The following is a 55,476-nucleotide window of genomic DNA, read 5'->3' as shown; positions in this document are numbered from 1 at the left end:
CGTCAGCGTGTCGTAGGCGTAGCAGGGCACGCCGAGCCGGATCTTGATCGACCGGATCAGCGCCTGCGGCCCCGCCCACTCCGAGACGAACCGCTGGACCAGGCCGGTGTCGGTGAGGATGTTGAGGAAGATGTCCTTCGAGCCGCGGGCCACGGCGGCGTCGCGGTCGTGGTGGACGTCCTGGAAGTCACGGGTGGCCAGGGCCGTGCTGACGACGAACGTCGGTGTCGCCTCGATCGTCAGCGGCGGCAGTTCGGTCCCTTCGGCGACGTTCACCGGGCCACCTTCCACGCGGGCAGGGTCAGGTCGTCGTCGACCCGGACGAACGCCGCGACCACCGGAAGTCCGATGTGGACCTCGTCCGGCGCCGCGTCCAGCAGCTCGGCCATCAAGCGGACCCCCTCTTCGAGTTCCACCAGTGCCACCACGAACGGCAGTTCCTTGCCCGGCACCGGCGGGTGGTGGTGCACGACGTAGGAATACACGGTTCCCCGGCCACTGGCGACGACGTAGTCGGGCTTGGTGTCCAGCGAGCCGTCGGGCGGCATCGGCCCGGGCGGGTGCCGCAGCGTCTCACCCCAGCGCTGGATCCGCAGCTCGCCCTCGCGCAGGCCCGCCCAGAAGAACTCGGTGTCCCGGCTGATCACCGGCCGGAGCACCGGTGACGTCGGCGGCTTCGGAGTGGGCGGGCGGAACTTGAGCACCCGGAACATCATCTCCGCCACCGCCTCGGAGCCGACGTACCAGGTCATCCGCGTGGTGACGAACCACCCTTCGCCCAGTGCGGTCTTCTTCGGGCCGACGACGTCCTCCAGCCGCGTGCGCGCCTCGACCTGCTCCCCCGGCCGCAGGTAGCGGTGGTAGGCCTGCTCGGAGTTCGTCGCCACGACCGAGGTGAACCCGGCCTCGTCCAGCAGCTCCATCATCAGGCCGAGCGGGTCGTCGGCCCCCCGCGGGACGTTCAGGCCGCCCATCGTCCACACCTGCGCCATCGCGGGTGGCGCGACCAGTCCCTTGTGGACGCTCGTGGCGGCGAACTCCGGGTCGGTGTAAACGGGGTTGCGGTCCCCGATCGCTTCGACCCAGTTGTTGACCATCGCCTGGTTGACCGGGTCGCGCGCCGGGCGCGGCGCGCATTCCCCGCGCGCGGCGATCCGCGCGGCGGCCTCTTCGATGTTCATCGTGGCACCCTCGGCAGGCCCAGGCCGATCGAGGCGATCAGCTCCCGTTGGATTTCGCTGACGCCGCCGCCGAACGTCAGCACGATGTTGCGTTTCGCGGTCAGGTCCAGCCAGTCCGCCAGCTCGGCGGTGTCCGGGTCGGCCAGGTCGCCGTGGCGCGCGACGACTTCCTCGAGGTTCCGGCCGATCCGCTGGATGGCCTCGGAGCTGAACACCTTGGTCGCCGACGCGTCGGCCACGCCCACCGGCGCGCTCGCCGAGGACACCGCGACCTGCCAGTTGAGCAGTTCGTTCACCCGGGTCACGGCCAGCGCCTCGGCGAGCACGGCCCGCACGTCGGCGAGGTCGAGCAGGCCGTGCGCGCTCGCCCACGCGCGCACGCGGTCGTACAGGCCGCCGATCCGCCCGGACGGCCCGAGCATGACGCGCTCGTGGTTGAGCTGCGTCGTGATCAGCCGCCAGCCCGCGTTTTCCGCACCCACCAAGCGGTTCGCCGGCACGCGGACGTCCGAGTAGTACGTCGCGTTGACGTGGTGGGCACCGTCGCAGGTGATGATCGGCGTCCACGAGTAGCCGGGGTCGCTCGTGTCGACGACGAGGATCGAGATGCCCTTGTGCTTCGGCGCGTCCGGCGCGGTCCGGACGGCGAGCCAGATGTAGTCGGCGTCGTGCCCGCCGGTGGTGAAGATCTTCTGGCCGTTGACGACGTATTCGTCGCCGTCGCGCACCGCCGTGGTCCGCAGGGCCGCGAGGTCGGTGCCCGCTTCCGGTTCGCTGTACCCGATGGCGAAGTGGATCTCCCCGGCGAGGATCTTGGGCAGGAAGAAGGACTTCTGTTCCTCGGTGCCGAACTCCTGCAGCGTCGGCCCGACCGTCTGGAGCGTGACCGACGGCAGCTGGACGTCGGCGCGCGCGGCCTCGTCGACGAACAGGTGCTGTTCGATCCCGCCGAAGCCCTGGCCGCCGTACTCGGCCGGCCAGCCGACGCCGAGCCTGCCGTCGCGGCCCATCCGGCGGACGATCTCGCGGAACACCGGCCCGTGCCGCTCGCGCCGCATCGCCCGGCGTTCCTCGGGGCTGATCAGCCCGGCGAAGTATGCGCGCAGTTCGGCGCGCAGCTGCCGTTGCGCGGTGGTCAGTTCGACGTGCATCCGCTCACCCCGCCACTCGTTCGCCGAGCCGGCCGAGCCGGTGCGCGGCCCCGCCGAGCGTCCGGCCGAGGTCCTTGACCGCCGACGAATACCGGTGCAGCGGGTAGGTTTCGTCGACGCCGATCCCGCCGTGCAGGTGGTGGCAGGTCGCCAGCGCTTCCGGTGCCCGGGAGGCGAACCAGTAGGCGGCGATGTCGAGTTCGGCGTCCGCGTCGAGTCCCGACGCCAGCCGCCACACCGCGGACGTCACGGCCAGGTGCACGGTCCGCGCGGCCACGTAGACGTCGGCGATCTGGCCCGCCACGGCCTGGAAGGCCGCCAGGGGCCGGCCGAACTGGGTCCGCTCGCCGACGTGCTTGACGGTGAGCGCCAGCGCTCCGGCCAGGAGGCCGTCGCCGAGGGCGAGGGCGCCGGCCAGTGCGAACCGGTGCAGGGCCGCGACCGCGCCGCGGTCGAACAGGAGGTCCGCTTCCCCGACGGCGACTTCGTCGAGCCGGACGGTGTACTCGGGCGTCCCGGCGGAGGTGGGTGTCGCGATGAGCGTGACGCCCTCGGCGTGCGGGTCGACGAGGTAGACCGCGCTGCCGTGCGCGGTGGTCACCGGGGTGAGGATCCGGGTGGCTTCGGCGGCGTACGGCACCGCCGTCTTCACGCCGGTGACCAGCCACTTCCCGTCCGCGGCCCGGGTGGTCGCGGCGGGCTCGGCGGCCAGCGGCGCCGAGGGCTCGTGCAGGGCCGCGGTCAGCAGGCCTTCCCCGGCGGCGACCGGCGGCAGGAACTGCGCGCGCTGGGCGGGGGTGCCGAGCGATTCGATCGGCAGGACGCCGAGCGCGAGCGCGGCGTACGCGGGCACCGGCGCGGCGGCCCGGCCGACCTCGGTCAGGACCTGGGCGACCTCGGCGACGCCCAGGCCGTCGCCGTCCAGCTCCGGGGGCAGCGCCAAGGCCAGCAGGCCCGCCGAGGCGAGCGCACGCCACGAGCCGTCCTCCACCGCGCGCTTCGGGGGATCCCCGGGGCCTCCCCCGGCGTGCGGGCCCCCGAAATCGCTGAGCACTTTCGCGGCGAGGGCGGCGATCTCGATCTGCGTATCGTCTGGAGCGAAGTCCACGCCTGTCCTCCGGATCGGGCGCAATATTGGAACCTGTTCTAGTCTTAACCGGAAAGGGCGGGCACGGCAACCCCCGGGGGTGGCGGAATGGCGGGGACGCGGCGGCTGATCACCGTGCCGCCGACCGCGGGCGTGCCCGAGCCGGTCCCGGTGGAGCTGCCCGGGCGGGGCCGCACCGTGGTCGCCGACGTCGGCCCGCGGGACGCGCCCGCCATCGTCCTGCTGCACTCGGTGGCCTGCACCGGGCTGCTGACCTGGTATCCGGCGCTCACGCGGCTGGCGCGGCACCACCGCGTCGTCGTGTTCGACCAGCGGTGGCACGGCCGGGGCATCCGCTCGCCGGAGTTCCGGCTCGCCGACTGCGCGGACGACGTCACCGCCGTCGCGGACGCCCTCGGCATCGAACGGTTCGCCCTCGCGGGGTATTCGATGGGCGGGTTGGTGGCGCAGCTCGTGGCCCGCGCCGAACCAGAACGTGTTACCGGACTGGTGCTGTGCTCGACCGCCGGCCACTTCGGCCGCGGGCTGCGGCAGCGCGCCGCCCTCGCGGTCTTCGGCCGGACGCTGCGGCGGCTGCGCGAGCACGTGCGGCCGCCGTCCGTGCCCGCCGTGCTCCCCCGCGAACGCCTCACCGACCACCGGTGGGGGCTGCGGGAGTTCCGGTCGACCACGCCGTGGGCCATCGCGGTCGCCGTCGACGAGATCGGCCGGTTCGACTCGACGCCGTGGCTGCCCACGCTGCGGCTGCCGGCCGCGGTCGTGGTGACCACCCGGGACCGGTTCATCGCCCCCGCCCACCAGCGAGCACTGGCCCGCCGGATCCCCGGCGCGGCCACCTACGAGGTCGCGGCCGGGCACGCCGCGTGCGTCCTCGCCGCCGACCGCTGGGTGCCCGCCCTGCTCGCCGCGGTCAGCTCCCTCCGAGGAAGGAACCCATGATGGGACGGTTCAGCCTGCCCGACCAGAAGCCCGACGGCCTGGACTCGCCCGTGACGGCGAAGGCCATGAAGTACCTGGCGAAGGCGCAGGTGGCCGTGTTCCGGCTGACCGGCGGCCGCGTCGGCGGCACGTGGCGGATCGGGGCCGGGTTCCGCAAGCCGGTGCCGACGCTGCTGCTGGAACACCGCGGCCGCAAGTCCGGGCGGCTGTTCACCACCCCGCTGCTGTACCTGCGCTCCGGCGCCGACGTCGTCGTCGTCGGCTCCCAGGGCGGCCTGCCCCGGCACCCGCAGTGGTACTTCAACCTGCTCGCGCACCCCGAAACCCGCGTGCACCTCAAGGGCCGTCGCGGCGTGCCCGTCCGGGCGCGGGTCGCGGGGCCGGAGGAACGCGCCGAGCTGTGGCCGCGGCTGGTCGAGCTGTACGCGGACTTCGCGAAGTACCAGGCCTGGACCGAGCGGGAGATCCCGGTGGTGGTGCTCAGCCCCCGGTAGGACTGGCCTTCAGCAGCTCGGCCAACGCGTCCGGGAGCGCGTCGGCGAGCGGCCACAAGTCCTTGACCAGCTCCCGCGCGCCGAGCAGGCCGACGTGCACCTGGCCGGCGTTCGACAGGACCGTGACGTTCAGCCCGGCACCGTGGAAGACCGGGCCGAGCGGGTAGAAACCGGTGATCCGCGCGCCCAGGAAGTACAGCGGCATCGGCGGGCCGGGCACGTTCGAGACGACCAGGTTGTGCACCACCGGGTGCTTCTCGGCCAGGCGCAGCGCGGAGTACGCGCGCACGGCGAGCCCGAACGCCGTCGCGACCGAGAACTGGGCCCAGTCCTGCAGCATGTCGGCGTCGATGTCGTGGTGGTGGTCCTTCGAGCGCCGGTTGGCCTCGGCGAGGAAGAACACCCGCGCGGCGGGGTCGGGCAGGTGCGTGGGCAGGGAGGCGAAGAACGCCGAAACCTTGTTGCTGCCGTGCTCGCGCTCGCTCCGGTCGTGCACCGAAACCGGGACGGTCGCCACCAGCGGGTCCTCCGGCAGCTCGCCGCGCGCGGCGAGGAACTCCCGCAGCGCACCGGCGACGAGCGCGAGCACGACGTCGTTCACCGTGACGCCGAACGCGTTCTTGACGTCCTTGACGTCGTCGAGCTCGAGCTGGGCGAAGGCGACGCTGCGGTGCCCGGTGATCGTGCCGTTCAACGACGTCCTCGGCGCGGTGAACGGGACCGGCATCCCCTTGCCGCGCAACGCCCGGCCGACCCACCGCGGCATCAGCCCCAGGAGATCGGGCAGCAGCCGGGCGACCTCGGCGGGCCGCCGCACGACGCTTTCGACCCCGGAGCGCAGCAGGTCCAGCGGCGACGGCAGCCCGGCGTTCCGGTGCTCCTCGATGGCCGGCATCGGCCCGTCCGGCTCGAGCCCGGCCAGGTACGTGATGAGGCTCGCGCCGCTCACGCCGTCGACGCTCGCGTGGTGCATCTTGAGCAGCACGGCGAGCCCGCCGCCGGCCAGGCCTTCGATGACGTACAGCTGCCACAGCGGGTGCGCGCGGTCGAGCTGCTGCCCGGCGATGTGGGCGCACAGCCCGGCCAGCTCGGCGCGATCGCCGGGGGCGGGCACGCCGATGCGGTGCACGTGGTGGTCGAGGTCGAAGTCCTCGTCTTCGACCCAGACGGGATGGCTGAGGTTCCAGAGCGGGTTGTGCAGCTTGCGGCGGAACGCCGGGATCATCCGGACGCGCTCGTCGAGCCTTTCCTGCAGCTTCGCGAAGGTGTAGCCGCCGGGGACGGTCGAGCCGTCGAGGATGAGCAGCCCGCAGACGTGCAGGACCTGCGACGACGTCTCGAGGTAGAGGAAGCTCGCGTCGAGCCCGCTCAATCGCTGCATGGTGTCAGGGTAGGCCACTTCCGGTGAGCGGCACGTCACTGATCCGACCAAAAGCAGGCCGGCCCTCGAGCGACAAGCAACCGTTGCCACGAAAGCCATCCGGCCGTGACTGTGGTCGGGTCAGTGGCTAACGACACAGTACCCTACTCGCCGGTACTATCGTGGTGGTGCAGCCGAACTTCCTGATCCGTCGCGCGGTCCAGCTCGGTCTCACCGCCAACGCGCTCCGCCCGCTGCGGGCCCGGTCCACGACGATCCCGGTGTTCTTCGCCGGGTGGCTGACCGGCGAGCTGGCACCGCAGTTCCTCGCACTGACGGCGGCCGACGCACTGGTCCACACGGCCCGCCACGGCGTGCACGACCGGTCGACGAAGGCGGGCCTGGTCATGGCGGCGGCGTCCGCCGCGGGGCTGGCCACGCTGGTCCGCACCGGCCACGGGGCCCGCGAGGAGATCGAGAAGGCGCTGACGTCGGCGCTGGGCGAGGACTACGCGGCGGAGCTGGGCCGGTCCGACCTGGGCCTGCCGTGGGGCGAGCTGGCGCTGCCGTTCCGGATGGGCGCACCGGACGTGCGGGTCGACCGCAACATCGCGTACGCCCCGGGCGGCAAGCGGTTCCTCCTGGACGTGTACCGCCCTTCTTCGCCGGTCTCCGGTGCCCCAGTGCTGCTGCAGGTCCACGGCGGCGCGTGGGTGATCGGCAACAAGGAGGAGCAGGGCCGGCCGCTGATGCGCTACCTGGCCCGCCGGGGTTGGGTGTGCGTCGCGATCAACTACCCGCTGTCGCCGGCGCACCGCTGGCCGGCGCACATCGTCGCGGCCAAGCAGGCACTGGCGTGGATCCGTTCTTCGATTGCCTCGTACGGCGGCGACCCTCGGTTCGTGGCGGTGACGGGCGGATCGGCGGGCGGGCACCTGTCGGCACTGCTGGCGTTGTCCCAGAACGATCCGGCGTTGCAGCCGTCGTTCGAGGACGCGGACACGAGCGTCCAGGCGTGCGTCCCGCACTACGGGGTGTACGACTTCGCGGCGACGTCCGGGGCACCGGCGAGCAAGTACCGGCTGGAAAGCCTGATCGCCCGCCGGGTGTTCGCCCCCGACCGGGACCCGGTGGCGCACTTGGACGACTACGTCGCGGCGTCCCCGTGGGACCGGATCAGCTCGGACGCACCGCCGTTCTTCGTGATCCACGGCCGGGACGACTCACTGGTCCCGGTCCGCGAGGCACGCGAGTTCGTCACGCGGCTGCGGGAGAAGTCGCGGCAGCCGGTGGCGTACGCGGAGCTGGCCGGGGCGCAGCACGCGTTCGACGTGTTCACGTCGGTGCGAAGTGCGCACGTGGTCCGCGGGGTGGCGCGGTTCCTGGATCACACGTACCACGCCTGGAAGGCCGAGCAGCAGTAGCGCCTTGGCTCCACGGCGGAAGCTGACCGCGAAGGCTTCACCCCTTCGACGACATATGTCATAATTGACTTATGCGCGTCACGCACGCCCTGGTTCAGCTGGCCGCCGCCCTGATGGCCGCGCCCGGCGATCGGCACTGGGGCTACGAACTTTCGAAGCAGTCCGGTGTCCGATCCGGCGCGATGTACCCCCGCCTCACCCAGATGCTCGAGGCGGGCTGGCTGACAGACGGCTGGGAACACAAAGAAGAGGCCGGCAGCAGACCGCCTCGGCGGTACTACACCCTGACAACGAAGGGCAAAGTCGAACTCGGCGCCGTGCTGGCGGCAGCCAAGCAGGATCAGCGGTTCCGCGGCATCAATTTGGGGTACGCGTGACAACAGAACTGCTGAGCCGGGTGGCCGACTGGAGCCTCGTTACGTTGTTGATGACAGCAGTCGTCTTCGGTTTCTTACCCAAGCTCGCCATGCACATCCTCACCCTGATCTACCCGAAGAATCATGCTCGCCGCGCCGAACTGCGCGCCGAACTCGAGGTCGTTCCCCACCGGAAGCGGCTTCTGTGGGTCGCCGAGCAGGTGGCGACGGTCCTGTTCGACGGAGTTCCGGCTCGCGTCAGAGATCTGCAGATGCGGCGACAAGGCAGGAAGATCGACAGAAGGAGGACCGACGCCGCGCAGAATGCTTTGTTTGCTCCGTCGATCGCGGAAACCAGGCGCACACTCGAGGCCATCAGCGCCGAATATCGGTCCCTGAACAAGGAGTTCTTTCCCACTGACGTGTTCGAGGCGACCGCTGCCCCGGATCCCGTTTTCACCCGGATACTGATGGCCGACTTCAACGCAACCGGGCAGTACTTCTTCCGCGGCTTCTCCGGACGACACGCGGCCGCCCGATTGTTTTCCGACCGCACGGATCGGAAGATTCGCGTGGTCATCGCCGACCCCAGGCGACCGAACTCGGTCAGCGGGCGCGTTCGACGCCTGTCGCACCATCGGATGAACGAGCAATACGATCAGATTCAGAAAACGCTCGTGGAAGAAATCCACGTCGGCCTGGTCGGATTGTTTCTCGCCCGCAGCCGTTGCACACGAGTCGAAATCACCGCTACTGCAGACCCGCCATTGGATCGACTGGAAATGTTCGACAACAGCGTCTGGCTCGGCCTCTACAGCGAACCCGGTGACGCGACCGAATTGTATCCGCGCACACTTCGGTTCGGCCGAGATTCCTACCTTTACAAGCTCGAACGCACCGAGTTCTCTCGCCTCTGGACGTCACGCCAAGGTCGCCACTTCTCCATGGGATCAACCACCACCTACAAGGATTTCATCGCGCTGTTCGAGGTCATCACCGGCTCTCCGTTGTCCGAGAACCGGTTTCGCGAACTGAAGTCTAAGTTCGATGCCTTCCGTGAGGAGTCCAGCGCACATTGACCACCGCCCTGGATCGGACTTCTGCCGGTCAGTAGGCGAGGTCCACGGGACTGGCCGAAGGCGGGCCGTCGAGGCGCCACTCGGTTCCTTCGCGGACGAAGCGGTACCAGCGCGCGTCACGGCCGTAGCGCAGTTGCAGGTCTCCGTGGGTCAAACGGTTGCGCCAGGTCTTCGGCTTGCCCGGCAGGCCCGCGTCCGCCAGGACCGACTCGGCCTCCGCCAGCGGGCCCGGGCCGGGTTGCCAGGTCTCCCGCAGGGCCGCCACGCCGCCGCGGCCTGCTTCGCGCCAGGCCTCGGCCCAGTGGGTCAGGTCTCTTGCGGCCACCCCCGCCGCCGCGGCCAGTGCGGTGATCTCCGCGCCCGTGCGGCCTGCCGCTCGGCGGGCGAGGTCTTCCTCGAACGTCAGCTCCGCCGCCGTCGGTCCGCCGGCCAGGAGGTCGCGGGCGAGGGAGGCGGCGTCCGCGGCCAGTGCGGACAGGGCGGCCGCCGTCCAGCCGGTGCCCGGGGGCGGGTCGAGGTCCAGGACCGCCGGCGGGCCGGGGACCCGCGGTGGCGGCGGCAGGGCGGGGATCGCACCCGGCCGTCGTGCGTAGGCCGCGCGAGGGGTCAGGCCCTCGTCCGCGGGCTTCGGGAGCTTCGGTTTCTCGCCGCGCGCCGGCGACCGGCGGGCGCGGAGCTCGGCCAGCACGTCCGCCCGCGGGCGTCCGCGCAGCAGGAAGAGCGTGAACGGGTCGCGGTCCACCTCGTCGGCGACCAGGTAGTAGACCGCGGCGACGTGCTTGCACGGGTTGGCCGAGTCCGGGCACGAGCACCGCGGCCGCAGGTCGCCCGGGCCCGGCAGCAGGTCGACGCCCGCCTCGCGCGCCTGCTCGGTGAGCGCGCCCGGCAGCTCGCCGTCGAGCAGCGCCGCCGCGTGGCCGAGCTGGGTGCCGGCCACGCCGAGCAGGGTGTCCCACTCTCCGTCGGTGAAGGTGCGCATCGTGATCGTCACCTTGTACGGCTGCGGACGGCTGCCGCGCACCCGGGCGCTGACGGCGCCGGCCCGGACGTGCAGCTCGTCGACCGTGCCTTTCCGCGCGTACGTCCGCCCGCGGGGCAGGCGGTTGGGGTCGAGCTTCGCGCGCTGCTCCAGCGCGTCGACCCACGCCCGGCCCCACCACGTCGTGCCGAAGTTCCGCCTCGGTGGCATCACCCGCCCCCGAGCCGGACCAGGTCGGCGAGTTCGTCGTCGGACAGTGCGGTGATCCAGTCCTCCCCGGCGCCGACGATCGACTCGGCGAGCCCCCGTTTCTTTTCCAGCACCTGCGCGATGCGCTCCTCGAGGGTGCCCTCGGCGATCAGCCGGTGCACCTGGACCGGCCTGTCCTGCCCGATCCGGTACGCGCGGTCGGTGGCCTGGTCCTCGACCGCCGGGTTCCACCAGCGGTCGTAGTGGATCACGTGGGTGGCCCGGGTCAGGTTGAGCCCGACGCCGCCCGCCTTGAGCGAGAGCAGGAACACCGGGATTTCGCCGGCCTGGAACCGGTCGACCATGTCCTGCCGCTTCGCCGGGGAGCTTTCGCCGGAGAGCAGTTCGGTGGGCAGGCCGCGGTCCTTGAGGCGCCGCTCGAGCAGGCGGCACAGCTGGACGTACTGGCTGAACACCAGGACGCTTTCGCCCTCGTCGAGGATGACGTCGAGGAGTTCCTCGAACGCCGCGAGCTTGCCGGACCGGCCGGTGAGCGCGCCGTGCGGTTCCTTGAGGAACTGCGCGGGGTGGTTGCAGATCTGTTTGAGTTCGGTGAGCAGCTGCAGCACCTGCCCGCGCCGCTTGATGCCCTGGGTTTCCCGGATTTCGGCGAGGTTTTCCCGCACGACGGCTTCGTAGAGCGTGGTCTGCTCGGCGGTGAGCGGGACGAACCGGTCGGTCTCGGTCTTGGGCGGCAGTTCCGGGGCGATGTCCGGGTCGCTCTTGCGCCGCCGCAGCAGGAACGGCCGGACGGTGGCGGCCAGCCGCTCGGTGACCGCCCGGTCGCGGTCGCGTTCGATCGGGCGCGCCACGGTGCGCCGGAAGCGGTCGAGCGGGCCGAGCAGGCCGGGAGTCGTCCAGTCCACAATGGACCACAGTTCGGTGAGCCGGTTCTCGACGGGCGTGCCGGTGAGGGCGACCTTGGCTTGGGCGGGGATCTTGCGCAGTTCCTTGGCGGTCGCGGAGAGCGGGTTCTTGACGTGCTGCGCCTCATCGGCGGCGACGAGACCCCAGTCCACTTCGGACAGCGTCTCGCGGTCGTGGCGGAGGACGCCGTAGGTGGCGAGGACGACCTCGTCGGGGGCGAGGTCGTCGAGGTGCCGGGTGCCGCCGTGGAACCGCCGGACGGGGATGCCGGGGGCGAAGCGGGCGAACTCGCGCTCCCAGTTGCCGAGCAGGGAGGTGGGGCAGAGGACCAGGGTGGGGCCACCACCGGTCCGCTCCCGCTCGGGAGGCGAGGGCTCGGCACGCGGCGGCTCGGCACCGTCCGAAAGGGACTCGCCGCCGGCCGCCGGCCGCGCACCGATCGGCGGCGGCTCGGACTCGGATCCAGTGACTTTGCCAGGCTGCCCGCCGGGTTGCGGCTCGCGGGGGTGCGGCTCGGCCGCCGATCGGGTGGGCTCGCCGGGTTGCGGTGGCGGCTCGGCTGCCGACGGCATGGGCAGGTCAGCCTGCGCCGGACCGGGCTGCGCCGGACCAGACTCCGCCGGACCAGCCTGCGCCGGCCCAGACTCCGCCGAACCAGCCTGCGCCGGACCGGGCTGCGCCGGACCAGCCTGCGCCGGCCCAGACTCCGCCGAACCGGGCTGCACTGGGCCGGGCGGCAGCTGACCAGACCTTGCCAGCTCGCGCCGGTGGAGGTGGAGGGCGATCAGCTGGATCGTCTTGCCCAAGCCCATGTCGTCGGCCAGGCAGGCGCCCAATCCCAGCCCCGTCATCGTGGCCAGCCACGAGAGCCCGGCCTGCTGGTAGGGTCGCAAGGTCGCCTGCAGTCCCGGTGGGGGCGCCACCGTGGCCTCCGCCCGGTCGCGGATGCGCGAAACCAGCCCGCCCAGTGCCGGCGGGGGCGCGAACTCCACCCGCTCGCCGTCCAGTTCGAGCTCGCCCGTCAACGCTGCCGCCAGTGCCTCGCCCGCGTCCAGCTTGCGGGTCCGGCCACGCACCCTGGCCAGCAGCTGCGGGTCCACGCGCACCCACTGGCCGCGCAGCCGGACCAGGGGCCGCTTGGCTTCGGCCAGTGCCGCGACCTCGGCTTCGGTCAGCTGCTCCCCGCCCAGGCTCAGCTGCCAGCGGAACTCCAGCAGCGAACGCAGGGCGAACTCCGCCTCCGTGACGCTCGCCGGCGCCTGGGTGGCGCTCGCCTTCGCCTTCACCTCGCCCGCGAACAGGCCCTTCGACCAGAGCACCTCGATGCCGGCGCCGCCCAGGTCGCGGGCGCCGTCGGTGAGCAGGTCGACGACCTCTTCGTCGGACAACGCCAGCGAAGCGGGCGTCGCCTGGGTCAGCACCCGGCCCAGCGGCGGCCAGGCCCGCGCACCCCGGCGCAGGCCGAGCAGCAGCTGCGTCTCGACCTGCTCGCCGAGGCGGTTCAGCACCGCGTCCGGGGCGTCCCACAGCGTGGCCGCCTCCACCACCAGGCTCGGCTCCGCCATGCTGCGCACCGCCAGCACCCCGGCGAACGAGTCGTCGTCCAGCCCCTCGACCCGCAGGAGCACCTGGACCCCGCGGGGCTCGCGGGCCTCCAGCTCGGCGAGCCACGCCGCACCGTCCGGGCCGAGCAGGGCCGGTTCCCGGGCCGCGAACGCCGGATCACCCGCGCCGACCGGTGCTGCCGGGCTGCGCACCAGGAGGTCGGCCGTCGCGTCCCAAAGCGCCCGGACCAGGGAGTCCGGCGAGTGCAGGCGGATCCGTTTCAGGCCGGTCAACGGCAGCGCGTACGCCTCCGGCGGCAGGGCGCCGGCCAGCCCCCGCAGCAGTTCCTCGTCCGCGGCGTCCAGCGGGCCGATCCGCCAGGCCGCCGCCCCGCCCGGGGAGGCGGCCGGGCGCAGCCGGCCCCGTGCGACGAGGTTCACCGCGGCGTTGACGGCCGCCGACCACGCCGCGACCGCCGGGCTGGCCCCCTCCCCCACCGACAGCAGCCGGGGCAGCGCCCGCTCCAGGGGGACGAGCTCGGCGTCGACCTTCGTCCGCGCGAACTTGGCTCCCCGTGGCAGCACGAGCTCGATCGTGGTCCCGCCGGCCACGTCCTCGCCCCACAGGGCCAGCACCCCGTCCCGCGGGGGATCCGCGGGGAGGTAGGTGGCCTGGGTGTCTGCGCTGAACTCCACGACCGCAACGCTAGAACACGACCCCGACAGTTTTGCCCCCGGCGGCGCGAACGGTCCGTTCGCACCGTTGCCCAACGCAACCCGCTCGGGCGTGGAAGGGCAGCTCGCGTGCCGGGCGGGGCATCAGCCGCGGGGCAGGCCCAGCAGGCGTTCGGCGGTGAGGGAACGCAGGACCTGCGTGGTGCCGCCCGCGATGGAAAGGCAGCGGGTCACCAGGAATTCGTGCTGGGGCGCGCCGTCGGCGAGCAGTGCGCCCGAGCCGGCCAGCGCCAGCGCGAACTCCGCCGCGTCCTGCCGGTGCTGCACGCCGAGCAGCTTCCGGACGCTCGACTCCGCGCCCGGGTCCTGCCCTTCCAGCCGGCGAAGGGCCGCCCGCAGGTCCAGCACCGAGCCCGCGACCCCGTCCGCCACCAGCACGCCGAGCCGGTCCAGCGCGACGTCGTCCAGCGCCGCGGCGTCCACTGTGGACACCAACGTCTGCACGCTCTCGCCGACCGCCGAACCGCTGCCGATGGCCACCCGCTCGTTGGCCAGTGTCGTGCGCGCCAGCCGCCAGCCACCACCCGGCGGGCCGACGACGTCGGCGTCCGGTACGAACACGTCGTCGAGGAACACCTCGTTGAACACCGCCTCGCCGGTGATCTCACGCAGTGGCCGCGTCGTGATGCCGTCGGCGCGCATGTCGACCAGGAAGTACGTGATGCCCTTGTGCTTGGGCACGGCCGGGTCGGTGCGGGCCAGGCAGATGCCCCAGTCGGCTTCGCGGGCCAGCGACGTCCACACCTTCTGCCCGGACAGCCGCCAGCCGCCGTCGACGCGCCGGGCCACCGTCCGCAGCGCCGCCAGGTCCGACCCGGCGCCCGGCTCGCTGAACAGCTGGCACCAGGTGATCTCGCCACGCAGGGTGGGCCGGGCGAACCGGGCGCACTGCTCGTCGCTGCCGTGCTCGAGGATCGTCGGCACCGCCCACGCGCCGATCACCAGGTCCGGACGGCGGACCCCGGCGGCGCTCAAGGCGGCGTCGATCCGCAGCTGCTCCGCGGCACCCGCACCCCGGCCGTACGGCGCCGGCCAGTGCGGTGCCAGCAGACCCGCGTCGGCCAAGGCGACCCGCTGATCACCGGGCGGCAGCGCGGCGATCCGCGCGGCCTCGTCCCGCAGCGCGGGATCGGCACCGACGTCGACGCCCAGCGTGCGCTCGGTCCCGGAGAGCGCCAGCGCCGCCGCCCGCCGCCGCCACGACCCGCCGAGCCACTGCCGCAGGGCCACGGCCCGGCGCAGGTACAGGTGCGCGTCGTGCTCCCAGGTGAACCCGATCCCGCCGAGCACCTGGATGCAGTCCTTGGCGTTGGCGACGGCCGCGTCGAGGGCGACGACGGCCGCGCTCGCCACCGACAGCGGGTGCTGCCCGGAAGCCGCGTCCCAGGCCAGCGCTTCGGCGGCTTCGGCGCGGCAGAGCATCTCGGCGCACAGGTGCTTGATCGCCTGGAACGCCCCGATGGGCTTGCCGAACTGCTCGCGGACTCCGGCGTACTCGACGGCGACGGTCAGGCACCGCCGCGCCACGCCCGCCGCCTCGGCCACCGCCAGGGTCGCCGCGGCCGAGCCGACCGGCGGCAAGGTGAGGACGTCGGCACGGACCCCCGAGAACCGGATGCGCGCCAGCGGGCGCGAGAAGTCGAAGGCGTCCAGCGGCTCGACCCGCACCCCCGGCGTGCCCGGCGCCAGCAGGACGTGACCGCCTTCGACCGGCACCAGCAGCCAGGTCCCGGCGTCCACGCCGGGCACCGGCCCGGTGACGCCGTCGTCGAGCGACGGCGCGTCCAGCAGGACCGCGGCCGTGGCCGTCCCCTCGGCCAGAGCCGGAAGCAGCTCCTTCGCTTCGGGCACCTCGGCGAGCAGCAGCCCGGCGAGCGCGGTGCCCAGCACCGGCCCGGGAACGAGTTCTTCGGCCGCCGCGGCGAGCCCGGCGGCGAGGTCGGCGACACTGCCGTCGGCCCCGCCGACCGCCGCGGGCAGCGCGACACCGAACAGGCCGAGCGCGGCGAAGCCGGCGGGAATCCCCGCGCCGGCCCCCGTTTCCGCCGCCCGCACCGCCTCCCGCGGGTGGTGCGCCGCCGACCAGGCGTGAATCGCCTCGGCCAGCGCAGTCTGTTCCTCGGTGAGCGCGACCGGCATGGGGCCTCCTCGCGAATCGGCGACGCTGTGTCGTCCGTCGCCGTTCCGGCAGGCAGCCCCGGCGGGGCGAGTACCGGTGAGCGGATCGGCGACGCTACTCGCGAGTGTAGAACGTGTTATAGTTTTCCGGCCAGTGGGTCAGCTGCCGATCGGTGCGCCAGGACAGGTACTCTACGTCGAGAACTGGAACAAGTTCCCAAGGACGGGGGAATGCCGATGCCAGGCAAGACCAAGGCCCGCGGCAACGGCCTGAGCGCGATCGGCGCGGACGAGCTCGGCTCGGCCGCCCAGCGCGACCGGCGCCGCCGGATCATCGACGCCACCCTCGCGCTCGCCTCGAAGGGCGGCTACGACGCCGTCCAGATGCGCGCCGTCGCCGAGAAGGCCGACGTCGCCCTCGGCACGCTGTACCGGTACTTCCCCTCGAAGATCCACCTGCTCGTCTCCGGGCTGGCCCGCGAGTTCGAGCGCGCCCAGGAGAAGCTGGAACGCCAGGCCATCCCGGGCGACACGCCCGCCGAGCGGCTGATGTTCGTGCTCGGCCGCAACACGCGCCTGATGCAGCGCGACCCGCACCTGACCGAGGCGATGGTGCGGGCGTTCATGTTCGCCGACACCTCCGCCGCCGCCGAGGTCGAGCAGGTCGGGCGGCTGATGGAGAACATGTTCGCCAAGGCGATGGGCATCGCCGAGCCGACCGAGGCCGACCGCGACATCTTCCACGTGGTCGCGGACGTCTGGATGGCCAACCTGGTGGCCTGGGTGACCCGCCGCGCCTCGGCGGCCGACGTCGCCAACCGCCTCGAACTGTCGGTGCACCTGCTGCTGGACAAGTGATCCCGACGGCGGCGGTCGCCGAAGCGCACCGCCGGCTGCACCGCACGCTGGACGGGCTGACCGACGAGCAGGTCCGCGAGCCGTCGCCGCTGCCCGGCTGGACGCGCGGCCACGTGCTCGCCCACGTCACCGACGCCGGCCGTGCACTCGCCGACCTGGTCGAGCACGCCCTGCTCGGCGTGCTCGTCCCGCTCTACGATCCGCGGACGCACGACCGGGACGGCATCATCGAAGCGACCGCGGGCCGCACCGCCGACGAGCACCGGCGCGCCCTGCTCCGGCACTCCGTCCGCCTGGAAGACGCCTGGGCACGGGTCCGGAACTGGAACCAGCACGTCGACTACCGCGACGGCAAGCTGTCCAGCACGGTCTTCGCGCGCTGGCGCGAGGTCTGGATCCACGGCGTCGACCTCGACGTCGGCATCGGCGTGGCCGACTGGCCCGAAGACTTCGCCGTCCACGCGGTGGGCTTCCTCGCCTGCCGCCTGCCCGACGGCGTCGCGGTCCGGGCCGGCGACCGCCGCTGGGGCGACGGCGGCACGGAGGTCGCCGGGCCCGTGCGCGACCTGGCGGCCTGGCTGTCCGGCCGGACCACCGGCGACGGCCTCGCCGGCCACGTTCCGGAGCTCGGCCCGTGGCCGGGCGTCAGCGGTGCGCCGCGGCCACCTCGGCCAGCTCGTCGAGCGCCTTGAGCGTCTCGGCCTCCGGCAGCGTGTCCAGCAGGAACGTGTACCGCTCGACGCCGGCCTCGCGGAAGCCGTCGATGACCTTCGGCGTCGTCGGGCCGCCGAAGACCGCGAACTGGACGTCTTCGCGGCCCTGGTCGGCCAGCCAGCCGCGGACGCGCTGCGCCTCCTGGTACTTCGTGTGGCCCCGGAGCAGCCAGCCGTCGCCGTACTTGGCCAGGCGGTTCAGGGCCGCTTCGCTCTCACCGCCGATGTAGATCGGGACGTGCGGCTTCTGCACCGGCTTCGGCCAGCTGAAGATCGGATCGAGATCGACGTGCTCGCCGTGGAACTCGGCCTCGTCCTTCGTCCAGATCTCCTTGAGCGCGGCCAGCTGCTCGTCGATCAGCGCGCCCCGCGTCTTCGGATCGGTGCCGTGGTTGCGCATTTCCTCCCGGTTCCAGCCGACGCCGACACCGAACAGCGCGCGGCCGTCGGAAATCAGGTCCAGTGACGCGACCTCCTTGGCCGTGTGGATCAGGTCGCGCTGGATCAGCAGGGCGATCCCGGTGCCGAGCAGCAGCTCCGACGTCGCGGTCGCCGCGGCGGTCAGCGCCACGAACGGGTCGAGCGTGCGGTAGTACACGCGCGGCAGGTCGCCGCCGCCCGGGTACGGGCTTTCCCGGCTCACCGGGATGTGCGAGTGCTCGGCCAGGAACAGCGAGTCGAAGCCGCGTTCTTCCAGCGCGGCACCCAGCACGTCGGGCCGGATGCCCTCGTCGGTCACGAACGTCGAAATCCCGAATTTCATACTCAACGACTACCACCGGGTTGACAGCCGGTGCAGGATGGAGTCATCTCATCAGACGTTGAATAAGGGGCAGTCATGGACGTCCAGGACGTCGACTTCGAAGAGCTGTACCAGGGCGCCACCCCGATGGGCCGCAAGATGCCGTGGGACCTCGGCGCTCCGCAACCCGCGGTCGTCGCACTGGCCGACGCCGGCGAGTTCACCGGCGAGATCCTCGACATCGGCTGCGGCCTCGGCGACAACTCGGCGTTCCTCGCCTCGCAGGGCCTGCGGGTCACCGGGGTGGACGGCGCGCCGTCCGCGATCGAACAGGCTCGCACCCGCGCGCCGGACGTCACCTTCGCGGTGGCCGATGCCACGAAGCTCGAAGGCTACGAAGGCCGCTTCGACACGGTCCTCGACAGCGCCCTGTACCACTGCCTGTCCGAGGACCAGCGCCATGCGTACCTGGCGGCGCTGACCCGCGCGACCCGGCCCGGCGCGACGCTGCACTTGTTCTGCTTCTCCGAGGAAGTCCCGGAGGGCTTCCCGGCGCCGTACCTGATCAGCGAGGCCAACCTGCGGGAAACCGTCGGCAGGGACTGGACGATCGAACGCCTCGAGCCGACCGTCTACACGACGTCGATGACGGCGGAAGAGCTGCGGCAGAGCGTCCAGGTGGTGCTCGGCAAGGCGCCGGCGAGCCTGACCGGGCTGGACACCGACGGCGACGGCCGCGTGCTGGTCCCCGTCTGGCAGCTGAAGGCCACCCGCCGCTAGACGTTGCGCCGGTACTGGCCACCGACCTCGAAGAACGCCTCCGTGATCTGACCGAGCGAGCACACCCGCGCGGCATCCATCAGCGCCTCGAACAGGTTGCCGCCGCGGGTGGCCGCTTCGCGGAGGGCCTTCAGCGCCTGCTGGGCCTCCTCGTGGTGGCGGCGCTGGAAGTCCGCGAGGCGGTCCAGCTGGGACTTCTTCTCGTCCTCCGTGGCCCGCGCCAGCTCGACCTCGACGTCGGATTCGCCCTCGCGGGAGTTGCGGAACGTGTTGACGCCGATGATCGGCAGCGAGCCGTCGTGCTTCTTGCGCTCGTAGAGGATCGACTCGTCCTGGATCTTGCCGCGCTGGTAGCCCGTCTCCATCGCGCCGAGCACGCCGCCGCGCTCCGAAATGCGGTCGAACTCGGCCAGCACGGCCTCCTCGACCAGGTCGGTCAGCTCGTCGATGACGAACGAACCCTGCAGCGGGTTCTCGTTCTTCGACAGGCCCCACTCCTTGTTGATGATCATCTGGATGGCCATCGCGCGGCGCACCGACGACTCCGACGGCGTCGTGATCGCCTCGTCGAAGGCGTTGGTGTGCAACGAGTTCGCGTTGTCGTAGAGCGCGCAGAGCGCCTGCAGCGTGGTGCGGATGTCGTTGAAGCTCATCTCCTGCGCGTGCAGCGACCGGCCGGACGTCTGCACGTGGTACTTCAGCTTCTGCGACCGCTCGTTCGCGCCGTAGCGCTCGCGCATCGCCACCGCCCAGATCCGGCGCGCCACCCGGCCGAGCACCGAGTACTCCGCGTCCATGCCGTTGGAGAAGAAGAACGACAGGTTCGGCGCGAAGTCGTCGATGTCCATCCCGCGCGCGAGGTACGACTCGACGTAGGTGAAGCCGTTGGACAGGGTGAACGCCAGCTGCGAGATCGGGTTCGCCCCGGCCTCGGCGATGTGGTAGCCGGAGATCGACACCGAGTAGAAGTTCCGCACGCCGTGGTCGATGAACCACTCCTGGATGTCGGCCATCATCCGGAGGCTGAACTCGGTGGAGAAGATGCAGGTGTTCTGGCCCTGGTCCTCCTTGAGGATGTCGGCCTGCACCGTGCCCCGGACGTTGCGCAGCACCCACTCGCGCAGCTCGGCGGCTTCGGCGCCGGACGGCTCGCGCCCGCGCTCGGCGCGGAACGCCTCGGCCTTCTGGTCGATCGCCGTGTTGAGGAAGAAGGCGAGGATCGTCGGCGCCGGGCCGTTGATGGTCATCGACACCGACGTGTTCGGCGCGGTCAGGTCGAAGCCGTCGTAGAGGACCTTCATGTCGTCGAGCGTCGCGATGGACACACCGGACGTACCGACCTTGCCGTAGATGTCGGGGCGCGTGCCGGGGTCGTGGCCGTAGAGCGTCACCGAGTCGAACGCCGTGGACAGCCGCTTGGCCTCCGAGTCGGCCGACAGCAGCTTGAAGCGGCGGTTGGTGCGGAACGCGTCACCCTCGCCGGCGAACATCCGCGCCGGGTCCTCCCCGTCGCGCTTGAACGGGAAGACGCCCGCGGTGTACGGGAAGTAGCCCGGCAGGTGCTCGCGGCGCAGGAACGACAGCAGCTCGCCGGACTCGGCGTACCGCGGCAGGGCGACGCGCGGGATCCGGTTGCCGGACAACGTGTCGCGCCACAGCTGCGTGCGCAGCTCCTTGTCGCGGATCTTCACGACCAGCTCGTCCTGGCGGTACGCCTCGGCCAGTTCGCGGAACCGCGCGAGGAGCTTTGTCGACTCGCCGTCCACATCGGACTCCGCCGCGGCGAGCAGGCCGTCCAGCGCCGCGGTCGACGCGGCCACCTTGGCCAGCTCCTCGCGGGCGAGGGCCAGCGCGTCGCGCTTGCGGATCGCGGCGACCTGCTGCTCGGTCTTCGCGTGGTAGCCGCGCACGGTCTCCGAGATCTCGGCCAGGTAGCGGGACCGGTTGCCCGGGATGATCGTCGACGCGTCGGTCGAGACCTTGCCTTCGACCTGCGGCAGCGTCCCCGCGGACACGCCGAGGCCGCGCTCGGCGAGCATCCCGCGCAGGTGCTGGTACAGCGCGGTGACGCCGTCGTCGTTGAACTTCGCCGCGCTCGTGCCGAACACCGGCATGTCGTCCGGGCCCTGCGAGAAGGCCTCGCGGTTGCGCACCAGCTGGCGGGCGACGTCCCGGCGGGCGTCCTCGGCGCCGCGGCGCTCGAACTTGTTGATCGCGACGACGTCGGCGAAGTCGAGCATGTCGATCTTCTCCAGCTGCGACGCGGCACCGAACTCCGGCGTCATCACGTACAGCGACTCGTCCACGAAGTCGACGATCCCGGCGTCGCCCTGGCCGATGCCCGGCGTCTCGACGATCACCAGGTCGAACCCGGCCGCCTTGCAGGCCAGGATCGCCTCGCGCAGCCCGGCCGGGATCTCGCCGGACGTCGTGCGCGTGGCCAGCGAGCGGAAGTACACCGGAGAGCCGTCAAGGCAGTTCATCCGGATGCGGTCGCCGAGCAGCGCGCCGCCGCCCTTGCGCCGTGACGGGTCGACGGCGAGCACCGCGATCCGCAGCTTGTCCTCCTGGTCGAGGCGGAAGCGGCGGATCAGCTCGTCGGTGAGCGACGACTTGCCCGAGCCGCCGGTGCCGGTGATGCCGAGCACCGGCACCTCGCGCTTGCCCGCGGCCTCGGTGAGGCCGCCCAGCAGGTCTCCGGGCAGCCGTTCCGCCTGCAGCTGGGTGATGACCCGCGAGAGCGCGGCCACGTCCCCGGAGAGGACCTTGTCCAGCGACGGGGCCTCGGCCGCAAGGTCGACGTCGCAGGCCTTGATCATCAGGTTGATCATGCCCGGCAGGCCCATCTCGTAGCCGTCCTCGGGCGAGAAGATGCGGGCGACGCCACGCGAGTGCAGCAGCTCGATCTCCTCGCGCACGATCACCCCGCCCCCGCCGCCGAAGACCTTGATGTGGCCGGCGCCGCGCTCGCGCAGCAGCTCGACCAGGTAGGAGAAGTACTCGACGTGCCCGCCCTGGTAAGCCGAGATGGCGACACCCTGGACGTCCTCGGCGATGGCCGCGGTGGCCACCTCGTCGACCGACCGGTTGTGGCCGAGGTGCACGACCTCCGCGCCCTGCGACTGCAGGATCCGCCGCATGATGTTGATCGACGCGTCGTGGCCGTCGAAGAGGCTCGACGCCGTGACGAACCGGACGGGGTGCGCGGGGCGGTACAGCTCACTGCTCATCCTTCCAAAATACTTTGGCTTCCTACTATTTGAAACCCGAGGACCAGTGACGCGGATCTCAGGGCAGCCGGGCAGAACCTTGACATCCGCCAGGTCGGCCCTATATTTAATGAGTCCGTTAATTAACAGGATGGTGAAATGACCGACACGCTGAGCCGGACGTTCTCGGCCCTCGCCGACCCGACCCGGCGCGCCATCCTGGCGCGCCTGTCGGCGGGCGAAGCGACGGTGAACGAACTCGCCGAGCCGTTCCCGATGAGCCTGCCCGCGGTGTCCCGGCACCTGAAGGTCCTGGAAGAGGCCGGGCTGATCACCCGCGGCCGCACCCGCCAGTGGCGGCCCTGCCGGCTGGAGGCCAGACCCCTGGAAGACGTCGCCGACTGGGTCGCCACCTACCGCCGGTTCTGGGACGACGGGTTCGACCGCCTCGAAGAGCACCTGCGGACCCTGACCGGAGGCCCCGGCGATGCCTGACCTCACCATCACCCGCGTGTTCGACGCCCCGCGCGAGCTGGTCTTCACCGCGTGGACCGACCCCGACCGGCTGGCGAGCTGGCTCGGCCCGCACGGCTACACCGGCTCCGCCGTCACCCTCGCCGCCCGGCCCGGCGGCGCCTGGCGGGCGTGCATCCGCTCCCCCGAAGGTGACGAGCACTGGATGCACGGCGTCTACCGCGAGATCACCGCCCCCGAACGGCTCGTCTTCACCTTCGCCTGGGACACCGAAGGCGACCTGCGCACCGAGACCCTCGTGACCATCGGCTTCGCCGACGTCGGCGGCAAGACCGAGATGACCTTCGTCCAGACCGGCTTCCCCACCGCCGCCGACCGCGACGGCCACGACGAGGGCTGGACCTCCAGCTTCGAAGACCTGACCCGCTTCATCCGAGGAAAGGACGCCCGATGACCGCCACCCACCACGCCCTGCCCGAGGTCGTCTCGCCGGAGGAATGGCAGGCCGCGCGAGACGCGCTGCTCGTCAAGGAGAAGGAGCTCATGAAAGCGGCGGACCACCTCGCCGCCGAGCGCCGCCGGCTGCCGATGGTCCCCTTCACCAAGCCGTACGAGTTCGAGTCGGCCGAGGGGACGAAGAGCCTGCTCGACCTGTTCGACGGCCGCCGCCAGCTGATCGTCTACCACTTCATGCTGCACCCGGGCGACCGGGCAGGCTGCCCCGGCTGCTCGCTGGTCGTCGACAACCTGCCGCACCTGGCCCACCTGCACGCCCGCGACGTCACGCTCAAGGTCGTCGCACCCGCCACCCTGGCCGAGATCGAGCAGTACCGGACGCGCATGGGCTGGGACGTGCCGTGGGTCTCCGCGCACGGCAGCGACTTCACCGAGGACTGCGGTGTCGGCACGGGCTTCGGCGTCAGCGTGTTCCTGCGCGACGGCGACCGGGTCTACCGCACCTACTTCACCTCCGGACGCGGCGGCGAGATGTTCCTCGCGTCGCACCGCTACCTCGACGTGACGCCGCTCGGCCGCCAGGAAGCGTGGGAAGAGGAAAGCCGCGGCGACGACGGTCCCGGTGCCTGGTGGCGCCGCCACGACGAGTACTGAAAAAATCTTCGGCGAGCGTGTCCGGTCCGCGTCCGCGGCTCCGACCTCCTCGTGTCAGACCCGAACCGAGGAGATGGAAATGCGCGAGATCGTCTATCTGGTCCACACGTCGCTCGACGGCTACGTCGAGGGCCCCCGGGGCGAGTTCGACTGGCCGGTCATGGGGCCGGAGCTGTCGGCCTACTCCCAGGAGCTGAGCGCGCGCGCCGGCGAGTTCGCCTACGGGCGGAAGGTCTGGGACATGATGTCCGCGTACTGGCCGTCCGCCGAGTCGATCTCGGACCACCCGCACGACATCGCGTTCGCGCCGGTCTGGCGGGAGACGCCGAAGGTCGTGTTCTCGCGGACGCTGGAGAAGGCGGACTGGAACACCCGCGTCTTCGGCGGCGACCTGGCCGAAGCGGTGGCGTCCCTGAAGGCCGAACCGGGCGGGGACCTGCTGCTCATGGGCGGCGCGGAGCTGGCCGCCGAGCTCACCGCGCGCGGCCTGATCGACGAGTACCAGGTGGTCGTGCACCCGGTCGTCCTCGGCGGCGGCAAGCGCCCGTTCGCCGAGGGCACCGCGCGGCTCGGCCTGGAGCTGGCGGAATCGCGCAGCTTCGACGGCCAGGTCGTGCTGCTGCGCTTCCGCCGCGCGTGAGCGGCGCCTCCGGGCCCGGGCGTGCCCCGGGCCTCGGGCGCCGCCCGCGTCAGCGCGCGTTGGCCGCCCGCAGCGCGATCCACTGCCGCATGGCGTACTCGACCAGCGTGATCAGCGTCTGCTTGGTCGACTCGCGATCCCGGGCGTCGCAGCGGACGATCGGGATGTTCGGGTCGATCGACAGCGCCTCGCGGACGTCGTTGATGTCGTGCTCCAGGACGCCGTCGAACGTGTTGACGCCGACGATGTAGGGCAGGCCCCGGTCCTCGAAGAAGTCGATCGGCGCGAACGAGTCGGCCAGCCGGCGCGTGTCGGCCAGCACGACCGCGCCGATCGCGCCGCGGACCAGGTCGTCCCACATGAACCAGAACCGCTGCTGCCCGGGCGTGCCGAACAGGTAGAGGATCAGGTCCGCGTCCAGCGACACCCGGCCGAAGTCCATCGCCACCGTGGTCGTGGACTTGTTCGGGGTGTGGTCGAGGTTGTCGACGCCGACGCTCGCGTCGGTCATCATCGCCTCGGTGGTGAGCGGCACGATCTCCGACACCGACCCGACGAAGGTCGTCTTCCCCGCACCGAAGCCGCCAGCCACCACGATCTTGGCGGATGTCATGGTCGGGGGCGCGGTGTCCCGCGGTGCCTTAAAGCCGACGGAGTCCACTCAAAACCCTTTCCATCAACACCAGATGTGCCTCGGCGCCGTCATTGCCCGTAATCGTCTTGTGCACCGTGACCAGCCCTGCGTCCGCCGCGTCGCTGATCAGCACCCGGGCCACGCCCAAAGGCACCCGCAGCGCCGACACGATCTCGGCGACCGAACGGGGGGTCCGGCACTCTTCCATGATCGAGATGCACTCGATCTGCTCCGCGGCCACTTCGGGGAAGCCACCGGTGGCAGCGTAGTCCTTCGCGGAGATCAGTGTCTCCAGCTCCAGGGCGTAGTTCGCCCGGGTGCGGCCACCGGTCAGCGCGTAGGGCCGGACGATCGCCGTCAGCTCCTCGGGCGCGGGCGGCTGCTCGAACACCGCGGGCATGACGAATTCGCCGCTGGGCGGCCCCGGGTCGAACAGTCCACCCGGCCTGGGGCTGTCCCCGTCGGTACTGCCGGGTGGCGAGACTAAAGAGGTCACACGATCTCCTTGGTCGGCCGACGGCGCGGGCGCCGGCGGATCCGCGGCCGCGTGCGCACCGGCGGCCGGGGGTTGCGGGGACTCCTTGGTCTTCTTGCGCTTCCGGCGGGCACGGCCGGAATCCAGCGTGAACCCGTTGAGGACGTCGGCGAACGTGCCGTCGTCCCCACGCCCGGCGGGGCTGTGCCCCCCGGGTGGTTCGCCGTCGAATCCGGACCCCGTGCTCATCGCGCCATCATCCCACCGGTTCGCCGATCAGCGACCCCCCGGAGCCCTGGAGCTGAGCGCGCAGCTCCGGGGTGAGGATCTGGCCGACCCGGTCGACGAGCATGGTCATCTCGTAGGCGACCTGCCCGATGTCGCAGTTGGGGGCGGCGAGCACGGCAAGGCACGAGCCGTCGCTGATCGACATCAGCACCATGATGCCCAGCTCCATCTCGACGACGGTCTCGTTGACCGCGCCGGCTTCGAAGCAGCGGGCTGCGCCCTGGGTGAGGCTGACCAGCCCGGAAGCGACCGCGGCGAGCTGGTCGGCCCGGTCGAGCGGGAGCCGGTTCGACGCGGTCAGCAGCAAGCCGTCCGCCGAGACGACCACGGCGTGGGCCACGCCGGGCACCCGCTCCGCGAAGTCGTTCACCAGCCAGCCGAACTGGTTCTGCGTCGGCTGAGCGCTACTCGGCGAGGTCATTCACCCTCCAAGGTCTCGTGGTTGGTCTCGGCCGCCTGCGCGGTGCGGTGGCGTCCGCGCTCGATGCCCTGCTGGAAACTCCGCAGGCGGCCGCGCACGTCGTGTGCGTCCCGTTGTGGTCGGGGGGCCGTGGCCCCGGTGGACGGTCCGACGCTGCCCGGGAGCAGCTGCTCCCCGCGACGGCGCCGGGGCAATCCTGCCGAAGTGAAGGTGGAGGGTGTCGACTGGGACACCGCTTGCACCGCACGCCAGCCGTCGTCCGTGCCGAAGTTCCACTCGGCGGTGGCTTCGACGGCGGTCTCTTCGCGGCGCGGAGCGGGGGTTTCCGGCGACTTCCGGCTGGGAAGCGAGGACGGCGGACCGGCGGGACGGCCGCCCGCGACCGGCAGCTGCCCGGATTCCTGGAAGACGTTCGGGTACCGCCCGCCGGGCTGCGGCAGGGTCCCCGACGCCGACCCGGACGCGGCCGGCCGCCGGCTGGGCAGCGCCCCGCCCGCGGGGGGCCGGTGACCGGACGGGGGTGTCTCGCCGGGTTGCCGGGACGCGTCCGGCTCCGGGGTGGCCGCGGGTGGCTGCGAGGCGGCAGCGGGGGCCTGCTGAGCTGTGCCGGGCTGAGGTGCGGCGCCCCCCGGCGCCTGCGAGGCGGCTCCGGGAGCCTGCTCAGCTGCGCCGGGCTGGGACGTCGCGCCTCCGAGCGCCTGTGAGGCCGGTCCGGGACCCTGCTCAGCAGCACCAGACTGAGATGCGGCACCTCCGAATGCCTGCGAGGCGGCCACGGGTCCCTGCTGAGCTGCGCCGGACTGAGATGCAACGCCCCCGAATGCCTGCGAGCCAGCTCCCGAACCCTGCTCAGCTGCACCGGGCTGAGGTGCGGCGCCCCCCGGCGCCTGCGAGGCCGCTCCGCGACCCTGCTCAGCAGCACCAGACTGAGGCGCAACACCCCCGAATGCCTGCGAGCCAGCTCCCAGAGCCTGCTCAGCTGCGCCGGGCTGGGACGTGGCGGCTCCCGCTGCCTGCGAGGCGACCCCCGCCTGCTGAGCTGTGCCGGGCTGAGCTGTGGCTTGCTCCGAGTCCGGCTCCTGCGAAACCGCTTGCTCGGCGGCGCCCGGCTGCGGTGGCGCACTGGGCGTCGGCGCGTCCGGCGAGCCCGTCGCCGGCGAGGTGGGCTGCTGCCCCGCCGTCTCCGGCGCGGTCTGGGCCGCCGGGCTCACCGCCTGCGGCGTGGTCTGTTCGGCCGGCGCCTGCACCCCAGGCACCCCAGCCGCCCCGGAGACCCCAGGCGCCCCGGGCGTCGGCCGTGACGCCTCGGCTGCGGACTGGGCCGTGCCCAGCCCCTGCACCGGCGGCGTTGCCGTGGTGCCCGGTGCCTGCTGGGCCGGGCGGGATCGCTGGGCCGCGGCCTGGCGGGTCTGGCGGCGGCCGCGGGACACGCCCTGCTGGAAACTGCTCAAGCGGCCGCGGACGTCCGCCGGGTCGCGGACCGGGAGGTCCGGGCGGGCCGTGGCCGGGCTCGGGGCCGCCGGGATCGGCGGGATGGCGCTGCCCGGGAGGAGCTGCTCGCCGCGGCGGCGGCGCGGGAGACCCGCCTCCGTGAACGCCGTCGGCTCGGCCCTCGTCACCTCCTGGACCGTGCGGAAGTTCTCGTCGCTCGCGAAGTCCCAGCTGCGGCGCTCCTCCGGCGGCACTTCCGGGGAAGCGGCCGGTTCCTCCTCCGCGGCCGGCTTGTCCTCGCGGAACCACGCCGACAGCATCTCGTCGAAGATCGGCGTCGTCTCCGAACGGTCCGGTGCCGGGGCCGGCGGGGGCGGCTCCTGCCCCGCGGTCGCCTCCTGCCACCAGTCGCTGAGCGTCGTCTCGTTGGCCGTGAACAGGTCCTTGCCCGCCGGCAGGTCGTCGCCCCGCGGCGGCGGCGGTGCCTGCGGTACCGGCAGCACCGCGGGCACCTGCGGCAGGGCCGGGTGCTGCGGCGGGACGTCGCCGTCCTTCTCGATCGGGGCGAACAGCGCCGTCCCGGAGATCTCCAGGTCCGACGGCGGGCGGACGCCGGACAGCCCGGCGAGGTCGCTCGCCGACGGCCACCGCTCCTCGCCCATCGCCGGCTGCTGCGGCACCACCGGCCGCGGGCGGGCGGCGCCGTTGACCGGGCGGCGCGGCAGCCGGTTGCCCGCCGCCGGGCTCGCCGGGTGCTGCTGCAGGGCGCCGATCGGGCCGGTCGGCGGACCGTCGGTCACCGGCATCACCAGCTCCGGCGGGACCATGACCGTCGCGCGGACGCCGACGATGTCCCTGCCGCCGTGGAGCGTCACCCCGATCCGGTGCCTGCTGGCCAGCCGGCCGACGACGAACAGGCCCATCCGGCGCGACGTCACCAGGTCGACCGAACCGGCCTCGGTCAGCCGGGTGTTCGCCTCGGCGACCTCGGCCTCGTTCATGCCGATGCCCTTGTCGAGGATGTCGATCTCGAGCGCGCCGTGCTCGCCCAGCCGCGAGGCCACGGTCACCGTGGTCTCCGGCGCGGAGAACGCCGTGGCGTTGTCCAGCAGCTCGGCGACCAGGCGCATCAGGTCGCTCGCGGCGTAGCCGACGATCCGGGCCGGGGGCGGCGGCTGCACCTGAACACGCTGGTACTGCTCGATTTCCGAGACCGCGGCGCGGAGCATGTCGGTGGTGCCGACCGGCTTCCCGGACCGGCGGCCCGGCTCGGCGCCCGAGAGCACCATCAGGTTCTCGTTGTTGCGCCGCATCCGGGTGGCGAGGTGGTCGAGCTGGAACAGGGTCGCCAGCTGGTCGGCGTCCTCCTCGTCCCGCTCGAGCTGCTCGATCAGCTGCAGCTGCCGTTGCACCAGGCTCTGGCTGCGCCGGGACAGGTTGACGAAGACGCTGCCGTAGCCGGTCCGCATCGCGGCCTGCTCGGTCGCCAGCCGCAGGGCCTGGTGGTGCACCTTGTCGAAGGCCCGCGCCACCTCCCCGACCTCGTCGTCGGTGTGCACCGGGACCGGCCGGACGTCGGTGCCCTGCGCGCGGCCCTCCTGGATGTTGCGGACCGCCTCCGGCAGCGCGGTCTCGGCGACGTCGAGGGCGCTGCGGCGCAGCACCTTCAGCGAACGCAGCAGCTGGCGGGTGATGAGGAAGACGACCGCGACGGCCAGCACCATCGCGGCGAACAGCAGCACCGCGAGCAGGCCGGCTCCGCTGCTGGACTCGTCGACCAGGTCCGCCGCGGTCTGCGCCGCCGACGCGCCGAGCCGGTCGGCGATCCCGCCGATCTGCGCGCGCATCCCCGCGGAGGCGGCGTTCCAGTCCGCGGCGGACAACGCGCGGAAGGCGTCGTCCACCACGCTGCTCTGCGCGTTCAGCACGGTCTCGACCATGCGAGCCCGGCTCTGCGCCTGGGTGCCTTCGGCGATCCCGGCGAAGTCGCGCTGCAGCGCGTCGCCCGCCGCGGAGCGGAAGTCGACGAGCCGGTCGGCGAGCCGCAGCTCGGCGGCGCGCAGGGTGGCCAGCTCGCTCGGCGTCAGCCCCCCTCGGCCGATGCCGTAGGAGACGAGGGCCTGGCTGACCGAGACCTGCTCACCGGCGACCAGCAGTTCGTGCAGCCCGGCGGGCAGGCCGCCGAGGGTGCCGTCGCCGGCGCCCGCGGTGGCCGCGGTGTCGAGGCTGATGAGCGACCCGGTGAGGGCGGAGTACGCCGTGATGGCCTGGCTCGGGTTGAGCTGGCCGCCGTCGACCTGGCGGCGCAGGAAGGCGAGGTTGCCGACCTGCGCCGACGCCGCGCCCGCGGCGCCGGACACGCCGGGCTCGACTGCGGCGGCACGGGTCTGCTCCGCGGTGAACGGGCCGGTCGCGGCGTCGGTGGCCTTGCGCGCCGCGGCCAGCTCGGGGGTGCCGCCGACGGTGCCTTCGGTCAGCATCGCCGCCGTGACCGTGCGCTCCTGCTGGAGGGCGGCGGTGAGGGTGCGCACCCCGCCGCCGAGCCCGACGAGCCGGTCGAGCCGCTGGTACTCGTCCGAGCGGCCGACCTGTGCGGCGATCGTCGCGACGCCCAGCACGAGCGCGAGGACGATGGGCACGACCGTGACGGCCGAAAGCTTGACGGGCAGGCTCCAGTCGCGCCACTGCACGAGCGCCCGCCACACGGCCTTGCCCTTCGACCGCCGGGGCGCTCGGCCGAGCAGTTCCCCCACGGGCACCTGACCTTCTCCTGCAACGGTCACGTGAGTGACTCCCTGTCCGGCGTCATGGATCCGCGTCGGCGGCGGGGCGTCCCGGCTCGCGGCGGGCCGCCGGACGGCCGTGCCGTCCTTGCCCTGCCGCTTCCCCGGCGCCCTCGCTCGTCCCCGGCCGCCCCGCCGTCCGCGCGCCCGTCGCCGGGCAGGCACCGCCTCGTCCCGCGCCCGGGGCCCTGCCGCCCGGGACTATGCACGTGCACGTCGCAAGTTGCGTTGTGCACGGTGATCGAGATCAACTTTATCGGCGCCAATCGATCGCTGCGGTCAGCTGGGCCCAGGAATCGTACCCCCGATGCCGGGCCGGTCAATTGCGTTCCCCGTTCGGGCCCTGACCTGCGAAAAGTGCTTTCGCGACCGGACACTGGCCAAAACATTCCGCTGCACCACTCCCGAAGAGGGAATTCCGGTTACCGGATGCGTGGACCGGGCGCATCCGGCCGTCACCCGATTAGCCCAGGCAGGGTAGCAGCTTCCCTCGGTCGATCTACACTCCGTACCACCAACGGGTGGGTCAAGTCTCAAGATGTGCCCGATGTTGTGGCGTTGCGCAGCCACCTGCCCCGACCCGGTGATTTCTTTCGAAACCCGGCCCTGACCAGTGGATCTTAACCTTCGCGCCGCCCTCGACGCCACCCGCGGGCACTATCAAGTGCCAGAGTTTGCTACTTTCCGTAACTGTGTTGCCGGAACGACCAGCACCGTTAGCCCGTTCGCCTCAGCGCGGTGCAGTCCCGGCAACGTCCGGTCACAATTCTTTTCGACATTCCGGTCGTTCTTCACACCGCGTTGTCACCGGGTTGTCGCCGGGTTGTCCCCGGTCACCCATTCGACGCCGTCGACAGGAAAACGAATACCGCCTCCCGGACCGACCGGACGGTCCGGCCGCCTTCAGCGGCCGCCAGATGGCGTAGTTACGATGTGCCCCCGCAGTCCGCAAGGGCGGCCCGGCGCCCTGCCCGCAGGCGCCCCGGGGCCCGCCGCCACGGAGGCACCCCGCCGGAGGCACCATGTACGACGTAGCGCGGCCCGCGCCGGGCAACGCCCTCGAGGAGACGAGCCGGATCCCGGTCCTGCCCGCCGGGCCCGGCCCGGCCGGAGTCCCGCCCCACCGGACCGCCGCGCCCGCGGGCCCCGACTACACCGCGATCCAGGCCAGCCCGGAATTCGTCTCGCTGCGCCGCCGGTTCCGCGGGTTCGTCTTCCCGCTGAGCTTCGTCTTCTTCGCCTGGTACATGACGTACGTGCTGCTGGCCGCGTACGCGCACGACTTCATGAGCCGCAAGGTGTTCGGCCAGGTCAACGTCGCCATCCTGCTCGGCCTCGGCCAGTTCGTCAGCACCGCGCTGATCACCTGGCTCTACCTGCGCTACGCACGCCGGCAGCTCGACCCGCGGGTCGCCGAGCTGCGGGCGCGCGCGGGCCTGACGGAAGAGAAGCGCCGATGACCGCACTCGCCGCGGGTGGGCTGGCCGCCAGCGACCCCGTCGTCAACACCGCCGTGTTCGCCCTGTTCGTGGCGATCACCCTGTACGTCGTCTACCGGGCCGGCAGCCGGAACTCCTCGACGTCGGACTACTACGCCGCGGGCAGTGCCTTCACCGGCCGCCAGAACGGCATCGCGCTCTCCGGCGACTTCCTCTCGGCGGCGTCCTTCCTCGGCATCGCCGGCGCGATCGCCGTCCACGGCTACGACGGCTTCCTCTACTCCATCGGCTTCCTGGTCGCCTGGCTGGTCGACCTGCTGCTGATCGCCGAGCTGACCCGCAACACCGGCCGGTTCACGATGGGCGACGTCCTCAGCTTCCGGATGAAGCCGCGGCCCGTCCGGGCCGCGGCGGCGACGTCGACCCTGGTGATCTCCTTCTTCTACATGCTGGCGCAGATGGCGGGCGCCGGCGGCCTGGTCGCCCTGCTGCTCGACATCCACACCCGGCTCGGGCAGGCGCTGATCATCGGCGTGGTCGGCCTGGTCATGGTCCTGTACGTCCTGGTCGGCGGGATGAAGGGCACCACGTGGGTGCAGATCATCAAGGCCGGCGTGCTGATGCTGGCCGTGGTGCTGATCGCGGTGTTCCTGCTCGGGAAGTACGGCTTCAGCTTCTCGAACCTGCTCTCCGCCGCGACCGAGAAGAGCCCGCTCGGCGAGCGCCTCCTGGAACCGGGCGGCTCCTACGGCAAGGACGACACCACCAAGCTCGACTTCGTGTCGCTCGCGCTGGCACTGGTGCTCGGCCTGTCTTCGCTGCCCCACCTGCTGATGCGCTTCTACACGGTGCCGAACTCCCTGGAAGCGCGCCGTTCGGTGGTCTGGGCCACGGTGTGCATGCTCATCTTCTACGCGTGCACGCTGGTGATCGGCTTCGGCGCGGCCGCGCTGGTCGGCGCGGACGAGATCAAGGCCGCCCCGGGCGGGGAGAATTCGGCGGCGCCGTTGCTGGCGCTGCACATCGGCGGGACCCTGCTGCTGGGCGTGATCGCCGCGGTGGCGTTCGCGACCATCCTCGCGGTGGTGGCCGGGCTGACGATCACCGCGTCGGCGTCGTTCGCCCACGACGTCTACGCCAACATCTTCAAGCGCGGCAAGGCCGAGCCGGCGGACGAGGTCCGGGTGGCGCGGCTGACCGCGATCGTGGTGGGCGTGCTGGCGATCGCCGGCGGGGTGCTGGCGAACGGGCAGAACGTCGCGTTCCTGGTGGCGCTGGCGTTCGCGGTGGCGGCGTCGGCCAACCTGTCGACGCTGCTGTACTCGCTGTTCTGGAAGCGGTTCAACACCACCGGCACGCTGTGGGGCATGTACGGCGGCCTGATCGCGTGCCTGCTGCTGGTGCTGTTCTCGCCGGTCGTCTCGGGCGCCCCGGACTCGATCTTCAGGAGCATCGACTTCGCCTGGTTCCCGCTCAAGAACCCGGGCCTGGTGTCGATCCCGTTCTCGTTCCTGTGCGGCTTCGTCGGGACGCTGGTGGGCCGGCCGAAGGCGGACGCCCGGATGCAAGCGGAGATGGAAGTCCGCTCGATGACCGGCATCGGCTCCTGACCGCCGTCAGCGGCGCAGGCCGTCCAGGATCACGTTCAGCACGCGCTTGCCGTCCTCCGGGCTGCAGTTGCGGACGGCCATCCCGGCACCGTGGCCGAGGCGGAGGACGTCCGCGCCGACGACGTCCGGCCGGACCAGGCCGGCTTCCTGCGCCGCTTCGACGAGCACGCCCGTCGCTTCGCGCAGCCGCTTCTGGCAGTACTGGAAGGTCTCCGAGCCGGCGTCGATCGACTCCTTGAGGATCGTCGCGAGCTTGTGCCGTTCGACCACCCACGTCACCTGCCCGAGCAGCCACGCCTCGAGGGCCTCCCACGGCGGCAGTTCCTCGTGCAGGACGAACGCGCGGTCGGCGAGCACCGTGATCTCTTCGCGGTAGACCGCTTCGAACAGCTTCTCCCGCGTCGGGAAGTGCCGGTAGAGCGTGCCCGCGCCGACGCCGGCCGTCTTGGCTATGTCGTCCAGCGGCACGTCGGCGCCCTGGGTGGTGAAGAGGTCCTTCGCCGTCGCGACGATGCGTTCGTAGTTGCGCTTGGCGTCCGCGCGCATCGGACGCTCCGAGTCCGCACCCGGCATCCCGGCCTCCTCGCCACTTAACCGGAGAGATTCTCCGAATTCACTTGCGCATCCGGAGACGCTCTCCATATTATCGGATCACACCCAAGTGGAGAACATCTCCGCTTCTTCTCTTGCTCCTCGGGGGAGTATCTCTTGGCACAACAGACGCTCGACCGTGCGCCCACCCCGGCGTCACGCAGGCACCGCGGGCTGGTCCTCGCGATCATCCTCACCTGCCAGCTCATGCTCGTCCTCGACGCGACCGTCATGAACGTGGCCCTGCCGCGCATCCAGTCCGACCTCGGCTTCTCCGCCACCGGCCTGTCCTGGGTGATGACCGCCTACAGCCTGGTCTTCGGCGGCCTGCTGCTGCTCGGCGGCCGGGCGGGCGACCTGTTCGGACGGCGGCGCATGTTCGTCGCGGGCACCGTCGTGTTCACCCTCGCCTCCCTGGCCGGCGGCCTCGCCGACTCGGCCACGCTGCTCATCGTCGCCCGCGTCCTGCAGGGCGTCGGCGCCGCCATGGCGGGTCCGAGCACCCTGGCGCTGGTCACGACGACGTTCACCGAGCCCAAGGCCCGCGTCCGCGCACTGGCGCTGTTCTCCGCGATGTCCAGCGGCGGCTTCGCGATCGGCCTGATCGTCGGCGGCCTGCTCACCGAATGGATCTCGTGGCGCGCCGCGTTGTTCATCAACGTCCCGTTCGGCCTGGCGATCGCGCTGCTCGCCCCGCGGTTCGTGGCCGAACCCGAACGCCGCCGGGCGCACCTGGACCTGCCCGGCGCGGTCACCGGCACCCTCGGCGTCGGCGCGCTGGTGTTCGCCTTCACCCACGCGGCGTCCGGCGGCTGGGGCAACGCGGTGACGCTCGGCTCGCTCGGCGCCGGCCTGGTGCTGCTCGCCGGGTTCGTCGCCATCGAAGCCCGCGCCGCGCTGCCACTGGTGCCGCTGCGGCTGTTCGCCGACCGCAACCGCAGCGCGGCCTACGTCAACTTCTTCCTCGGGCCGATGGCGATGATGTCGATGTTCTTCTTCCTCACCCAGTTCATGCAGGACATCCGGCACTTCGCCGCGCTCGCGACCGGGTTCGCCTTCCTCCCGATGGCGGTGCTGATCTTCACGATGAGCCGGCTCGTGCCGCGGCTGCTCCCCCGCTACGGGCCGAAGCCGCTGGCCTTCACCGGCTCGATCCTGATGGTCACCGGCGTCGGCTGGCTCGCGCTGCTCACCACCGAAAGCACGTACTTCCCGGCACTGCTCGGGCCGCTGCTGCTGATGGGACTCGGCGGCGGGCTGTCGTTCGCGCCGCTCAACGTGATCGTGATGGCCACCGTGCCGAGCGAGGACGCGGGGGCCGCGGGCGGTGTGCTCCAGACGATGCAGCAGGTCGGCAGCACACTCGGGCTGGCCGTGCTGGTGACGGTGTTCGGCTCGGCGACCCGCTCGGCGGCCGCGGCAGGCACCACCGGGCCACAGCTGACGGTCGACGGCATGACGGCGGCGTTCGCCACGGCCGCGGTGTTCGCGGCCTGCACGGTGCTGGTGGCGCTGACCTTCCGCCGCCAGGCCGCGGTTACAGCTTCTGCCCGGCCTTGACCTTGTGCGTCACCCGGCGCTCGACGAGGAACGAGACGAACGGGACGCAGCCGGCCAGCAGCACGAGCACCGTGCCCTTGATCGACCAGCGGGCCTTGATCGCCAGGTCGATGGTCAGCGCCAGGTAGATCATGTAGAGGACGCCGTGGATCGGCGAGTAGACCGCCGACGGCGTCGCGTTGCCGAAGCCGTACCGCAGCACCATCACGAAGCACAGGCCGAGCAGGCCGACACCGGTGACGTAGGCGGCGGTGCGGAACCGGGCCAGGGGGCCGGCGAGCGGCACGGCTGTCCTGGCGCCTTCGGTGCTGGTGCTCATCGGGTCGTCGTCCTCACTCTGCGGCCTGCTGGTCGCGGGCGTTCAGCTCGCGCAGGTAACGGTTGTAGGCGGCCAGCTCCTCGTCCTCGTCCGTCAGCGGCGCCTGAACGGCGTCGGGGCGGGGACGGGGAGCGGGCACCTCGGGCTTCGCTTCCACCGGGGTTTCGGGCTCGGCCGCGGCCTTTTGGTTGAGCTTGCGGATCCGCCAGAACATGAAGGCGGGGAAGAGCCCGAACAGCGGCCACTGCAGGACGTAGCCGAGGTTCTGGAAGGTGCCGTTGGCGGAGGTGAAGCGGTCCCACTGCCACCAGGCGAGCCCGCAGCAGACGAGCAGGCTCACCAGGCAGGTCGCGACGATCGCGAGCCGCCGTCCCCACGGGGAGGCGGCCGGTGGCGGGGAAGCTGGCACGCTCCGACGCTAGCACTGACCGGCTGGGAGACGGCGCGCTGGCCCGGCCCTCAGCTCTGCTTGCGCGCCGCCTGCGCGGCCTTGGCGTACCCGTCCGCCAGACCGAACACCTTCTGCGCGTACTCCGTCGAGTTGTTGTACGACAGGATCCCCGCCCACCACCCGCTCGGGCCGGCCATGTCCCGCCCGCCCGCGCACAGGTACCGCGCCGCCGCCAGGGCCGCGTCGTCGATCTGCTGCGGGTCGCCGAGGCCGTCGCCGTTGCCGTCCGAGGCCCACTTGCGCCACGTTCCCGGGATGAACTGCATCGGGCCCACCGCCCGGTCCACCCCGGTGTCGCCGTCGTAGCGGCCGCCGTCCGTGTCGCCGATGGCCTTGACCCCGGCCGAGCCGTCCAACGGGACGCCGATGATCGGCTTGGACGGGCGGCCGTCGGCGCCGAGGACCGCACCCGCGTACTGGCCGTGGTTGGACTCGATGCGGCCGATGCCCGCGAGCGTGGCCCAGGAGATCTTGCAGCCCGGCTGGTCCGCGCGCATCGCCAGCTCCGCGTTGCCGTACGCCTGCAGGGCGCGCGCCGGGACGCCGGTGGCCGCGGCGACCTGGGCCGCCCACTGGGAAAGCGTCGCCGGGCCCGTCTCACGCGGGCGGGCCTGCTGCGGGCTCGTCTGCTGCTCGGCCCCGCCCGCCACCGCTCCACCGGCCGGGGCGACCGAGCCCGGCCGGACGTCGGCCGCCTGGACCTGGAGGGCGGGGATTTCGGTCGTGGTCGGGCTCGCCGCCGGCGTCGCGGCGCGGGTGACGAGCCAAATCCCGCCGCCGGCCACGGCCAGCACGGCGAGGACCACGAGCAGCCGGGTGAGCACGGCCACGCCCGGAGAGCGCGGTGCCGGTGCGGCGGGGGCGGCTTCTTCGGCGCTGGGGCCGATCGGGTCGTCCTCGGTCTTTCCGGTCCTGGTGCGCACGAAACTCCGGTCCTCCAGCGTGGTGTCGACGAACGGTCAACGAGCCCGCGCAGGTTAGCGTTACGCGGGCCCTTCCGATCGTCCCACCACACCGGGTCACCCGGCCGAGTGGAAAACGTCTCGTCAGGCGGACTTCTGCTGCCGCGCGAGCCGCGCCACGCACCACGCCGGGGCACTGCCGCGGCGCAGGTGCTGCAGGACGGTCATCGGCCCGAGCCGACGGCTCAGGTCGGACGGCGCGAGCCCGGCCGCCCGGTAGTCGAGGGCCCGCTGGTCGAGCGGGCTGATGCCGGCGTCCCACCACTCCTCGGCCTCGGCGACGCCGCCGACCATCTGCCACCAGCCCGCGGCGGCGGTGAGGAGCTCTTCGGGCACCTCCGGCAGCCGGCTGCGCATCGCGGCGAGGTAGCCGGGATCGGCCGACTCCACCGGGACGAACCGCGACTGCCCGGTCCGGGCACGCTGGCCGGGAATACCCGGAGCCTGCGCGGGGGCGTCGGCCAGCCACGCGGACGCGATGCGGTCGACCTCCTGCTCCTCGGGAGTCCTCCCGCGCTCGGCGGCCCACTGCCGGATCAACGCGTCCACTCCGGGATCTCCGGTCATCCCTGCCTCCTTGTAGGTCCCCGACGGACAGGGCCTGACGCCTGTCCCACGCGGCGGTGCCGCACGCACCAACCTGCACCTTGCTGAGTGGAAACTGCCTGCGTACCGGGGTTCTCCGGGGGGATGGCGAACCACCCGATCACGCAATGTGAGCACCGTAGGGCCGGGGTGGTCACCTTCGCCAGACCCCGGGTGCCACGAATTCGACGACCTGCGTGTTTTCGACCGCAATCCACCCGGATGGTCGAGCGTTGGGGCCCGGAATCCGGGATTGGTGACACGGAGTGATTTACCGTCCGTTAACACGCAGGGTAGTCATCGGCACCGCCCGTGGCGGTACCGGTACGGAGAAGCACCGGGTCAGGAGAAGAGCGCCCGGAAGAACGTGACGATCGCTTCGGCGCCGTCCTTCAACCAGCCGAGCACGCGGTGCACGAAGTCGGCGGACTGGGTGGGCTGGGTGATGAGCAGGAAGAGCACGAGCGCGACCACACCCACGATGAGAATCTTCTTCACGCCACCCGACATGCGCTTCCTCCCCGGCTCGCCGTCCCCGTCCTGGGAGTGGCCACCCCAATACTGTAGGGAAGGCGGGTACGGAAGACACCTCGATCGACCCAGGAGCGGCGATGTCCCGGAACGTGCTGGTGCGGCGGGACGGCGCGGTGACGACGATCACCATCGACCGGCCGGCGGCGCGCAACGCCGTCGACGGGCCGACGGCGGCGGAGCTGGCCGACGCCTTCCGCGCCTTCGACGCCGACCCGGACGCGGCCGTCGCGGTGCTGACCGGAGCCGGCGGCGCGTTCTGCGCGGGTGCCGATCTCAAGGCCATCGGCACCGGCCGGGTGAACCGCACCCACCCGGACGGGGACGGCCCGATGGGGCCCACCCGGATGACCCTCGGCAAGCCGGTGATCGCGGCGGTCTCCGGGCCCGCCGTCGCGGGCGGGCTCGAGCTGGCCCTGTGGTGCGATCTGCGGGTCGCGGACGCCACGGCGGTGTTCGGCGTGTTCTGCCGCCGCTGGGGCGTCCCGCTGATCGACGGCGGGACGGTGCGGCTGCCACGCCTGATCGGCCAGTCGCGGGCGATGGACCTGATCCTCACCGGACGGCCGGTCGAGGCCACCGAGGCCTTCGAGATCGGCCTGGCCAACCGGCTGGTCCCGGCGGGCGAAGCGCTGACGGCGGCGCAGGAGCTGGCCCGGCAGCTGGCGGCGTTCCCCCAGGCCTGCCTGCGCGGCGACCGGCGTTCGGCACTGGCGCAGTGGGGCGAGGCCGAAGAGGACGCGCTGGCAGCGGAGTTCGCCGCGGCCGTGGGCACCGGCGTCCTGGCGGCGGAAGCGGTCGAAGGCGCGGCCCGCTTCGCCGGCGGCGAAGGCCGCCACGGCACCTTCACGTGACCCAGCGCCCCAAGGTGGCCTTCGGTGCGTTGAACGCACCGAAGGCCACCTTGGGTGCGTTCAACGCAACCAAGGCCACATTGGGGCGCTCGGGGACCGCTGGGTCACGGGCGATGCCTCTAGCGAGCTGTCTTGCGCAAAGCCGTCCCGGTTCCGGTCAAGTGGCCGATAAGGTCTCCGGATGGACGACGACGGTGCCGGTGTGGAGCTCCGGCCGGTGGCCGAAAGGGATCTCGAGCTGCTGGAACGGCTGACCAACGATCCCGTCGCGACCGGCGAGCACCAGTGGTTCGGCTGGCACGATCCCGGCTACCTGCGCCGCCGGTGGCTGGAGACCGGGATGCTCACCGCGGAGACCGGCATGCTCGTGCCGACGCTCGGCGGCCGCGTCCTCGGGCTCGTCTCCTGGCACCGCAGCCGGACCGGGCCGACGTCCTACTGCTGGAACGCCGGTCTCGTCCTCGTCCCCGAAGCGCGTGGCCACGGCTACGGCACCGAAGCCCAGCGCCTGCTCGTCGGCTACCTCTTCGCCCACACCCAGCTCAACCGGGTCGAAGCGACGACCGAGGTCGGCAACCGCGCCGAACAGCGCTCGCTCGAGAAAGCCGGCTTCACCCGCGAAGGCGTGCTTCGCGGGTACAGCTTCCGAGACGGCGAGTGGCGCGACCACGTCATCTACTCGGTCGTGCGCTCCGACCTGGCGAAGAGCTCTGGAGAAGAGCTGAAGCGCTAGGCGATCACCCCCGCCGCGCGCAGGGCGTCCAGGTCCGTGACGCCCAGTTCGGCGAGCACCGCTTCGGTGTCGGATCCCTTGGCCCGCGGTGCCTCCGGCGTCGACGGCGGCGTCCGGTCGAACCGCGGGGCCGGGGCCGGCTGGACCATGCCGCCGATCTCGACGAACGTGCCGCGCGCCGCGTTGTGCGGGTGCGCTGCCGCCTCGGCCGGTGACAGCACCGGGGTCAGGCACGCGTCGGTGCCTTCGGCGCGCGCGACGAGCTCGTCGCGCGTGTGCTTGGCGATCGCCCCCGCCACGATCTCGCGGAGCCGGGGCCACTGCGTCTTGTCGATGTGCAGCGGCAGTTCCGCCGGGTCCAGTTCGAGGACCTTGACGAGCTCGCCCCAGAACCGCATCTCGATCGCCCCGACGGCGACGTACTTGCCGTCCGCGGTCTCGTAGGTGTCGTAGAACGGCGCGCCGCCGTCGAGCATGTTTTCGCCGCGCTCCTCGGACCAGAGCCCGGCCGCCTTGATGCCGTGCAGGCTCGTGGTGAGCAGCGCGGCGCCGTCGACCATCGACGCGTCGACGACCTGGCCGCGGCCGGACGTGTTCCGCTCGTACAGCGCGGCCAGGATGCCCATCGCCAGCAGCAGCCCGCCGCCGCCGAAGTCGCCGAGGAGGTTCAGCGGCGGCACCGGACGCTCGCCCGCACGCCCGATCGGTTCCAGGGCACCGGCGATGCCGATGTAGTTGATGTCGTGCCCGGCGGCACGGGCCAGCGGCCCGTCCTGGCCCCAGCCGGTCATCCGGCCGTAGACCAGCCGCGGGTTCCGGGCGTGCACGACGTCCGGGCCGAGCCCGATCCGCTCGGCGACGCCCGGCCGGAAGCCCTCGATGAGGACGTCGGCGGTGTCGCACAGCTTCAGCACCAGCTCGACGCCATCGGGGGTCTTGGTGTTGATGCCGGCCGACCGGCGGCCGCGCGCGAGCGGGTCGGTCTGGATGCCGAGGACGTCCTCCCCCGGCTGCGCGCGGTCGACGCGGACGACGTCGGCGCCGAGGTCGGCGAGGATCATCGTGGCGAACGGCCCGGGCGCGAGCCCGGCGAGTTCGACCACCTTCAGGCCGCCGAGCGGACCTGCCTTCATAACGGGTCCTTTCAGAGCGAGCGGGAGATGATTTCCTTCATGATTTCGCTGGTGCCGCCGAAGATCCGCGAGATGCGGACGTCGGCCCACGCCCGCGCGATCGGGTACTCGGTCATGTAGCCGTAGCCGCCGAAGAGCTGCACGCAGTCGTCGATCACCTTGTTGACGCGCTCGGTGGTCCACAGCTTCGCCATCGCCGCGCCCTGGACGTCGAGTTCGCCCTTGAGGTGGCGTTCGATGCACTGGTCGAGGAACGCCCGCGCCACCGCGGCTTCGGTGGCCGCCTCGGCGAGGGTGAACTTGGTGTTCTGGAAGGAGAAGATCGGCCGGCCGAACGCCGTGCGCTCCTTGGTGTACTCCAGCGTGAGGTCGACCGCGGCCTCCAGCCCGGCCACCGCGGTGACGGCGATGATCAGCCGTTCCTGCGGCAGCTGCAGCATCAGCTGGACGAAGCCCTGGCCCTCGGCGTCGCCGAGCAGGTTGCCGGCCGGTACGCGGACGTCGTCGAAGAACAGCTCGGCGGTGTCCTGGCCCTTGAGCCCGACCTTGTCGAGGACACGGCCGCGGCGGAAGCCCGGCGTGTCCGTCTCGACCACGATCAGCGAGACGCCCTGCGCGCCCGCGTCCGGATCGGTCTTGCACGCCACGACCACGAGGTTGGCGTGCAACCCGTTGGTGATGAAGGTCTTCGCGCCGTTGAGGACGTAGTGGTCGCCGTCGCGGACCGCCCGCGTCTTGATGCCCTGCAGGTCGGAGCCGGTACCGGGCTCGGTCATCGCGATGGCGCCGACCATCTCGCCGCTGGCCAGCTTCGGCAGCCACTCGCGCTTCTTCTCTTCCGAGGCGTAGGCGAGCAGGTAGTGCGCGACGATTCCATTGTGGACGGTAACGCCCCACGCGCTGTCGCCGGCGCGTGCCTGCTCCTCGTAGAGGACGGCTTCGTGGGCGAAGGTACCGCCACCCCCGCCGTACTCCTCGGGGATGGACAGGCAGAGCAGGCCGACGTCGCCCGCCTTCGTCCACAGCTCGCGGTCGACCTTCTTCTCCGCCGCCCAGCGTTCCTGGTGCGGGACGGCTTCCTTCTGCAGGAACGACCGCGCGAGTTCGCGGAGGTCGTCGAGCTCGGTCGTGCTCCACGAGCTCTTCGGCAGTTGCAGTGGCACGGGGACCCTCCTGCTGGGCAGTGCTGGCAAACATGACGATCGGCATGTAAGTTCTGACCGGAATGTACATCCGTACCGCCCGTGGGTAAAGCAGGGAGGCCGCGGTGACCGAGACGACCCACCGGACTCAGGCGCAGCGGCGGGAGCAGACCCGCACGGCACTGCTCGACGCCACCATCGAGTGCCTGGTCGAGGTCGGCTACGCACGCACGTCGGTGCAGGAGATCTGCGCCCGTGCAGGCGTTTCGAAGGGCGCGGTGCAGCACCACTTCACCGCGAAGGCCGAGCTGATGGCGGCCGCGGTCGAGCACCTGACGACGAAGCTGCGTCGCCAGCTCGCGAAGTCGCTCGAAGACCTGCCGGGCGGCGGCAAGGGGGTCGCCGCCGCGATCGACCTGCTGTGGGCCGGCTACTCCGGCACGCTCTCGACCGCCGTCACCGAGCTGTGGGTCGCCGCCCGCACCGACCCCGAGCTGCGCGCGGCCATCCGCCCGGTCGACCGCGCGCTCGGCCGTGCCACGCTCGAGCACGTCACCCAGGTCGCCGGCGAACTGCCGCCGGAACGCGCGGAAATGCTGTTCTGGCTCACCGTGAACCTCACCCGCGGGCTGGCGCTGGACGCCGAGCTCGGCGGCGACCCGAACCGGCGACGGCAGCTCCTCGACGAGTGGAAGCGCATCGCCGTCCTGCTCTACCAGGACGCCACCACTGCGCCGAGCTGACCAGCGCGACGCCACCAGGGTGTTTTGCCCCTTATCCGCCGGGGGATTTCGTGGTCCAATCCCCTCCGAGCGAGGGGAGTTCCGATGACCGCCGCCCCGTACCCCTACCCCTACGGCCCGCCACCCGCACCGCCGCCGGCCGACCCGGGTGCCGTCTTCCGGCTGTTCGCCGCGATCCTCGGCGCCCTCGCCGCGGTGCTGGTGATCGCCGGGTCCTTCTTCCCGCAGACGACGTTCGAGCAGGTGGTGAACGGGGAGACCGAGAGCAGCCAGACGATCAGCGCCTGGTCACGCTCGTTCGCCGTCGAACCCGGCGAGGAGGCGAAGAAGTTCTACGACCAGACCCACGTCGCCCGGTACGGCATCCCGCTCACGGCCGGCGCGGTCGTGCTGCTGGCCGGGGCCGGCCTGGCCTTCGCCGGCGCGCGCCGCTCGGCGGGGCCCGGCCTGCGTTCGGGTGCCCGGACGGCACTGGTGGCGGGGGCGGCCGGGGTCGCCGCGGCGGTCTGGATGCTCGGCATGGACGTCTCGGCGACCTTGAGCTACGAGTCCGACGAGGGGACGGTCAGGTCGCACTACACGACCGGGATCGGGTTCTGGCTGCTGGTCGGCGGCGGGATCGTCGCCGTGATGGCACTGGTGTCCGCGGCGCTCGCCGGGCGGCGGGCACCCGCCGCGGCCCCGGCCGGGCCGCCCCCGGGGCCGTACCCGCAGCAGCAGTCGCAGCCCTATCCGGTGCCGCCCCGGCAGTACGCGCAGCCTCATCCGGGATATCCCGCGTCGCAGCCGTTTCCCGCCCAGGCCCCGCCGCCGCAGACCGGCGCGCAGCCGCCGCCCCCGTACGGCGGTCCGGCGTCGCAACCGTTCCCGGCGCAGCAACCCGACGATCCCTACGGCGGCGCCACGCAGGCTCAGCGGCACCCGGCCCAGCAGGACCCGACCGAGCCGAACTACCAGCTGCCGCCCCTGCACCCACCCAATACGTGAATCTTATTCACATCACACTGGACAGCTGACGTACCGACGGTATGGTGTACTGATCGGTAACTTCCGCGCGACGTCGCGCGGACTCCGCGGAACGGAGACGTCATGACCAGCACGACCCCCGCGAACGCAGTCGAAGACACCACGCTGCCGCCGACCGTCGGCGGTGTTGCCGGGGCGCCGGGCTCGGCTCGGGCGGCCCAGCTCGTCGCCCGCGTGACGGGCGGCGCGGACTCGGCGCCGATCCGGATGCGGGCGCCCTTCACCGGGCTGCCGATCGCGACGCTGCCGCAGGCCACCGACGCCGACGTCCGCGCCGTGTTCGCGGACGCGCGCACCGCCCAGCCGGCGTGGGCGGACCGCTCCCCCGCCGAGCGCGCCCGCGTCCTCACCCGCCTGCACGACCTGGTGCTCGCCCGGCAGGACGAGGTGCTCGACCTGGTCCAGGTCGAAGCCGGCAAGGCGCGGCTCGACGCGTTCGACGAGGTCAGCGCAACCGCGCTGGTCGCGGCCTACTACGGCAGGCACGCGGCGAAGCTCCTCGCGCCCCGCCGCGTCGCCGGCGTCATCCCCGGCCTGACCAGGGCGGGCGAGCTCCGCCACCCCAAGGGCGTCGTCGGGATCATCTCGCCGTGGAACTACCCGCTCGCCCTGACCGCGATGGACGTCCTGCCGGCGCTGGCCGCGGGGAACGCCGTCGTGCAGAAGCCGGACAACCAAACCGCGCTGTCCGCGCTGTGGCTGCACGAACTCGCCGAAGAAGCCGGGTTGCCCGCCGGCACCTGGCAGATCGTCCTCGGCCGCGGTTCGAAGATCGGCACGGCGCTCGTCGAGGAGTCGGACTACCTCTGCTTCACCGGTTCGACGCCGACCGGCAAGGAACTGGCCGGGCAGGTGGCGAAGCGGCTGACGTCGTACTCGCTGGAACTCGGCGGCAAGAACCCGATGGTCGTGCTGCCCGACGCCGACATCGCGAAGGCCGCGACGGGCGCGGTGACGGCGTGCTTCTCCTCGGCCGGGCAGCTGTGCGTGTCGGTCGAGCGGATCTACGTCCACGAGGACATCCGCGACGAGTTCACCCGCGCCTTCGTCGCCCGCACTGCCGCGCTGCGGCTCGGCGGCGCGCTCGATTACCACGCCCAGATGGGCTCGCTGACGTCGGAAGACCAGCTCGCCACCGTGTCGGCGCACGTCGAGGACGCCCGCGCGAAGGGGGCTTCGGTGCTCACCGGCGGCCATGCCCGGCCCGACCTCGGCCCGCTGTTCTACGAGCCGACCGTGCTGTCCGGCGTCACCCCGGACATGCTGCCGTACGCGGCGGAGACGTTCGGGCCGGTCGTCTCGATCTACGGCTACACCGACGTCACCGACGCGATCGAGCGGGCCAACGACACGCCGTTCGGGCTCAACGCCAGCGTCTGGTCCCGCAACGGCCGCGCGGGCTGGGAGGTCGCGGCCCGGCTCAAGGCCGGGACGGTCAACGTCAACGAGGGTTACGCGGCGACGTTCGGCAGCGTCGGCGTCCCGATGGGCGGGATGAAGGACTCCGGCGTCGGCCGCCGCAACGGCGCCGAAGGCCTGCTGAAGTACACGGAGTCCCAGTCCATCGCCCTCCAGCGCGGCCTGGCCCTGCGCCCACCCCGCGGAATCCCGGGCTCGCTGTGGTCCCGCGGCATGACGTTCGGCCTCAAAGCCCTCCGCCGCCTCCCCCGCTAACGTACCCGGACGGTCGGTTCGCGTACCTGGACAGTCGGGTCGCGTACCTGGACAGTCGGGTCGCCGTCCGACCCTCCAGGTACGCGAGCCGACCCTTCCGGTACGCGAGCCGACCGTTTGGTTACGCGGTGGGGGCGGTGAGGAGGCCGCGGTCGTAGGCGATCGCGACCGCTTCCGCGCGGCGGCTTGCGCCCAGTTTGGCCATCACGCGGGAAAGGTGGACGCTCACCGTTTTTTCGCTGATGTAGAGCTCTTCGCCGACCTGGCGGTTCGTGCGGCCGAGGGCGACGCGCTCGAGGACGTCGCGCTCGCGGTCGGTCAGCGGGTCGGTGACCGTGCGGGCCGGGGCCGCCGGTTCGACGCCCGCCAGCTCGACGCGGGCGCGGTGCGCGAGGTCGCGGACGGCGTCGCGCAGCGGGATCGCGCCCAGCCGGACCGCCACCGCGTGGGCCGCCTCCAGGGCCGCGCCCGCGTCGGCGTCCGCGGCCAGCCGGGCCTCGGATTCGTGCCAGCGGCAGATCGCCTGCTCGTACACGGCGCCGTAGCCGAACGCCTTCACCGCGGCCGCCCACTTCTCCGCGTCGCCGCGGCCGGACAGGCAGGTCGCCGCCGCTTCCAGGCGGAGCAGCCACGCGCGGCCCTCCGGACCGAGCGTTCCCGAGCGCGGCTGGCCGACGACCGAGCACATCCGGCCGTGCGCCAGGAACCGTTCGCCGGCCGCCACGGCGACTCCGGCCGCGGCCTGGTCACCGTGGACGCGGGCGTCGGCGGCCAGCCTGGCCGCCGCGGAGACGCCGAGCGCGGCCACCCGGATGCCGGCCAGCAGGCCGGTTTCGATCCGCTCCAGCCAGCCGATCAGCTCGTCGGCCTGGCGCACGGCCTCGGCGTGGGCGCCGCGCCAGTACGCCAGCTCGATTCCGGCGCCGCCTGCCGACAGCGGGATCTGCAGGTCCGCCGTCCAGTGCTGCCGCAGCCCGCCGAGCAGCTTCGCGGCCTCGTCGAACCGGCCGCGGGCGACGACGAACAGCGACCAGATGGCCAGGATCCGCGCGGCGACGGCGCTGGACACCCCGCGCCCGGCCCGCCCGGCGCTCTCGTCCGGCCAGTCGCCCATCAGGTAGCGCAGCGTCAGCTGCCGCGCGCGCAGCTCCAGCCCGTAGACGCTCCAGCTCAGCCCGGCTTCCTCGGCCCGCGCGACGCCGTGTGTGGCGTGCTCCAGCGCTTCGGCGAACTCGCCTTGGTCGTCGTGGCTCAACGCCAGGAAGTAGGTCGCGCGGATCTCGGTGTTGTACGCGCCCACGTCGCGTGCCTTGCACTGGGCCTGCCGCAGCCGCTGCCGGGCCTCGGCGGCGTCGCCCCGCGAATCGGCCAGCGTGCCCAGGGTGACCAGCGCCGACGCCTCCGCACCGGCCGCGCCGACCGCCTGGGCGTCGACGACCGCGGCGAACGCGCTGTCGAGCGCCGCCTCGGGCTGATCGAGGATCCGCAGGAACCCGGCGCGGCTGGCCAGCACCCAGGCGCGTGCCGAGCCGGGTTCGGTGTCCTTCACCAGGTCCCAGGCCCGCTCGATGGCGGCGACCGCCTCGTCGAGGGTGCCCTCCAGCGCGAGCAGCGCGTCGGCCAGCCGCCGCCACACCTTCGCGGCCCGGTCGTTCGGGACGTCGGGGGTCAGCGCCTGGGTGGCGGAGCGGGCGAACGCGGCGGCCCGCTCGGGCTCGCCGGACGTCCCCGCGAAGTACGACGCTTCGTAGAGCAGCTTCAGCTCGTCGAAGCCTTCGGGCCGGTCGGCCGGGGTGACGGCGTCCCAGATGGACAGTGCCTGTTCGACGTGCTGCAACGCCGACCCGGGCGCACCCAGCTTCTCGGCCTCGTCCATCGCGCGCAGCAGCGCCGGGAGCGCGGTGGCCAGATCGCTGCTCTGCATCGAGTGGTAGGCCAGCTTCGCGTCGTGGCCTCGCCCCTGCGGCCGCGCCTTGATCCGGGCCGCATACGCCGCGTGCGTACGCGACCGTTCCCCCGGCAGCAGGTCGCCGTACACCGCTTCCTGCAGCAAGGCGTGCCGGAACGTGTACGAGGCGTCCGAAAGCACCACCAGCACGTGGTGCTGGACGGCTTCCCGCAGTGCCTCGTCGAGTTCCAATTCGCCCAGCCCGGAGACCTCGGCGAGCGCGCCGTGCATGACCGGCTCGTTGGCCACCGAGATCACCCGCGCGACCCGGCGGGCGTCCGGCGAGAGCCGCTCGAGCCGGGACAGCAGCACCTCGGCCAGCCCGGCGGGCAGGTCGTTGCACTCGGCCTTGGTGGCGAGCAACTCCTCGGCGAAGAACGGGTTGCCCTCGGAGCGGGTGACGATGTCGGCCACGACGTCCGCCGCCAGTGGCTCGTCGGCCAGCGCTTCGACGAACTTGCGGGCGTCGGCCGCGCCGAAGGGGTGCAGGTCGACGCGCTCGACGGTGGCGAGCCGGACCAGCTCCGCGAGGAGGCCGCGCAGCGGGTGGCGCCGGTGCACGTCCTCCTCGCGGTAGCTGCCCACGACCAGGAGCCGCTGCGCCCGCAACCTGCTGAGCAGGAACGACAGCAGGTTGCGGGTCGAGGCGTCGGCCCAGTGGAGGTCCTCCAGCAGGATCACCACCGGCCGCGACTCGGCGATCTCGGTCAGCACCCCCAGTACCGCGTCGAACAACTGCAGCTGACCGAGATCCTGCTCCGGCCGGGGACGCACCATGGTCTCCCGGTCGTTCGAGGTCATGGGCTGGTGTTCGGCCGCCCGGGGCTCCTCGACGCCCTGGCCCTGGGGCAGCAGCCGCCCGAGCGCGGGCCGGGCCCGCACCGCGGCGGCGACCGCCGGGTCCGCCGCGCTGCCCAGCGGGGCGAGCGCCTCGGCGAACGGAAGATAAGGAAGGCCGCCCTCGCGGACGTCGATGCAGCGGCCGGTGAGCACCAGCGCACCGCACGCCGCGACGTGCTCGGCGAGCGCGGTCAGCAGCCGGGTCTTGCCGACCCCGGCGTCCCCCGAGAGCAGCACCGCGCCGGCTTCGCCCCGTTCGGCCCTGGCGAAGGCGGCGCGGAGCCGCCGCATCTCGTGGGTACGGGCGACGAGCGGGATTCCGGAGCCGAGTCTGGGCACGAGGAGCATTGTTGCTCACCCCACCGACAGTTTCCGACCACTTATCGCCATCGCCACCATCACCCGCCCCTACCGGGCGGTCTTGGCGGCACCGGCGGTCTCCCGCGCGGCCTCCCGGCGCTCCTGCTCGGGTACCTCGACGTCGGTCCGCGTGGCCCGCACGTGGCGGACGGCGCGGCGGGCGCGGGCGGCCCAGGCGCTGCGCCCGGCCTTCCGCAGTTCTTCGGCCCGGTACGCCGCTTCGGCGCGGACCGCGTCGAGCATCAGATCGCTGTGCATGGTGTTCCCCTGTCCCTGGCGGTTGGTAACACTCAGGTTCGTCCTGAGGGCCCACCCCAGGCATCGGGTGATCACGTAGGCATGGCCGCAAAAAGACCCCTTACGCCCGGCCGAGCCCAGCTCGGCGGGGGTAAGGGGTCTTGTCCAAGCGCCTCAGTCGTGCGCCGGGCCGCCGGTCCGCACCGCGGCCAGCAGCCCCCGCCAACCCGACGCGGGCAGGCGGAACGCACCCCCTTCGGGGTCCTTCGAGTCGCGCACCGCGGCCCCGCCCGCGACGAACGCGACCTCGACGCAGTCGTTGCCGCCGCCGCTGTGGCTGCTCTTGCGCCACCGCGCCCCGGAGAGTTCTGCTTCCATGGTCCCCACCACTCCTTACTCTGTCCTCGGTTCCGGATGGTGCACCGGCCCCGGTACGGCCGCCTGTTCGGCGAACCGTCCGGCCGCCTCGGCGATCAGGTCCACCGAGTCGTCCGGTTTCAGTGCGGCCGCGCGCAGATGGTCGAACATCAGCCCGTAGCGCCGCACGTCTGTGGGTTCTTCCAGGTAGAGGCCGCTGGACGTGCTGTCGTCGACGTAGACGACGTCCGGGTCGGCCTGCTCGGGGAAGCCCATGATGAGGAAGGGGCCTTCCATGCCGGGGTGCGCGCCGGCCCCGAACGGCACGACCTGGACGGTCACGTTCGGCTTCTCGGCGACGGCGACCATCCGGTAGAGCTGCTCGGCCATCACTTCGGGACTGTCGACCACGCGGCGCAGCACGGCTTCGTCCATCACCGCCCAGTACTCCGGCGGCGGGGTGTCGGACAGCAGTTCCTGGCGGGCCATCCGGGCGGCGACGCGGCGGCGGATCTCGGCCTCGTCGGCGTCCGGCCGCAGCGCGCGGATCACCGCGCGGGCGTACCGCTCGGTCTGCAGCAGCCCGGGCACCAGCAGGGCCTGGAACGCGCACAGCGAACTGGCGTCGGCTTCCAGCCCGACGAAGGTCCCGGTGAACACCTCGTTGTACGCGTGCCACCAGCCGCGCTTGCGGGCCTCCCTGGCCAGCTGGACGAGCGCCTCCTGCTCGTCGCCCATGATGCCGTAGAGCGCCAGCATGTCCCGGGCGTCACGCGGCGTGACGCCGACGTGGCCGGTCTCGATGCGGCTGATCTTCGAGGCCGAGCACTCGAGCTTTTCGCCCACCTCGTCGATGGTGAGGTCGGCGGCCTCGCGGAGCCGGCGCAGCTCGCTCGCCAGCCTCCGGCGGCGAACCGTGGGGCTCTGTCCCCTTGCCATCGCGGCACCTCCGGATGTCGAGTGCTATCTGTATCTAACCAGCCGGGCACGGAGTGGGTGGAGCATTAACACGGACGATTCCGGCACCGGATCTGCAATTTGCAGAATGCTCTTGTATCCTCGCACCCTGCACTGCCTCGGGCGCCTGACAGTCGGCCCGCCGTGGCTTCGACCGGCCTCTGAGCAGGGTAGACGATGACCGTGCGAAGTGCCGCGCGATCATCGGACGGAGGGGTCCGGGGCCGTCCCCCGATCGGTCCCGGGCCCCTCACCGGAGCCGAATGCCCTTTTCCGGCGACGGGTATTCGGGTTATCGGTCGCCCGTGAGGGTGATTTCCCGGCGAACTTCACAGGACGCGCAGGAGTCCTTCTTGGACGACCGTCGCGATCAGCGTGCCGTCCTGGCCGAAGAACCGGCCGGTGGCCAGACCGCGGGCACCGGAGGCCGTCGGCGAGGCGCTGTCGTAGAGGAACCACTCGTCCGCCCGGAACGGCCGGTGGAACCACAGCGCGTGGTCGAGGCTGGCCCCGAGGACCTTGTCGGTGTCCCAGTAGACGCCGTGGCGCGCGAGCACCGAGTCCAGCAGCGTCATGTCCGAGGCGTAGGTCAGCACGCAGACGTGCAGCAGCTGCTGGTCGGGCAGTTTCCCGTCGGCCCGCATCCACACCTGGTTGCGCGCGGGCCGCTCGCCGGTCTCCCGGGTGACCCACGGCGGCTCGTTGACGTACCGCAGGTCGATCGGCCGCGGCCGGGCGTGCGCGCCGATCGCGTACCCCTCGGCGCGTTCCATCAGCGTCGGCAGTGTGTCCGGCGCCGGAACGCCCTCCGGCATGGTCTCGGCGTGCTCGATGCCCGGTTCGTCCGCCTGGAACGACGCCGAGAGCGAGAAGATCGCCTTGCCGTGCTGGATCGCCACGACCCGGCGCGTGGTGAACGACCGGCCGTCGCGGATCCGGTCGACCTCGTAGACGATCGGCACGCTGGGGTCGCCGCCGCGGATGAAGTACGCGTGCAGCGAGTGGACCCGGCGTTCTTCTCCGACCGTGCGCCCGGCGGCGACCAGCGCCTGGCCGGCGACCTGGCCGCCGAACACCCGCACCGGGGAGTGGGCGGGCGAGACACCGCGGAAGATGTTCTCTTCGATCTTCTCGAGGTCGAGCAGCGCGATCAGGCGGTCGAGCACCGGCTGGCCGCCACCGGGGATCTCCGGTTCGGTGGCGGCCGTCCTGGCCAATTCAGTCATGGCAGGAGCTTAGGTGCATACCAAGCGGTCGGTCTCTCAAGCGTGGTCGTCTTCACCGAGCCGGTGCACCCGGATCAGGTTGGTCGACCCGACGGTGCCCGGCGGGGAACCGGCCACGATGACGACCAGGTCGCCCTTCTGGTACCTGCCCATCTCCAGCATCGCGTGGTCGACCTGCTGGATCATCTGGTCGGTGGAGCTGACCTGCGGGACGATGTGGGTGTTGGTGCCCCAGGTCATCGACAGCTGGCTGCGCACGCACTCCTCGGGGGTGAACGCCAGCAGCGGCAGCCGGGTGTGCAGCCGCGCGAGGCGGCGCACGGTGTCACCGGACTGCGTGAAGGCGACCAGTGCCTTCGCGTTGAGCCGCTCGCCGATGTCGCGGGCGGCGTAGGAGATGACGCCGCGCTTGGTGCGCGGGACGTGCGACAGCGGCGGCACGATCGGCGAGTCGGTCTCGACCGCCTCGATGATCCGGCCCATCGTCTGCACGGTCTCGATCGGGTACCGGCCCACGCTGGTCTCGCCGGACAGCATGACCGCGTCGGTGCCGTCGAGCACCGCGTTCGCGACGTCGGAGGCCTCGGCGCGGGTCGGCCGGGAGTTGTTGATCATCGACTCGAGCATCTGCGTCGCGACGATGACGGGCTTCGCGTTCTCGCGGCAGATCTGGATGGCGCGCTTCTGCACCAGCGGGACCTGCTCCAGCGGCAGCTCGACGCCGAGGTCGCCGCGGGCGACCATCACCGCGTCGAAGGCCAGCACGATGGCTTCGAGGTTGTAGACGGCTTCGGGCTTCTCGATCTTGGCGACGACCGGCAGCCTGCCCTTGCCGACCCGGTCCATCACCTGGTGGACCAGGTCGATGTCGGCCGGCGAGCGGACGAAGGACAGGGCGATGAAGTCGACGCCCAGCTCGAGCGCGAACTCGAGGTCTTCGATGTCCTTCTCGGACAGCGCCGGCACGGAGACGTCCATGCCGGGCAGCGAGACGCCCTTGTTGTTGCTGACCGGGCCGCCCTCGGTCACCTCGCAGACCACGTCCGGGCCCTCGACGCCCTTGACCACCAGGCCGACCTTGCCGTCGTCGACGAGCAGCCGGTCACCGGGCTTGGCGTCCCTCGCCAGGCCCTTGTAGGTGGTCGAGACGCGGTCGTGGGTGCCGGCGACGTCCTCGACGGTGATCCGGACGATGTCGCCGTTGTGCCACTCGACCGGGCCGCCGGCGAACGTGCCCAGGCGGATCTTCGGGCCCTGCAGGTCGGCGAGGACGCCGACCGCGCGGCCGGTCTCGGCAGCCGCGGCCCGGATGAGGTCGTAGACCTCCTTGTGGTCGCTGTGGCTGCCGTGGCTGAAGTTCATTCTGGCCACATCCATGCCCGCATCGACCAGCGCCCGCATCTTCTCCGGCGTGGCAGTGGCAGGACCCAGGGTACAAACGATCTTCGCGCGTCGGCTCACGTCCACATAGCGTAGACCCTCTTCGCGCGTTCGTCTGTACCGATCCCGAATGTTCAAGAAAGTGTTCAGAGACTCCCCTGGTCCACCTGCGTCAACGACGTGGTTGTTCACTGGGCCCGACCCGGTCGCGGGCCCATTCGTTGAACTCGCGCAGCTGCCGCCAGGCCTTCCGGACGCGGTCGAGGGCGCCGCGCTCGTGCAGGACGTCGTCGGGCTCCCAGCCGCGCACGGCGTACACCGACCGGTGGCGCAGCAGGTCCAGGCGCGGGTGATCGGCGTCGAACCCGCGGGGCTTCGACTTCAGCCGGTCGCCCTTGACCTCCCAGCCGGCGCGCTCGAGCTTGGCGAGGATCTTCCGCAGGGCCTCGCCGTGCAGCTCGGTGTCGACGGCCGTCCGGAACCGGGCGAGCTGGTCGGACGCGAGGTGGAAGCAGCCGCCGCCGACACGCAGGCCGTCCGGCCCGACCTCGACGTAGTAGGCCCCGCCGCCGCGGCCCTGCTCGATCACCGCGCCGCAGTGGGTCTTGTACGGCGTCTTGTCCTTGGCGAAGCGGACGTCGCGGTACGGGCGGAACACCTTGGGCTCGCCGAAGCCGTCGGAGAACTCGGGCGCCAGCTCGGCCAGCAGCGCTTCCATCGGGGCACGGACGTCGCTCTTGTAGGTCTCGACGTGGTCGTCCCAGTAGGGCTTGGAGTTGTCCTCCACGAGGCCGTCGAAGAAGTCGACGGCGTACTCGCCGAATCCGCTGAACTTCACGCCCGCGACGATAAACGGGGGCACCGGCAGAATCCGCCGGTGCCCCCGCGTGCGCCGTGTCACCTGGCGACGGCGGTGATCAGCTCGCCGTTCGCGGTGTCACCGGAGAGCTCCCAGAACATCGCGCCGCCCAGGCCCTGGGTCTTGGCGTAGGAGATCTTGCCGGCGATGGTCGCCGGGGTGTCGTAGCTCCACCAGTTGCTGCCGCACTTGGCGTACGCGGTGCCGGCGACCGTGCCGGTCGCCGGGCAGGAGGCCTTGAGCACCTTGTAGTCCTCGATGCCCTGCTCGTACTTGCCGGGCGCCGGACCGGTGGCGGAGCCGCCCGGGGCGCTCTGCGTGACGCCGGTCCAGCCGCGGCCGCAGAACCCGATGCCCAGCAGCAGCTTGCTGCCCTGGACGCCCTTGCTCTTGAGCTTCTGGATCGCCGCGTCGGAAGAGAAGCCGGCCGTCGGGATGCCGGCGTAACCGGTGAGCGGCGAGTGCGGAGCCGTCGGGCCCTGCGCCGCCCAAGCGCCGAAGTAGTCGTACGTCATGACGTTGTACCAGTTGACGTACTGCGCGGCGCCGCCGTAGTCGGCCGCGTCGATCTTGCCGCCGCTGGTGCCGTCGGCGGTGATCGCCGCCGTGACCAGCTTCGAGCCGAACTTCGCGCGCAGCGCCTGGAGCAGGTTCTTGAACGCCGCGGCGCCGCTGGTGTCGCACGACAGGCCGCAGGCGTTGGGGTATTCCCAGTCGATGTCGATGCCGTCGAAGACACCGGCCCAGCGCGGGTCGTTGACCAGGTTGTAGCAGGAGTTCGCGAACGCCGCGGGGTTCTTCGCGGCCTGCGCGAAGCCGCCCGACCAGGTCCAGCCGCCGAAGGACCAGAGGACCTTCAGGCCGGGGTGCTTGGCCTTGAGCTTCTTGAGCTGGTTGAAGCTGCCGGCGAGCGGCTGGTCCCAGTGTCGGCGACGCCGTCGACACTGCCCGCGGCGTCGTAGGTCTTCTGGTGGTCGGCGTAGGCGTCGCCGATCGCGCAGCCGCCGTTCGTCACGTTGCCGAAGGCGTAGTTGATGTGGGTCAGCTTGCTCGCCGAGCCCGACGTCTCGATGTTCTTGACGTGGCAGTTGCGGTCGTAGACACCCCATTCGGTGAAGTAGCCGACCACCTTGCCGACGGAGGCGTCGGTCGCGGCGGCGGCCACCGGGGCGGTGGCGCCACCCGCGACGACGGTGCCGGAGTGGTGAGGACCACACTCACCGCAAGTGGACTAGACCACTAGGTCAATGGTTCAGACCATCGAAGGTCCACATTCCTTGACAGGAATATGCCCGGCGGAGCACATTTCACGGGTGATGCAGACTTTCGACGTCCTCGCCGAGCCCCGGCGCCGGACCATCCTCGACCTGCTGCGCGACGGCGAGCGCTCGGTCGGCGAGCTGGTCGACGAGCTGGCCCTGAGCCAGCCCGCGGTGTCCAAGCACCTGCGCGTGCTGCGCGAAGCCGGGCTGGTGACGGTCCGGGTCGCGGCGCAGCGGCGGTGCTACGCGCTGCGCCCGGAGCCACTGGCCGAGGTCGACGCCTGGCTGGCGCCCTACCGCCGGTTCTGGTCGGACCGGCTGGACGCGCTGGAACGCCGTCTCGACGAAACCTGAGCCACGCCGGTCCCCAGCGCCCCAATGTGGCCTTGGTTGCGTTGAACGCACCGAAGGCCACCTTGGGTGCGTTCAATAGGGCTTTGTTAGGGGTTGTTGATCTTGTGATGTGATCGTGGTGTGGATCTCGGTGCGGTGCTGGCGCTGAATGGGGAGCTGGAGCGGTTTGTCGCGGAGGTGTTCGTGCCGGGGCAGCCGGCG

General features: G+C 71.8%; 50 protein-coding genes and 1 pseudogene (1 of these 51 only partly in view). 21 read left to right on the top strand and 30 right to left on the bottom strand.

Translation table 11 applies throughout. The features are described from left to right. The 4 genes in view from ACLJQE_RS15225 to ACLJQE_RS15210 are tightly spaced (at most 4 nt apart) and all read right to left on the bottom strand, a layout consistent with a single transcriptional unit that may run on beyond the window. Positions 1-276, bottom strand: partial view of a MaoC family dehydratase gene (locus ACLJQE_RS15225; RefSeq protein WP_410639856.1) — the 5' portion only. The gene continues 111 nt to the left of window position 1, outside the view; the window shows 276 of its 387 coding nt (coding positions 1-276); it begins with the start codon at positions 274-276; the stop codon falls past the left edge of the window. Further along, positions 273-1,181 carry a bifunctional MaoC family dehydratase N-terminal/OB-fold nucleic acid binding domain-containing protein gene (locus ACLJQE_RS15220; RefSeq protein WP_410639855.1) on the bottom strand — a complete coding sequence of 303 codons (909 nt, stop codon included), beginning with the start codon at positions 1,179-1,181 and terminating at the stop codon, positions 273-275. Before ACLJQE_RS15220 ends, ACLJQE_RS15225 begins: the two co-directional genes overlap by 4 nt. Further along, positions 1,178-2,332: an acyl-CoA dehydrogenase family protein gene (locus ACLJQE_RS15215; RefSeq protein ID WP_410639854.1), complete on the bottom strand. Its 1,155-nt coding sequence runs from the start codon at positions 2,330-2,332 to the stop codon at positions 1,178-1,180. Before ACLJQE_RS15215 ends, ACLJQE_RS15220 begins: the two co-directional genes overlap by 4 nt. Positions 2,333-2,336: 4 nt before the next feature. After that, positions 2,337-3,440 carry an acyl-CoA dehydrogenase family protein gene (locus ACLJQE_RS15210; RefSeq protein ID WP_410639853.1) on the bottom strand — a complete coding sequence of 368 codons (1,104 nt, stop codon included), beginning with the start codon at positions 3,438-3,440 and terminating at the stop codon, positions 2,337-2,339. Between the two features lie 87 nt (positions 3,441-3,527). On the opposite strand from ACLJQE_RS15210, the gene ACLJQE_RS15205 reads away from it, so the two are divergent. Both ACLJQE_RS15205 and ACLJQE_RS15200 read left to right on the top strand, forming a co-directional pair. Continuing rightward, positions 3,528-4,379, top strand: a complete 852-nt coding sequence (locus ACLJQE_RS15205) for an alpha/beta fold hydrolase (protein WP_410639852.1) — start codon at positions 3,528-3,530, stop codon at positions 4,377-4,379. Next, a complete protein-coding gene (locus ACLJQE_RS15200) occupies positions 4,379-4,873 on the top strand; it encodes a nitroreductase family deazaflavin-dependent oxidoreductase (RefSeq protein ID WP_410639851.1) in 495 nt (164 codons plus the stop codon). Before ACLJQE_RS15205 ends, ACLJQE_RS15200 begins: the two co-directional genes overlap by 1 nt. On the opposite strand, the gene ACLJQE_RS15195 is transcribed toward ACLJQE_RS15200, so the two are convergent. Beyond that, positions 4,860-6,254, bottom strand: coding sequence for a WS/DGAT/MGAT family O-acyltransferase (locus tag ACLJQE_RS15195; protein WP_410639850.1), 1,395 nt, complete (start codon positions 6,252-6,254; stop codon positions 4,860-4,862). The two genes, ACLJQE_RS15200 and ACLJQE_RS15195, sit on opposite strands and share 14 nt — an antisense overlap. Before the next feature lie 167 nt (positions 6,255-6,421). Between ACLJQE_RS15195 and ACLJQE_RS15190 the strand changes: the two genes are divergently transcribed. The 3 genes from ACLJQE_RS15190 to ACLJQE_RS15180 all read left to right on the top strand — a co-directional run bounded on the left by ACLJQE_RS15190 (position 6,422) and on the right by ACLJQE_RS15180 (position 9,092). Then, positions 6,422-7,657 (top strand): alpha/beta hydrolase, encoded by a 1,236-nt coding sequence (locus tag ACLJQE_RS15190; RefSeq protein WP_410639848.1) that lies wholly within the window; start codon positions 6,422-6,424, stop codon positions 7,655-7,657. 71 nt (positions 7,658-7,728) lie between these two features. After that, positions 7,729-8,034: a PadR family transcriptional regulator gene (locus tag ACLJQE_RS15185; RefSeq protein ID WP_410639847.1), complete on the top strand. Its 306-nt coding sequence runs from the start codon at positions 7,729-7,731 to the stop codon at positions 8,032-8,034. Continuing rightward, entirely contained in the window at positions 8,031-9,092 is a 1,062-nt protein-coding gene (locus tag ACLJQE_RS15180; RefSeq protein WP_410639846.1) for a hypothetical protein, read from the top strand. Before ACLJQE_RS15185 ends, ACLJQE_RS15180 begins: the two co-directional genes overlap by 4 nt. Positions 9,093-9,120: 28 nt before the next feature. On the opposite strand, the gene ACLJQE_RS15175 is transcribed toward ACLJQE_RS15180, so the two are convergent. From ACLJQE_RS15175 to ACLJQE_RS15165, 3 genes are all read right to left on the bottom strand, one after another. After that, complete coding sequence (locus ACLJQE_RS15175) at positions 9,121-10,281, bottom strand: SWIM zinc finger family protein (RefSeq protein WP_410639845.1); 1,161 nt, start codon at positions 10,279-10,281, stop codon at positions 9,121-9,123. Beyond that, complete coding sequence (locus ACLJQE_RS15170) at positions 10,281-13,427, bottom strand: SNF2-related protein (RefSeq protein ID WP_410639844.1); 3,147 nt, start codon at positions 13,425-13,427, stop codon at positions 10,281-10,283. The genes ACLJQE_RS15175 and ACLJQE_RS15170 overlap by 1 nt, the downstream gene beginning before the upstream one ends. Before the next feature lie 123 nt (positions 13,428-13,550). Continuing rightward, positions 13,551-15,605 carry an acyl-CoA dehydrogenase family protein gene (locus ACLJQE_RS15165; RefSeq protein WP_410639843.1) on the bottom strand — a complete coding sequence of 685 codons (2,055 nt, stop codon included), beginning with the start codon at positions 15,603-15,605 and terminating at the stop codon, positions 13,551-13,553. A gap of 210 nt (positions 15,606-15,815) precedes the next feature. Between ACLJQE_RS15165 and kstR the strand changes: the two genes are divergently transcribed. Beyond that, positions 15,816-16,442 (top strand): cholesterol catabolism transcriptional regulator KstR, encoded by a 627-nt coding sequence (gene kstR, locus ACLJQE_RS15160; RefSeq protein ID WP_013224372.1) that lies wholly within the window; start codon positions 15,816-15,818, stop codon positions 16,440-16,442. After that, positions 16,439-17,134: a maleylpyruvate isomerase family mycothiol-dependent enzyme gene (locus ACLJQE_RS15155; protein ID WP_410639842.1), complete on the top strand. Its 696-nt coding sequence runs from the start codon at positions 16,439-16,441 to the stop codon at positions 17,132-17,134. The genes kstR and ACLJQE_RS15155 overlap by 4 nt, the downstream gene beginning before the upstream one ends. On the opposite strand, the gene ACLJQE_RS15150 is transcribed toward ACLJQE_RS15155, so the two are convergent. Next, a complete protein-coding gene (locus tag ACLJQE_RS15150; protein WP_410639841.1) occupies positions 17,088-17,918 on the bottom strand; it encodes an LLM class F420-dependent oxidoreductase in 831 nt (276 codons plus the stop codon). The two genes, ACLJQE_RS15155 and ACLJQE_RS15150, sit on opposite strands and share 47 nt — an antisense overlap. Before the next feature lie 75 nt (positions 17,919-17,993). On the opposite strand from ACLJQE_RS15150, the gene ACLJQE_RS15145 reads away from it, so the two are divergent. After that, positions 17,994-18,677: a class I SAM-dependent methyltransferase gene (locus ACLJQE_RS15145; RefSeq protein WP_410639840.1), complete on the top strand. Its 684-nt coding sequence runs from the start codon at positions 17,994-17,996 to the stop codon at positions 18,675-18,677. Here the strand turns inward: ACLJQE_RS15145 and icmF are convergent. Further along, on the bottom strand, positions 18,674-21,907 hold the full coding sequence (gene icmF / locus ACLJQE_RS15140) for a fused isobutyryl-CoA mutase/GTPase IcmF (protein WP_410639839.1): 3,234 nt from the start codon (positions 21,905-21,907) through the stop codon (positions 18,674-18,676). The genes ACLJQE_RS15145 and icmF overlap by 4 nt on opposite strands. Before the next feature lie 138 nt (positions 21,908-22,045). Here icmF and ACLJQE_RS15135 point away from each other — a divergent pair, with 138 nt between their 5' ends. The 4 genes from ACLJQE_RS15135 (at position 22,046) to ACLJQE_RS15120 (ending at position 24,110) form a co-directional block, all read left to right on the top strand. Further along, positions 22,046-22,381: an ArsR/SmtB family transcription factor gene (locus tag ACLJQE_RS15135; RefSeq protein ID WP_410639838.1), complete on the top strand. Its 336-nt coding sequence runs from the start codon at positions 22,046-22,048 to the stop codon at positions 22,379-22,381. Next, complete coding sequence (locus ACLJQE_RS15130; protein ID WP_410639837.1) at positions 22,374-22,814, top strand: SRPBCC family protein; 441 nt, start codon at positions 22,374-22,376, stop codon at positions 22,812-22,814. Before ACLJQE_RS15135 ends, ACLJQE_RS15130 begins: the two co-directional genes overlap by 8 nt. Beyond that, positions 22,811-23,470 carry a DUF899 domain-containing protein gene (locus ACLJQE_RS15125; protein ID WP_410639836.1) on the top strand — a complete coding sequence of 220 codons (660 nt, stop codon included), beginning with the start codon at positions 22,811-22,813 and terminating at the stop codon, positions 23,468-23,470. Before ACLJQE_RS15130 ends, ACLJQE_RS15125 begins: the two co-directional genes overlap by 4 nt. Before the next feature lie 79 nt (positions 23,471-23,549). Further along, entirely contained in the window at positions 23,550-24,110 is a 561-nt protein-coding gene (locus ACLJQE_RS15120) for a dihydrofolate reductase family protein (protein WP_410639835.1), read from the top strand. 49 nt (positions 24,111-24,159) lie between these two features. On the opposite strand, the gene ACLJQE_RS15115 is transcribed toward ACLJQE_RS15120, so the two are convergent. The 4 genes from ACLJQE_RS15115 to ACLJQE_RS15100 are packed head-to-tail and all read right to left on the bottom strand — an operon-like array spanning position 24,160 to position 30,118. After that, a complete protein-coding gene (locus ACLJQE_RS15115) occupies positions 24,160-24,723 on the bottom strand; it encodes a GTP-binding protein (protein WP_013224365.1) in 564 nt (187 codons plus the stop codon). A gap of 28 nt (positions 24,724-24,751) precedes the next feature. Continuing rightward, positions 24,752-25,468, bottom strand: a complete 717-nt coding sequence (locus tag ACLJQE_RS15110; RefSeq protein ID WP_410639834.1) for a DUF742 domain-containing protein — start codon at positions 25,466-25,468, stop codon at positions 24,752-24,754. A gap of 7 nt (positions 25,469-25,475) precedes the next feature. After that, complete coding sequence (locus ACLJQE_RS15105; protein ID WP_004561253.1) at positions 25,476-25,928, bottom strand: roadblock/LC7 domain-containing protein; 453 nt, start codon at positions 25,926-25,928, stop codon at positions 25,476-25,478. Continuing rightward, complete coding sequence (locus tag ACLJQE_RS15100; RefSeq protein WP_410640305.1) at positions 25,925-30,118, bottom strand: nitrate- and nitrite sensing domain-containing protein; 4,194 nt, start codon at positions 30,116-30,118, stop codon at positions 25,925-25,927. Before ACLJQE_RS15100 ends, ACLJQE_RS15105 begins: the two co-directional genes overlap by 4 nt. Before the next feature lie 1,046 nt (positions 30,119-31,164). On the opposite strand from ACLJQE_RS15100, the gene ACLJQE_RS15095 reads away from it, so the two are divergent. Further along, the gene (locus ACLJQE_RS15095; protein ID WP_410639833.1) at positions 31,165-31,602 is read left to right on the top strand and encodes a DUF485 domain-containing protein; all 438 of its coding nucleotides are present in this window, start codon (positions 31,165-31,167) and stop codon (positions 31,600-31,602) included. Next, positions 31,599-33,191, top strand: a complete 1,593-nt coding sequence (locus tag ACLJQE_RS15090) for a cation acetate symporter (RefSeq protein ID WP_410639832.1) — start codon at positions 31,599-31,601, stop codon at positions 33,189-33,191. Before ACLJQE_RS15095 ends, ACLJQE_RS15090 begins: the two co-directional genes overlap by 4 nt. Before the next feature lie 6 nt (positions 33,192-33,197). Here the strand turns inward: ACLJQE_RS15090 and ACLJQE_RS15085 are convergent, their stop codons facing one another. Then, entirely contained in the window at positions 33,198-33,764 is a 567-nt protein-coding gene (locus ACLJQE_RS15085) for a TetR/AcrR family transcriptional regulator (protein ID WP_410639831.1), read from the bottom strand. 135 nt (positions 33,765-33,899) lie between these two features. Here ACLJQE_RS15085 and ACLJQE_RS15080 point away from each other — a divergent pair, with 135 nt between their 5' ends. Further along, positions 33,900-35,342: an MFS transporter gene (locus tag ACLJQE_RS15080; protein WP_410639830.1), complete on the top strand. Its 1,443-nt coding sequence runs from the start codon at positions 33,900-33,902 to the stop codon at positions 35,340-35,342. Here ACLJQE_RS15080 and ACLJQE_RS15075 read toward each other — a convergent pair. The 5 genes from ACLJQE_RS15075 to ACLJQE_RS15055 all read right to left on the bottom strand — a co-directional run bounded on the left by ACLJQE_RS15075 (position 35,320) and on the right by ACLJQE_RS15055 (position 38,157). After that, positions 35,320-35,661: a DUF3817 domain-containing protein gene (locus tag ACLJQE_RS15075; protein WP_410639828.1), complete on the bottom strand. Its 342-nt coding sequence runs from the start codon at positions 35,659-35,661 to the stop codon at positions 35,320-35,322. The genes ACLJQE_RS15080 and ACLJQE_RS15075 overlap by 23 nt on opposite strands. Before the next feature lie 13 nt (positions 35,662-35,674). Continuing rightward, entirely contained in the window at positions 35,675-36,070 is a 396-nt protein-coding gene (locus ACLJQE_RS15070; protein ID WP_410639827.1) for a hypothetical protein, read from the bottom strand. Positions 36,071-36,120: 50 nt separating this feature from the next. Further along, positions 36,121-37,035: a lytic transglycosylase domain-containing protein gene (locus ACLJQE_RS15065; protein ID WP_410639826.1), complete on the bottom strand. Its 915-nt coding sequence runs from the start codon at positions 37,033-37,035 to the stop codon at positions 36,121-36,123. A gap of 123 nt (positions 37,036-37,158) precedes the next feature. Further along, the gene (locus tag ACLJQE_RS15060; RefSeq protein ID WP_410639825.1) at positions 37,159-37,641 is read right to left on the bottom strand and encodes a helix-turn-helix transcriptional regulator; all 483 of its coding nucleotides are present in this window, start codon (positions 37,639-37,641) and stop codon (positions 37,159-37,161) included. Between the two features lie 360 nt (positions 37,642-38,001). Further along, on the bottom strand, positions 38,002-38,157 hold the full coding sequence (locus ACLJQE_RS15055) for a hypothetical protein (protein WP_176742160.1): 156 nt from the start codon (positions 38,155-38,157) through the stop codon (positions 38,002-38,004). A gap of 113 nt (positions 38,158-38,270) precedes the next feature. Between ACLJQE_RS15055 and ACLJQE_RS15050 the strand changes: the two genes are divergently transcribed. Both ACLJQE_RS15050 and ACLJQE_RS15045 read left to right on the top strand, forming a co-directional pair. Further along, a complete protein-coding gene (locus ACLJQE_RS15050; protein ID WP_410639823.1) occupies positions 38,271-39,044 on the top strand; it encodes a crotonase/enoyl-CoA hydratase family protein in 774 nt (257 codons plus the stop codon). Positions 39,045-39,225: 181 nt separating this feature from the next. Next, positions 39,226-39,777, top strand: coding sequence for a GNAT family N-acetyltransferase (locus ACLJQE_RS15045; protein ID WP_410639822.1), 552 nt, complete (start codon positions 39,226-39,228; stop codon positions 39,775-39,777). Here the strand turns inward: ACLJQE_RS15045 and ACLJQE_RS15040 are convergent. Both ACLJQE_RS15040 and ACLJQE_RS15035 read right to left on the bottom strand, forming a co-directional pair. Further along, the gene (locus ACLJQE_RS15040; RefSeq protein ID WP_410639821.1) at positions 39,774-40,910 is read right to left on the bottom strand and encodes a CaiB/BaiF CoA transferase family protein; all 1,137 of its coding nucleotides are present in this window, start codon (positions 40,908-40,910) and stop codon (positions 39,774-39,776) included. The genes ACLJQE_RS15045 and ACLJQE_RS15040 overlap by 4 nt on opposite strands. An 11-nt stretch (positions 40,911-40,921) precedes the next feature. Next, entirely contained in the window at positions 40,922-42,073 is a 1,152-nt protein-coding gene (locus tag ACLJQE_RS15035; RefSeq protein ID WP_410639820.1) for an acyl-CoA dehydrogenase family protein, read from the bottom strand. A gap of 104 nt (positions 42,074-42,177) precedes the next feature. Here ACLJQE_RS15035 and ACLJQE_RS15030 point away from each other — a divergent pair, with 104 nt between their 5' ends. The 3 genes from ACLJQE_RS15030 (at position 42,178) to ACLJQE_RS15020 (ending at position 45,495) form a co-directional block, all read left to right on the top strand. Continuing rightward, positions 42,178-42,795, top strand: a complete 618-nt coding sequence (locus ACLJQE_RS15030) for a TetR/AcrR family transcriptional regulator (protein WP_410639819.1) — start codon at positions 42,178-42,180, stop codon at positions 42,793-42,795. An 84-nt stretch (positions 42,796-42,879) separates the two neighbouring features. Beyond that, complete coding sequence (locus tag ACLJQE_RS15025) at positions 42,880-43,782, top strand: hypothetical protein (RefSeq protein ID WP_410639817.1); 903 nt, start codon at positions 42,880-42,882, stop codon at positions 43,780-43,782. A gap of 102 nt (positions 43,783-43,884) precedes the next feature. Then, on the top strand, positions 43,885-45,495 hold the full coding sequence (locus tag ACLJQE_RS15020; protein ID WP_410639816.1) for a succinic semialdehyde dehydrogenase: 1,611 nt from the start codon (positions 43,885-43,887) through the stop codon (positions 45,493-45,495). Between the two features lie 121 nt (positions 45,496-45,616). Here the strand turns inward: ACLJQE_RS15020 and ACLJQE_RS15015 are convergent, their stop codons facing one another. From ACLJQE_RS15015 to ACLJQE_RS14980, 8 genes and pseudogenes are all read right to left on the bottom strand, one after another. Continuing rightward, positions 45,617-48,631: a helix-turn-helix transcriptional regulator gene (locus ACLJQE_RS15015; protein ID WP_410639815.1), complete on the bottom strand. Its 3,015-nt coding sequence runs from the start codon at positions 48,629-48,631 to the stop codon at positions 45,617-45,619. 60 nt (positions 48,632-48,691) lie between these two features. Next, complete coding sequence (locus ACLJQE_RS15010; protein WP_410639814.1) at positions 48,692-48,901, bottom strand: hypothetical protein; 210 nt, start codon at positions 48,899-48,901, stop codon at positions 48,692-48,694. A gap of 153 nt (positions 48,902-49,054) precedes the next feature. Further along, complete coding sequence (locus ACLJQE_RS15005; protein WP_285989744.1) at positions 49,055-49,258, bottom strand: DUF397 domain-containing protein; 204 nt, start codon at positions 49,256-49,258, stop codon at positions 49,055-49,057. A gap of 15 nt (positions 49,259-49,273) precedes the next feature. Further along, entirely contained in the window at positions 49,274-50,176 is a 903-nt protein-coding gene (locus ACLJQE_RS15000) for a helix-turn-helix domain-containing protein (protein ID WP_410639813.1), read from the bottom strand. Positions 50,177-50,523: 347 nt separating this feature from the next. Then, positions 50,524-51,420: an acyl-CoA thioesterase gene (locus ACLJQE_RS14995; RefSeq protein ID WP_410639812.1), complete on the bottom strand. Its 897-nt coding sequence runs from the start codon at positions 51,418-51,420 to the stop codon at positions 50,524-50,526. Between the two features lie 36 nt (positions 51,421-51,456). Beyond that, the gene (pyk, locus tag ACLJQE_RS14990) at positions 51,457-52,881 is read right to left on the bottom strand and encodes a pyruvate kinase (RefSeq protein ID WP_410639811.1); all 1,425 of its coding nucleotides are present in this window, start codon (positions 52,879-52,881) and stop codon (positions 51,457-51,459) included. 91 nt (positions 52,882-52,972) lie between these two features. Then, a complete protein-coding gene (locus ACLJQE_RS14985; RefSeq protein ID WP_410639810.1) occupies positions 52,973-53,638 on the bottom strand; it encodes a DUF2461 domain-containing protein in 666 nt (221 codons plus the stop codon). 59 nt (positions 53,639-53,697) lie between these two features. Continuing rightward, positions 53,698-54,824 (bottom strand): annotated as a pseudogene (locus ACLJQE_RS14980) (glycoside hydrolase family 18 protein). Between the two features lie 151 nt (positions 54,825-54,975). Here ACLJQE_RS14980 and ACLJQE_RS14975 point away from each other — a divergent pair. Then, positions 54,976-55,275: an ArsR/SmtB family transcription factor gene (locus ACLJQE_RS14975; protein WP_410640304.1), complete on the top strand. Its 300-nt coding sequence runs from the start codon at positions 54,976-54,978 to the stop codon at positions 55,273-55,275. Positions 55,276-55,476 lie beyond the last annotated feature (201 nt).

This window comes from Amycolatopsis sp. lyj-346, from assembly GCF_046548975.1.
Classification (GTDB): domain Bacteria; phylum Actinomycetota; class Actinomycetes; order Mycobacteriales; family Pseudonocardiaceae; genus Amycolatopsis.
The sequence above is the reverse complement of the archived record's forward strand: the minus strand, read 5'-3'. Positions and strand labels throughout refer to the sequence as shown.

Excerpts from the sequence above, each read along its gene's own strand:
- ACLJQE_RS15220 (WP_410639855.1), bottom strand. The coding sequence starts at position 1,181 with ATGAACATCGAAGAGGCCGCCGCGCGGATCGCCGCGCGCGGGGAATGC.
- ACLJQE_RS15215 (WP_410639854.1), bottom strand. The coding sequence starts at position 2,332 with ATGCACGTCGAACTGACCACCGCGCAACGGCAGCTGCGCGCCGAACTG.
- ACLJQE_RS15205 (WP_410639852.1), top strand. The coding sequence starts at position 3,528 with ATGGCGGGGACGCGGCGGCTGATCACCGTGCCGCCGACCGCGGGCGTG.
- ACLJQE_RS15200 (WP_410639851.1), top strand. The coding sequence starts at position 4,379 with ATGGGACGGTTCAGCCTGCCCGACCAGAAGCCCGACGGCCTGGACTCG.
- ACLJQE_RS15195 (WP_410639850.1), bottom strand. The coding sequence starts at position 6,254 with ATGCAGCGATTGAGCGGGCTCGACGCGAGCTTCCTCTACCTCGAGACG.
- ACLJQE_RS15185 (WP_410639847.1), top strand. The coding sequence starts at position 7,729 with ATGCGCGTCACGCACGCCCTGGTTCAGCTGGCCGCCGCCCTGATGGCC.
- ACLJQE_RS15175 (WP_410639845.1), bottom strand. The coding sequence starts at position 10,281 with ATGCCACCGAGGCGGAACTTCGGCACGACGTGGTGGGGCCGGGCGTGG.
- ACLJQE_RS15165 (WP_410639843.1), bottom strand. The coding sequence starts at position 15,605 with ATGCCGGTCGCGCTCACCGAGGAACAGACTGCGCTGGCCGAGGCGATT.
- kstR (WP_013224372.1), top strand. The coding sequence starts at position 15,816 with ATGCCGATGCCAGGCAAGACCAAGGCCCGCGGCAACGGCCTGAGCGCG.
- ACLJQE_RS15150 (WP_410639841.1), bottom strand. The coding sequence starts at position 17,918 with ATGAAATTCGGGATTTCGACGTTCGTGACCGACGAGGGCATCCGGCCC.
- ACLJQE_RS15145 (WP_410639840.1), top strand. The coding sequence starts at position 17,994 with ATGGACGTCCAGGACGTCGACTTCGAAGAGCTGTACCAGGGCGCCACC.
- icmF (WP_410639839.1), bottom strand. The coding sequence starts at position 21,907 with ATGAGCAGTGAGCTGTACCGCCCCGCGCACCCCGTCCGGTTCGTCACG.
- ACLJQE_RS15135 (WP_410639838.1), top strand. The coding sequence starts at position 22,046 with ATGACCGACACGCTGAGCCGGACGTTCTCGGCCCTCGCCGACCCGACC.
- ACLJQE_RS15130 (WP_410639837.1), top strand. The coding sequence starts at position 22,374 with ATGCCTGACCTCACCATCACCCGCGTGTTCGACGCCCCGCGCGAGCTG.
- ACLJQE_RS15125 (WP_410639836.1), top strand. The coding sequence starts at position 22,811 with ATGACCGCCACCCACCACGCCCTGCCCGAGGTCGTCTCGCCGGAGGAA.
- ACLJQE_RS15120 (WP_410639835.1), top strand. The coding sequence starts at position 23,550 with ATGCGCGAGATCGTCTATCTGGTCCACACGTCGCTCGACGGCTACGTC.
- ACLJQE_RS15115 (WP_013224365.1), bottom strand. The coding sequence starts at position 24,723 with ATGACATCCGCCAAGATCGTGGTGGCTGGCGGCTTCGGTGCGGGGAAG.
- ACLJQE_RS15110 (WP_410639834.1), bottom strand. The coding sequence starts at position 25,468 with ATGAGCACGGGGTCCGGATTCGACGGCGAACCACCCGGGGGGCACAGC.
- ACLJQE_RS15105 (WP_004561253.1), bottom strand. The coding sequence starts at position 25,928 with ATGACCTCGCCGAGTAGCGCTCAGCCGACGCAGAACCAGTTCGGCTGG.
- ACLJQE_RS15095 (WP_410639833.1), top strand. The coding sequence starts at position 31,165 with ATGTACGACGTAGCGCGGCCCGCGCCGGGCAACGCCCTCGAGGAGACG.
- ACLJQE_RS15090 (WP_410639832.1), top strand. The coding sequence starts at position 31,599 with ATGACCGCACTCGCCGCGGGTGGGCTGGCCGCCAGCGACCCCGTCGTC.
- ACLJQE_RS15085 (WP_410639831.1), bottom strand. The coding sequence starts at position 33,764 with ATGCCGGGTGCGGACTCGGAGCGTCCGATGCGCGCGGACGCCAAGCGC.
- ACLJQE_RS15075 (WP_410639828.1), bottom strand. The coding sequence starts at position 35,661 with ATGAGCACCAGCACCGAAGGCGCCAGGACAGCCGTGCCGCTCGCCGGC.
- ACLJQE_RS15060 (WP_410639825.1), bottom strand. The coding sequence starts at position 37,641 with ATGACCGGAGATCCCGGAGTGGACGCGTTGATCCGGCAGTGGGCCGCC.
- ACLJQE_RS15050 (WP_410639823.1), top strand. The coding sequence starts at position 38,271 with ATGTCCCGGAACGTGCTGGTGCGGCGGGACGGCGCGGTGACGACGATC.
- ACLJQE_RS15045 (WP_410639822.1), top strand. The coding sequence starts at position 39,226 with ATGGACGACGACGGTGCCGGTGTGGAGCTCCGGCCGGTGGCCGAAAGG.
- ACLJQE_RS15040 (WP_410639821.1), bottom strand. The coding sequence starts at position 40,910 with ATGAAGGCAGGTCCGCTCGGCGGCCTGAAGGTGGTCGAACTCGCCGGG.
- ACLJQE_RS15025 (WP_410639817.1), top strand. The coding sequence starts at position 42,880 with ATGACCGCCGCCCCGTACCCCTACCCCTACGGCCCGCCACCCGCACCG.
- ACLJQE_RS15020 (WP_410639816.1), top strand. The coding sequence starts at position 43,885 with ATGACCAGCACGACCCCCGCGAACGCAGTCGAAGACACCACGCTGCCG.
- ACLJQE_RS15015 (WP_410639815.1), bottom strand. The coding sequence starts at position 48,631 with ATGCTCCTCGTGCCCAGACTCGGCTCCGGAATCCCGCTCGTCGCCCGT.
- ACLJQE_RS15010 (WP_410639814.1), bottom strand. The coding sequence starts at position 48,901 with ATGCACAGCGATCTGATGCTCGACGCGGTCCGCGCCGAAGCGGCGTAC.
- ACLJQE_RS15005 (WP_285989744.1), bottom strand. The coding sequence starts at position 49,258 with ATGGAAGCAGAACTCTCCGGGGCGCGGTGGCGCAAGAGCAGCCACAGC.
- ACLJQE_RS15000 (WP_410639813.1), bottom strand. The coding sequence starts at position 50,176 with ATGGCAAGGGGACAGAGCCCCACGGTTCGCCGCCGGAGGCTGGCGAGC.
- ACLJQE_RS14995 (WP_410639812.1), bottom strand. The coding sequence starts at position 51,420 with ATGACTGAATTGGCCAGGACGGCCGCCACCGAACCGGAGATCCCCGGT.
- ACLJQE_RS14975 (WP_410640304.1), top strand. The coding sequence starts at position 54,976 with ATGCAGACTTTCGACGTCCTCGCCGAGCCCCGGCGCCGGACCATCCTC.